This window comes from Micromonospora sp. NPDC000442, assembly GCF_042898635.1.
Taxonomy (GTDB): Bacteria; Actinomycetota; Actinomycetes; order Mycobacteriales; family Micromonosporaceae; genus Micromonospora.
In genome coordinates, this window is record NZ_JBIAYZ010000005.1 from 281,746 (window position 1) to 338,934 (window position 57,189).

Below are 57,189 nucleotides of genomic sequence, written 5' to 3' on the forward strand. Positions count from 1 at the left end.
GAATCGGTGGCCAGCACGATCGCCAGGGTCGGCACGAAGGCGGCGAGCAGCGCCGGACCGTACGCCACCCAGCTGCTCAGGTCGGTGCGTTGGCGTAGCTCCAGCACCCCGACCAGCAGGGCCAGCGCGGCGAACGGCAGCGTGTACGCCTCGGGCAGGGCCACGTCGGCGACCCGCATCAGGATCCACCAGGCGGTGATCTCGCAGAGCACCACCGCCCAGAACAGGACCCTTCGCTCCGTCGGCCGGCGGCCGGGCCGGGTGGCGGCGACGCCGAGGACCGCACCCCAGGCGGCGAGCAGCGCGGCGATGTGCCGAGGTGAGTCGAAGGCCAGCGCCAGCGCGATCAGCGCGGCGGCGTGTCCGCTCCACTCCACCGTCGCCGCCTCGCGACGTGCCTCCGGGCGGCGAAGTCGGGGCAGGGTGGCGGAGAAGACCTGCAACGCCGCGCCGACCGCCAGCACCCCGAACGCCGACCAGACCGGGGCGAGTCCGGCCACGAGCCCGGCGGTGAGCACGAACAGTTGCGCCATCAGCGAGGCGAACAGCCAGCCGAGAAGGCGGGCCCGGGAGGTCAGGCCGTAGAGGGCGGCCACCAACCCGACCCCGACCGCACCGCCGAGGGTGAACAGGGTCAGCTCCCGGGTGGCGAGGCTGCCGGCGAGGCCGGCCCCACCCGCCGCCAGCCCGATCACGAAGACCAGGACCCGGGCCAGCCGCAACGAACGGGCCGGTTCCACCAGGGCCGGCGGTGGCGTCAGCGCCAGCCCCAGCATCGAGATGGTGAACACGGCCAGGGCAGACAGGGTGCTCGCCGGCCAACCACCGCCCAGCGCGATCGGGGCGATGAGCAGGGTGACGGCGGCCCCGGGCAGCACCACCGGCACCGCCCGGGACCGGCGACCGCCACTGAACCCGGTGGCGGCCAGGGCCGCCGTCACGGTGAGCAGCAACGCGGTGAGCACATGGGTCGGGTTGACCGCTGCCGGCGGCGGGTCGAGTAGGGCCGCCGGTGGCCCCTGCCAGATCCGGCCGACGGTGCGATGCGGGTCGACGAGGGCAGCGATCAGCGCCGGGGCGATGGAGACCAGGGCCAGGACGGTCGGCAGGGTGGCGGCGGCCAGCGCACCGGCGGCCGGGCTCACCCGCCACCGGCGCCGGTTGTCATCGGGCAGCCGGCGCAGCGCCCCGTCGAGCAGCACGGTCCAGCGCCGCACCGGTTGGGCCGCGCCAACCGGTGGCTCGGTCGCCCCTCGCACGAGTTCGGCGAGCACACCGAGCAGTGCCGCCGCTGCGGCGTAGACCCCGACGGGCAGGGCGATCGGTACGGCGGCGAGCGCGGTAACGCTCGCTCCGCCGACCACCCCGGCGCTGGCCCAGGGCAGGTACTGGGGAACCTGCCGACGGACCGCGGCCACCGCGGCCAGGCCGAGACTGGATGCGGCCAGGCCGGCGGTGAGCACCACCTGCGGGGTGTGGCCGAACTCGACGGCGAGGGCGGCGGTGGCACCCGGCAGCGCCAACAGTGCCGCGCACAAACCCGCACCACCGATCTGCGCCAGGTGCGGCGGCATGCCCTCCGCCTCGATGTCCTCGACGAGTGGCTCGGCCATGTTGCGGGCCAGCGCGGCCACCACCGCGCCGATCAGCACGATGCTGCCCAGGGCCAGCGCGGTCGTCCACGGCCGCACCAGGCCGGCGCCGGCCGCATGCAGCGCGACCACCCCGGCCACCGTGATCCGGGACAGTGCCGCCCGGGGATCGATAGTGGCGACCGCGGCCATCCCGAAAACGGTGGCGACCATGCCGCCGATCAGGACCGGCGACCACCAGGAGAGCTCGAACGCGGCGGGAGCACCGATGGTGGCGAGCACCACCGCCACGCCGGCCACGTCATAGCGCCAGGGCGGCGGCAGCAGGATGCCTGCCGCGACCGCGAGCAGCACCAGGGCGATCGGGCCCTGCCAGGTCGTACCGCCGGTCGGCGCCGCCGGCCAACCACTCAGGTCACCGTTCCAGATCGGGCCGGGTGTGGCCAGCACGCCGACGCCGCCGCGCAGCGCCATCCAGCCCGCCAACAGCCCGATCAGCACGCCACCGACGGTGAGGCCGAGCACCGGCCCTCGTCGCCACTCCTCGGGCATCGCCCGGGCTGCCACGGCGACCACCAGGACCAGCGCGGCGGCGACGGCGAGTTGCCCGTTCGGCGCGAGCACGGTGCCGATCCGCAGCAGGGTGGCGACCAGCGTGGCGGTCACCGCGGCGGCCGCCAGGTCGGAACCGTCCAGGGTGAGATCGGAGCGGCGGCCGGTGTCGATCGAGGGAGCCAGGAAGAGCAGCACCGCGGAGACCAGCAGCAGCGCGCCGACCCAGGCGTCCGCCACGGTGGCGCCCGGTGAACCGAAACCGGCCGCGGCGACCACCAACGCGCCCAGACCGGTGCCCACCGACAGCGGTACCGGGATCTGGCGTTGCGACACCTGGACGAGGGCCGCGTAGCCGAGCGTCACACAGCAGGCGAGGAAACTGGCCGCGAGCACCGGTACGGTCGCCTCGCGCAGGCTCGCCGGGGTCGGCGTGGTGTCCACCGGCAGGGTGGCGGCCACGAAGGCGGCCACCGCTCCGGGCAGGGCGAAGGCGGCACCTCCGGCGGCCCAGGCGGAGACGGTGTCCGCTGCCGCTGGGGCGAGCCGGATCCGGGGGGCGGCGGCGATCAGCGCACCGGCCACGACGAGGGCGATCAGCACGGCGGCGGTCGACGCCGGCCGGGTGAGGGCCGCGCCCGCGCCGGCCAGCCCGACCACTGCGGCGGCCACCGCGTGCGCCAGGGCGGCGCGGGGCGTACGCGCGGAGAGGCCGGCCGCCCCGATACCGATCGCGGCCAGCACCATCGGCCACGGTGCCAACGTCCAGGCCAGGCCGAAGGAAGCCGGTACGGCCAGTGCGGTGAGCGCCGCACCGGTCACCGCGAACTCGCGGCGGATCTCCGGCGGCAGGGCCAGCACCGCGGCCACGGTCAGCAGGAAGGCGCTGGCGGCGAGTTGCCAGGCGGCCGGTCCCACGGCGGCGGCCAGCTCGGCCGGATAGCGGTCGAGGTCCGCCGCCCAGGCCGGCAGCGCCGCCTGGACCGGCGCGATTCCGGCCCGCAGCGCGCTGCCGGCGACCACCACCCCGCTGACCGTGAGCGCCACCGCGGAGGCCAGTTGCGGGCCACGGCGGGCGGACTCGGGTACCGCCCGCACCGCGAGACCGGTGACCGTGATGACCAAGGCGATCAACAGCAGGGCCCGGCCGGGCAGCGCCACCGAGGCGATCCGCCCCAGGGCGCCGATGACAGCGAGCGTGAACACGCCCGCGCCCAGGTCGGGCAGGGGTGGGCGGCGGAGCACCAGTGTCCCGGCCAGGCAGACGGCGGCGGCGAGGAGGAGTACCAGGCCGGCGCCGGTCGCGCCCGGCACGGTGGTGGTCCGCAGCAGGGCGGTCACCGCGTACGCCAGGGCGAGGGCGACCGCCACCCCGTGCAGCACCCAGGTCAGTTCCCGCAGCCCGGGCACCGGTCGGGTCGGTGCGGTCGCGGTGCCGCCGACGGTGAGGTCCAGCAGTTCGCCGCCCTCCTCGGGCGCCGCCTCCGGCCTCCGGTCGGCCTGACCCTCCTCGGCCGACCGCTGCCGGGGCGCTTTTGACCGGCCGGAATCGGCCGCGGCGTCGGTGAGGGGCTGCTCCACGGTGACCGGGGAACGGGCCAGCCACAGGTCGAGCAGCGCCACCACGGTCAGCACCAGCGCCCAGCCCGCCGGCCCGGTGATCCGGTCGTACGCGAGCAGCGGCACCACCGGCTGGGCGGCCAGCACGGCGGCGAACCGGGGCGCGCGCAGCCTGGTCCACCCGGCGTAGCCGACGGAGACGGCAGCGGTGACCGCGAAGATCACTCCAGCGAAGACGGCGCCGGAGGCGCCGCCGTTGCCGATCCGGTCCACGGCCCACAACGCGTACCCGGCGAGGGGCACCAGGAGCAGACCAACAGCGGCGATGGTCTCGGCCGTGGAGGTCAACCCGCGCCGGATCAGCACCGGCGGGGCGAGCAGCATCAGGACCGTCGCGAGCAGCAGGATGCCGAGGCGGGCCAATGCGTCCATCGAGCTGGTGGCGACCACGGCGAACACCACGGCGGCGACGCCGAGCAGCAGCGCGCCGAGGCCGAGCGGGATGTTCTGGACCTCCCGCGAGGAAGCTTCCGGCGGGTGCTCAGGGTCGTCGGCGTCCAGCCAGACAGCTTCGGTCGGTGGCGGCGGCCCCTGGGTGCCGCCGGCGGCACCCTGCCGGGGCACCCGGGGCGGCGGAGCCGCACCGTCGCGAGGTGGCGAGGCATCCTCGGACGTGGAGCGGCGGGGCGGCCGACGACGTAGCACCCGGCGGGGGCGGGTGGCCTGCCGGAGCCGCTCGTCACCCTGACTGCCGGCGTGCGAGAGGATGTCCCGCTGGAAGAGCGCGGCCTGCATCTTCGCGGCGAGCTGCCGTTGTTCACGGGCGATGGCGGCCTCGCGGGCCTTCAACTCCGCGATTGATCGTTCGATCTCCGCCAGGTGCTCGGCCCACTGTGGCTGGTGCGCGCCGCAGTGCGGGCAGCGCACCGCCGGCTTGATATCCCGGCCGCACGAAGGGCACTGAAAGTTCGCCACGACACCCCTCCAGCCGCACTGTGGATTCCCACTGTCGCAGCATGCCCAAAGCGGGCCGGGAATTCGACAGTTGTCGGCGGGTCAAGCGCCAACATCACCAAACGGCGAGATCAAGGTCGTCCCATGCCCCGGTACTCCCAGCCGGCCTGGGTCCACAGTGCGGGGTCGAGGCAGTTGCGGGCGTCGACGACGCGGCGGCCGGCGACCAGGTCACCGAGGTGGCTGGGGTCGGCGTTGCGGAAGTCGGCCCATTCGGTGAGGACGCAGACCAGGTCGGCGCCGGTGACCGCCTCGGCCATGTCGGGCTCGTAGGTCAGTTCCGGTACGGCCCGGCGGGCGTTCTCCATGCCCTGGGGGTCGTAGACGTGCACGTCGGCGCCGGCCTTGTGGAGCAGGGCGGCGACGGCGAGGGCGGGGGCGTCGCGTACGTCGTCGGTGTTGGGTTTGAAGGTGGCGCCGAGCACGGCGATGCGGGTGCCGGACAGGTCGGGGCCGGCGGGGCCGGAACGGCGGCCGAGCAGGTCGGCGGCGAGTTGCAGGACGCGGGTGCGGCGGCGCAGGTTGATCAGGTCGACCTCGTGCAGGAAGCGCAGTGCTTCGCCGGCGCCGAGTTCCTGGGCGCGGGCCTGGAAGGCGCGGATGTCCTTCGGTAGGCAGGCGCCGCCGAAGCCGAGGCCGGCCTGGAGGAAGCGGTTGCCGATGCGGGGGTCGTAGCCGATGGCCTTGGCGAGCTGGGTGACGTCGCCGCCGGAGGCTTCGCAGACCTCGGCCATCGCGTTGATGAAGGAGATCTTGGTGGCGAGGAAGGCGTTCGCGGCGACCTTGACCAGTTCGGCGGTGGCGAAGTCGGTGACCACCAGGGGTACTTCGCGGTCCTCGGTGGCGGCGAGGTCGAACACGCCCTTGTGGGCGGCGTAGAGCATGCCGTTGGCCCATTCGCTCTTCACGCCGACCACGATGCGGTTGGGGCGCAGCACGTCGTCGACGGCGAAGCCCTCCTGGAGGAACTCGGGGCTCCAGGCGACCTCGACGCCGAGGTCGGTGGGGGTGTGTTTGCCGACGAGTTGTTCCACCCATTCGGCGGTGCCGACCGGGACGGTGGACTTGCCGACGATCAGCGCCTTGCGGGTCAGGTGTTGGGCGAGGCCGGTGACCGACGCTTCGACGTAGGACAGGTCGGCGCCCATGCCGTCGGCCCGCTGCGGGGTGCCGACGCAGATGAAGTGCACGTCACCGAAGTCGGCGGTCTCGGCGATGTCGGTGCTGAATCGCAGCCGCCCGGCGGCCAGGTTACGGCGCAGCAGCTCGTCCAGCCCGGGCTCGTGGATCGGCACCTCGCCCGCGTTCAGTTTGGCGATCTTGTCCGCGTCGACGTCGAAGCCGAGCACCTCGTAGCCGAGTTCGGCGTAACAGATGGCGTAGGTCGCGCCGAGGTAGCCGGTGCCCAGGAAGGTTACCCGAGGCCGGGAGGCGCCCGAGGGGGGCGTGACCGCCGCGATGGCGGGCACCGGCTGGGTGTTCGGGTACGGGATGGTCACGCCTGTCTTCTCCGCTCGCACTGGCGCCGCGTGGCTGCGTCGCGTTCCTTTGCGGCGCCAAGGCGGGGCGCCGGAGAGGTGGTTCGTCTGCTGGGTTCCATCATCGCCGAGCGGTGTCAGGGCTTCGTCGTGACCCAGCCTACGCGCCGGTAACATCACCTGAACTGTGGTCGTTATCCTTCAGTCTGCGCGGTGGGTGTCCAGGTGACGCTACAGACTGCGCATGATAGCGGTGAAGGGGAGGGGCCGACATGGCCGCAGAGCAGTCGTTCGACGCGTACCGCCTGCCGGAGGAGCACGAGGCGATCCGGGAAGCGGTCCGTGAGGTCTGTGCGGCCAAGGTGGCTCCGCACGCCGCCGAGGCCGATGAGACCGGTGAGTTTCCGAAGGCGTCGTACGACGCACTACGCGCCGCCGACTTCCACGCACCGCACATCCCGGTCGAGTACGGCGGGGCCGGTGCGGACGCGCTGGCCACGGCAATCGTGATCGAGGAGGTCGCGCGGGCCTGCGCCTCCTCCTCACTGATCCCGGCGGTGAACAAGCTGGGCACCATGCCGCTGCTGCTGGCGGGCTCCGACGAACTCAAGAGCCGCTACCTGACACCTGTCGCCAGCGGCGAGGCGATGTTCTCGTACTGTCTCTCCGAGCCGGAGGCGGGTAGCGATGCGGCCGCGATGACCACCCGGGCGGTACGTGACGGCGATCACTGGGTGCTCAACGGTGTGAAGCGTTGGATCACCAACGCAGGTGTTTCGGAGTTCTACACCGTCTTCGCGGCGACCGACCCCGCCGCCCGGTCCCGGGGCATCTCCGCCTTCGTGGTCGAGAAGTCCGATCCGGGGGTGAGCTTCGGTGCGCCCGAGAAGAAGCTGGGCATCAAGGGTTCGCCGACCCGCGAGGTCTACCTGGACAACGTGCGGATCCCGGCGGATCGGATGATCGGCGCCGAGGGCACCGGCTTCGCCACCGCGATGAAGACCCTGGACCACACCCGGGTCACCATCGCCGCACAGGCGGTGGGCATCGCGCAGGGTGCGCTTGACTACGCCAAGGGGTACGTCGCCGAGCGCCGGCAGTTCGGCAAGGCGGTCGCCAAGTTCCAGGGCGTGCAGTTCATGCTCGCCGACATGGGCATGAAGCTGGAGGCGGCCCGGCAGTTGACGTACGCGGCGGCCGGCCGGTCCGAGCGGGGCGACGCCGATCTGACCTACTTCGGCGCGGCGGCCAAGTGCTTCGCCTCGGACGCCGCGATGGAGATCACCACCGACGCGGTCCAACTGCTCGGCGGCTACGGCTACACCCGTGACTACCCCGTCGAGCGGATGATGCGGGACGCCAAGATCACCCAGATCTACGAGGGTACGAATCAGGTGCAGCGCATCGTGATGGCCCGCCAGCTGCTCAAGGACTGACGGTCCGAGGGAGACCACCGCCACCTCCGCCCGCGCGGTTGCCGGGCGGAGGTGGCGTTCGGTGATCAGCTGGTGGCGTCGTCGCGTCGGGGCAGGTTGCCCGGCGGTGCCGACCAGGGCGACCCACCTCCGGTACGCCGGGGCAGCGGCTCGGTCGGCTCCGGATCCGGCTCCGGATCCGGATAGCGCAGGCTCAGCGGCACGGTGTCCCGTTCCGCCGACGGGGTCGGCGACCAGTCGGTCGACGTCGGGTCCGGTGCTGGCGCGTCGGGCGTCGTCGACGCTGGCTGCGGCACCGGGGTCGGCCATTGTCGCCACCGCTGCCCGCTGAACGTCGCGATCAGCAGCAGCATGCCGATCAGGAAGAGCGTCCCGTTCTCCACCGGTAGCCCCAATGGCAGCGGGTCGCCGAGAAACTCCCAGTCGGACGGGATGCGCTCGCGTACCCGGAAGGGCGTGATGAACAGTCCGACGTACGGGGTGACCAGCAGCAGCCCGGCCACCAGCGGGCCGAGCGGTGAGATGCGCAGCGTGCCGAGCAGACCCAGCACGATGCCGCCGACAGCGAGGTACACGGCTGGTTCGATGAGGTTGGCCGTGTTGGAGGTGCCGATCTCCACCCACCGGTTGACGGTGTCGGCCGACCCGTCCTGACCGAGGGTGATCAGCACCCAGGTGACCGGCACCACCACCAGCCCTGCGAGGAAGCTCCACAGATGTCGCATCCGCGCACCGTACCGTTTCCGACATGACCGAGCACCCCGCCGCCACCCTGCCGGGCAAGCCGACCTCGTACTCCCGGGTAACCCTCAGTCGGATCATGACCGCGGTGGACGTGAACCTGTACGGAACGGTGCACGGCGGGGTGCTTATGAAGTTCGTCGACGACGTGGCCGGCGCAGCGGCGGCGCGGCACAGCGGCGGTACGGCGGTGACCGCCGCGATCGACGAGATCGTCTTCTCGGAGGCGGTCCGGGTGGGCGACCTGGTGCACGCGTACGCCCAGGTCAACTGGACCGGGCAGACCTCGATGGAGGTCGGCGTACGGGTGATGGCCGAGCGCTGGGACTCGGCCGACGAGTTGCCGGTGCGGGTGGCCACCGCGTACCTCGTCTTCGTCGGGGTCGAGGTGGGCGGCGCGCCCCGGCCGGTGCGTCCGGTGTTGCCGGAGACGCCGGAGGACGAGCGGCGCTGGCGCGAGGCGGAGATCCGCCGCGCCCACCGACTGGCCCGCCGCCAGGCCATTCAGGCGGCCCGCAGCGCACCCTGAAGCCCGGCGAACCCCCCCGCTCCGGTGGCGATCGGTAACCCTCCCCGGTGGCATGGCCACACCGAGCGAACCCGGGGGGTGTGGGGCGGGCACATGCGCCCACGGGGCGCGGGTGCGGAGAATGACGCTTCGAGGTAGGGCAAGATGGCGCCACGGCCCACCGCACAGCGTCGTGCCGGGCCAGGGGAGGAGTGGACCAGTGACGGACGTGCTGTGGACGCCACCGGCGGACGTGCTCCAGCGGTCACGGATCGGGGCTTACCTGCGTTGGCTCGCCGAGCACCGGGGGCTGACGTTCGCCGACTACGACGCCCTGTGGCGGTGGTCGGTCACCGATCTGGATGCCTTCTGGCGGTCGATCTGGGACCACTTCGGCGTCGTCGCGCACACCCCGCCGACCGCCACCCTGGCCGACCGGGACATGCCGGGCACCCGGTGGTTTCCCGGCGCCACCCTCAACTACGCCGAGAACGTGCTGCGGATGCCGGGCCGGGCCGACGACGAGCCGGTCGTCGTGGCACACGGGCAGACCCGGCCGCCGGTCACCCTCACCGCCGGGCAACTGCGCGAGCAGGTCCGCCGGGTCGCCGCCGGACTGCGCCGGCTCGGCGTCACCACCGGCGACCGGGTGGCCGCGTACGCCCCGAACATCCCCGAGACGTACGTGCTGATGCTGGCCACCGCCAGCCTGGGTGCGATCTTCTCGTCGTGCGCCCCGGAGTTCGGCACCCGTAGTGTCACCGATCGGTGGCAGCAGATCGAGCCGAGGATCCTGGTCGCCGTGGACGGCTACCGCTACGGCGACAAGCCGGTGGACCGGCGCGCCGAGGTGGCCGCGATCCGGGCGGCGCTGCCGTCGCTGCGGCACACCGTCTCGATCCCCTACCTCGACCCCGACGGTTCGCCGGCGAACGGGGCACTGGCCTGGGCGGAGCTGGGGGCTGAGACCGACGAACCGCTGGCCTTCACCCCGGTGCCGTTCGACCATCCGCTGTACGTGCTCTACTCCTCCGGCACCACCGGGCTGCCCAAGCCGATCGTGCACGGACACGGCGGCATTCTGCTGGAGCACCTGAAGATGCTCGCCCTGCATCACGACCTCGGTCCGGCGGACCGGTTCTTCTGGTTCACCACCACCGGCTGGATGATGTGGAACTTCCTGGTCTCCGGACCGGCGGTGGGCGCGGCGGTCGTGCTGTTCGACGGCAACCCCGGCCACCCCGACCTGGGCGCGATGTGGCGGCTGGCCGAGCAGACCGGCACCACGTACTTCGGCACCTCCGCGCCCTTCCTGCTGGCCTGCCGCAAGGCCGGGCTGGTCCCGCGCGAGATCGCCGACCTCTCCGCGCTGCGCGGCCTCGGCTCCACCGGCGCGCCACTGCCCGCCGAGGGCTTCACCTGGGTGTACGACACGGTCGGTAGCGACCTTCAGCTCCAGTCCCTCTCCGGCGGCACCGACGTCTGCACCGGTTTCGTCGGCGGTGTGCCGCTGCTGCCGGTACACGCCGGTGAGATCGCCTGCCGGGCCCTGGGCGCCAAGGTGGAGGCCCGCTCGCCGGACGGCACCCCGGTCATCGGGGAACTGGGCGAGCTGGTGATCACCGAGCCGATGCCGAGCATGCCGGTGGGATTCTGGAACGACCCGGACGAGGTCCGCTACCGGGAGGCATACTTCGACGTCTATCCCGGAGTGTGGCGGCACGGGGACTGGGTCACCATCAACTCCCGGGGCGGCTGCGTCATCACCGGTCGCTCCGACGCCACCCTCAACCGGGGCGGCGTACGGCTCGGCACCGCCGAGTTCTACTCCGTCGTGGAAGGGCTGGACGAGGTCGTCGACTCGGTCGTGGTGCACCTGGAGGACGACGAGGGTGGCGCCGGTGAGCTGCTGCTGTTCGTGGTGCTCGCCGAGGGGGTCGCGCTCGACGACGAGTTGCGTCGGACGATCTGCCGCGAGCTGCGTACCGCGTTGTCCCCCCGACACGTACCCGATGAGATCCACCAGGTCCGCGCGGTGCCACGCACCCTGTCGGCGAAGAAGCTCGAGGTGCCGGTCAAGAAGATCCTCACCGGTACCCCGGTCGACCAGGCCGCCGCCAAGGGCGCCCTGGTCAATCCCGAGTCCCTGGCCGCCTTCGCCACCCTGGCCCAACACCGCGCCCCGGATCGCCCCACCACCTGATCCGACCCCCAGCGCCGAGCCCCCGACCCCGCGCACCCAGCACCGCCCACCCGGCCTCGGCCCCCGGCTCGGGCTCGGCTTCGGCCTCGGCTTCCGAAGAAACATGGCTCGGCGCTGGTGGCCATGACCCCGCCTCCGCGGTGGCGGGTTTCATATGAGCTGGGATCAGCCTTCACTCAGCGTGCTGTCGCGGCTCGCCCAACCATCGCCCCTCTCCACCCTTTGCTCTGCTTCAACCCACGCAACAGTCACTCTCCGCAGCGTCTAGCGCGTGAGTGGCCCCGGACCATCAGCGCGTCGTCGCAGTTCAGCCGGTTGTGCGTTGGTTGAAGCAGAGCAAAGGGCGGGAGGGGAACATCTCCCGGCGCTGGCGCAGCAACGGTGGGTGAACCTCACGGAGAGTGAGGCTCGGGTGCCGACTGGTGGATTGGCGGCTGGCCTCGGTGGAGCGTCCTGGTCAGGGTCGGGCGGGCCAGCCGGGTCGGGCGGGCAGTAAGACCGGGCGGGCCGGGGGCAGTCAGATCAGGGTGTGGGTGACCCGTTCCGTCGATTGACGGTCGGCCAGGCGGGCCTGGTCCGGGTGGGCGCAGAGCACCAGGGTGGCGGCCGCGCTGAGCGGAGCCAGCAGCCAGTCGAGCGGGTCCGGGTGCCGGTCGACGTCCACGAGGAGCCGGTCGCCCGGGGAGATGCCGAGTTCGGCGGCGCGGGCGGTGGCCCGGGCGCGCAGCGCGGTGTGGTCCGGCCCGCCCGGCGGGTACGCCGTGAAGTGGTCGCCGTGCGCGCGTACCTCGGTGACGTAGTCGGCGAAGCCCGCCGGCACCTCCCGCAGCGGCAGCGCGAACGGGTGCAGCGCCAGCGCGTACCGGTCGGGTGCCGACCAGGCGTCGGCCTCGGCGATGCGGTCGGTGGCGGCGAAGAGCACGTCCACCTCGCCCGGCGGGTCGGCTTCCGGCGGGCCGGCCGACCGAACCGTCAACCCGGCCGACCAGCAGCCGAGCAGCACGGCGGCACTCTGCCAGTGCGGCGGCAGCAGCACCGCCGCGGTGCCGCCCGGCCCGAGGGCCAGTTCGTCGACGAGCAGGTTGGCCGTCTTGGCCACCCAGTTTGCCAGTGTCGCCCCGGAAAGCTCGGTGCGCTCGCCGGACGTGTCGTCGTACCAGGTCAGCAGCGGGCGGTTCGGGTCGGTCGCGATCGCGTCGGCGAAGACCCGGGCAATGTTGTCGGCCATCGGCGCGAACGATACGCGTCCGGCGGCCGTACTCGATGACAGCGACAAGTCGGCGTACCGTCGGGTCGCAGTCAGCGTCCGTGCCCGGCTCCGGCGTAGGCTTGCCGGAGTGTCGTTCCCCACAGTCCCGCCACCGCAAGGAGTCGCCCCGTGACCGCCGGTCGCCCGCCCCGCGTGCTCATCGACGCCACGAGTGTTCCCGCCGATCGCGGCGGCGTCGGTAGATACGTCGATGGCCTGCTCGGCGCCCTCGGCAAGGTGTGCGGATCGGCGGTGGACCTGGTGGTGGTCAGCCTCCGCACAGATCTGGAGCGTTACCGCCGGAAGCTGCCCGGCGCGGAGATCATCCCGGCGCCGGCCGCGGTCGCGCACCGGCCGGCCCGGCTCGCCTGGGAGCAGACCGGTCTGCCCCTGCTCGCCCAACAGGTCGGCGCGGAGGTGCTGCACTCGCCCTTCTACACCTGCCCGCTGCGGGCTGGCTGTCCGGTCACCGTGACGGTGCACGATGCGACGTTCTTCACCGAGCCCGAGCACTACGACAAGTCCCGCCGGACGTTCTTCCGCAGCGCGATCAAGACCTCACTGCGGCGTGCGGACCGGGTGATCGTGCCCAGCAAGGCCACCCGCGACGAGTTGATCCGGCTGCTGGACGCCGACCCGACCCGGATCGACGTGGCTTACCACGGCGTGGACCAGGACGCCTTTCATGCGCCCGGCGACGAGGAGAAGGCCCGGGTGCGTGCCCGCCTGGGCCTCGGCGGCAGCAGCTATGTCGCCTTCCTCGGCGCCAAGGAGCCGCGCAAGAACGTGCCGAATCTGATCCGTGGCTGGGCCCGGGCGGTCGCCGACCGGCAGGACCCGCCCGCGCTGGTGGTGGCCGGCGGGCAGGGGCATGACGACGACATCGACCGAGCGGTGGCCGAGGTGCCCTCGCATCTGCGGCTGTTGCGTCCCGGGTACCTGCGCTACGGAGACCTGCCCGGCTTCCTCGGCGGGGCCCTGGTGGCCGCGTACCCCTCCTACGGCGAGGGGTTCGGGTTGCCCATCCTGGAGGCGATGGCGTGCGCCGCCCCGGTGCTCACCACCCCCCGGCTGTCGCTGCCAGAGGTCGGCGGCGACGCGGTGGCGTACACCAGCGAGGATCCGGACCAGATCGCCACCGACCTGGCCGCGCTGCTCGACGACGAGCCGCGCCGGTTGTCGCTGGCCAAGGCCGGCTTCGATCGGGCGAAGGAGTTCACCTGGGGATCCAGCGCCGAGGTGCACATCGCGGCGTGGACCAGGGCGCGGGCCTGAGGCCGGCAACCGAGGCGCCCGGTCCGGGCGGTTCGGGCATGATGTCCTGGTGATCTATGTCGTCATTCCGGCCGGTGGCAGCGGCACAAGGTTGTGGCCGCTGTCCCGCGCCGGCCATCCCAAATTCCTCCACCCGTTCACCGGTACGTCCGCGTCGCTGCTCCAGGCGACGGTCGATCGGCTGGGGCCGCTGACCACCCCCGAGCGCACCATGGTGGTCACCGGGGTCGCGCACGCCGCGGCCGTGGCCCGCCAGCTGACCGGTCTGCCGGAGGAAAACATCCTGGTCGAACCGTCGCCACGGGACTCCTGCGCCGCCATCGCGCTGGCCGCGGCGGTGATCGCCGTACGCGATCCGGACGTCGTCATGGGGTCGTTCGCCGCCGACCACCTGATCGGCGACCCACAGCGATGGGTGGACACCGTCCGGGAGGCGGTCCGGGGTGCGGAGCAGGGGCTGCTGATGACGGTCGGGATCACCCCGACCCGGCCGGAGACCGGCTACGGATACCTGCGGACCGGCGAACCCGTCGGTGGCGGCCCGATGCGTCCGGTTGTCGAGTTCAAAGAGAAGCCGAGCGCGGAGGTGGCCGAGACGTACGTGCGGTCGGGCCACTATCTCTGGAACGCCGGCATGTTCGTCTGGCGGGTGTCGGCGTTCCTCGCCGAACTGGCACGGCAGCAGCCCGACCTGCACGCCGGGGTCACCGCGATCGCGGCGGCGTGGGGCACCGACGAACAGGACGACGTGCTCGGAGCGGTCTGGCCCACGCTGACGAAGATCTCCGTGGACTACGCGGTGATGGAGGGTGCGGCCGCGGCTGGCCGGGTGGCGACCGTACCCGGTGACTTCCGGTGGAACGACGTGGGTGACTTCCACACCCTCGGTGAGGTACTGCCGGCGGACACCGACGGCAACGTGGTGCTCACCGGCGACGCCAAGACCGAGGTGCTGCTGCACGACAGCAGCGGCATGGTGGTGGTGCCGCAGGCCGGCCGGCTGGTGGCCGCCGTCGGCGTACGGGACCTGATCGTGGTCGACACCGAGGACGCGTTGCTGGTCTGCCCGCGCGACCGCGCTCAGGACGTGAAGTCGATCGTGGACGAGCTCAAGAGACGGGGTGACGACAAGCTCGTCTGAAGGCTGCCAGGCCCGGTGTGACGAGCCGGGCCGTGCCGCCGGCCAGCGGATGCGGTAGGCGCTCCGGTGGGAACCAGCCGAGCGCCTCGGATTCCGCGCTGACCCGTTCCGTTGCTCCGGCCGGGGCGAACACGGCGAAGCGCACGTCGTGGTGCAGCGACCCGCCCTGGCAGGCCACCGGGTGCACGTCCACGTCGATCGGCATCGGATCGATCCGCAGACCGGTGACGCCCGACTCCTCGGTGGCCTCCCGCAACGCCGCTCCGGCCAGGGTGCGGTCGCCGGGCTCGCAGTGCCCGCCCAACTGCACCCACTTGTGGAACTTTCCGTGCAGGCAGAGCAGCACCTGGGTGCCGGTCGCGTCGAACACCAACGCGCTGGCGGTGACGTGACCGGCCCGGTGTTCGCGGCTCATCGCGATCGGTCCGGCGTCGAGCAGACCGAGGGTGCGGTCCCGGGCCACCGCCGCGTCCGGGCTGGTCGGCGTCCAGCCACTGAGCACCGCTACCGCGTCGGCGTGTAGCGCTGTCCAGCCGTCCGCGTCGCCGCGCGGGGATTCGTCCACCATTCGGGGCGTCGACAACGGCCGCTCCTCTCGTCCGTGCCAGCGTACGGGGTGCTGGTGGACCCGCCGATGCGGTGTGCGGGAGCTGGGCGGATGTGCCTGGGCTGGGCCAGCGAGATCGGGCGGCACCCCCTGCGGAATCTGAGCCGCAGACCCTCGAATGGTGCCGCCCGCTCTCGGGCACCCAGCGGGGCAAACACGTTCGACGTGCGTCGCCCCCTGTGGCACCGGAAGCATGGCGGATTCATATGACGGGCGTCGAGGTCTTTTAGCTGAGGCTTAACTGCCCGAGGCCGACGCGGCCGGGTAGAGTTCGAAGGTCGCCGGGCGCCCCCTTCGCCGGGCGATGGGAGTACCCATGCTGAAGATCCATTTCTCCGGCGAGGACATCCTCCGGACCAGGGTGGCTCCGGCGGCCGATCCGGTCTGGGAAGTGGTGCTGAGCCTGCACCTGCTGCCCGGGCGTAGCCGTGACCCGTTGCTCGCCGGTTGGCGCCGCGAGGTCTCGCGAGGGTTCCGTCGACAGGTGGACTCCGAGGCGCTGCGACTGCTGTCCACGTTGAGCCCGCCACGCGGCTACTTTCCGGACTTCCTCACCCCGTACGAGAGCGTGCGCGGTTTCGAGGCGGGGATGGAGGCGCTGCGGCGTACCCCCGTGGCGTTGCTGCAACGCGACCTGACGCTGCTCGCCAACAGCAACCGGAACCTGCCCGCCGGTGTCGCCGCCATCGCCCGGGGTGAGCCGGAGGCGCTGACCCACCTGACGGAGACGATGGGCCGCTACCGGGAGCTCGCCCTCGGCCCGTACTGGGCGCGGGTCCAGGGGGCGGTGGAGGCCGATCGTGCCCGTCGCGCTCGGGCCATGCTCGACGGCGGTGTCGAAGGGCTGCTGACCACGCTGCGGCCGGGCCTGCGCTGGGAGTCGGGCGTGCTGGAGATCCCCGCCTACCCGAGGAGCCGGGAACTTCACCTGGAGGGCCGAGGGCTGCTGCTGGTGCCGTCGTTCTTCTGTGCGAACACGCCCGTCGCGCTGCTCGACCCGGAACTACCGCCGGTGCTGGTCTACCCGGTGGACAAGCTGGGTGGGTTGACCGCGGACGCAGGCGGGGCGGACGGTACCGGCCGGGAGGCGCTGGCCGCGTTGCTCGGTCGTACCCGCGCGGCGGTGCTAGCCGCAAGCGACGACGGCTGTACCACCGGCGAGTTGGCGCGCCGGCTGCGCATCTCGGCAGCCGCGGCCAGCCAGCACACCACGGTGCTGCGGAACGCCGGCCTGCTGGTCAGCCACCGTGACCGCAACACCGTCCTGCACACCCTCACCCCACTAGGCCGCGCCGTCCTCAACCCCTGACCCCCCAACCCCCACCCCCAACCCCAACCCAACCCCCACCCACCCCCCACCCCACCCACCCCACCGCCGGTCCGTTGATCATGAGGTTATTGCTTGTGAGAGCGCTTTCCGAAGCGAATAACTTCATGATCAACCTGGGCGGGGGCCTGGTATCGCCATTCTGGAGATGCCCGACCGGTCTTGGCGTGGGTACGCGACGGGCCGCCCTCCACCAGGGCAGGGCAGGGCCGGGCCGGGCAGGAGAGGGTGGGGTGGGGTGGGGCGGGGTGGGGTGGGGGTTTAGAGGGCGAGGGTGGCGGCGGCGGTGGTGCCGCTGGGTGGGGGGAGGAGTTGGGTGGGGACGCCGGCTGCCGCGAGGGCGGTGCGCAGGCGTTGCACGTCGGTGCCGAAGCGGACCAGTTGGACCGGGCCCACCGGGGTGGGTGGGGAACAGAGCACCAGGCCGGTCGCCTGGGCCGGCCAACCCGGCACGATGGGGACCAGCGCAGCGCGTACCTCGTCGTCGGTCACCTGGGTGAAGACCGTGCCGGGCGCGATCACACCGGCGACCGCGGTGATCGCCCGGTCGACGGCGGCCGGGTCGGGTGCGGTTTCGCCCGGCTGGTCCGGCAGGGTGGCGGCGGCCGCCAACCCGGCCGCCTTCGCCTCCGCGGTGCCGAGCGAGAACAGGTCCATCGAGGCGTCCCGGACCAGGACCCCGGCGCCCTCGCCGTCAACCGACAGCGGTGGCGTCAGGTAACCGCGGATCACCGCGACCGGCATCTGATCACACTTGCCCTTGATCAGTTCGCCCGCCGCGGCCAGCTCGTCGACCACCGCCATCTGGGTCAGCACCAGTTCGTTGCCGTACGGGTCGACCTCGCCCCGGTGGTCACGGATGGCCTCCATCCCGGCGACGCCGAGGGCCACGTCGGTCAGCCCGTTGCGCCAGGGGCGACCCATGGTGTCGCTGACGACGACCGCGACGTCCACGCCGTACCGGTCGCGCAGGCCGGCGCGGAGTGCGCGGGCCGAGGCGTCCGGGTCTTCCGGCAGCAGCACCAGCCGGGTCTTGTCGACGTTCGACGCGTCGATTCCGGCGGCGGCCATCACGAAGCCGTGGCGGGTCTGCACGATCCGGGTCGGGCCGCGCGACGCCACCACCCGTACCGTCTCCGCCGCCAGCACCTCGTCCCGGACGGCCTGCCGATCCGGACCGTCGGCGGGTACGTCGACCAGCCGTCCCTCGGCCTTGGAGATGATCTTGCTGGTCACCACCAGCACATCGCCGTCGCGCAGCCAGGGCGCCGCGCTTCCGATCAGGACCGCGAGGTCGTCACCCTCGGTCACGTGCCCGATGCCGGGCACCGGCATGATCTCCAGTCTCACGTCAGCTCCACCGCGGCGCGGACCATCGCCGCCGTCGCCGTCTCGTCGGTCATCCGCAGCGGAACCGCGCGGACCGTCACGTCCGGCACCACCGTTTCGGCGTCCTCCTCGGCCACCAACCAACCGTCGAGCAGCCCTCCGGTGGCCCGGCCTCCGTACAGCCCACCGACGCCGCCGGCGGAGCACTCCACGCCGACGACCGCCAGGCAGCGGTCGGCCATGCCGCGTACCGGCGCGCCACCGATGATCGGCGAAACGCCCACCACCGGGGCGGGACCGTCCGTCAGCGCCTCGCGCAGGCCCGGTACGGCCAGGATCGGCGCGATGCTGACCACCGGGTTGCTCGGCGCCACGAGCACCACGTCGGCTCCGGTGATCGCCTCCGTCACGCCGGGTGCCGGCTGCGCCGACTCCGCTCCCACGAAGACGAACCGGTGGGTCGGAATCTGCGCCCGGTACCGCACCCACCATTCCTGGAAGTGGATCGCCCGCTGGCCACCGTCGAGGTCCGCGACCGCGTGCGTCTCCAGGCGGTCGTCGGTCGCCGGCAGCAGGCGTACGCCGGGCTGCCAGCGGGTCGCCAGTGCCTCGGTGACCTGGTGCAGCGGATAGCCGGCGTCGAGCATGGTGGTGCGGACCAGGTGGGTGGCGATGTCCCGGTCACCCAGCCCGAACCAGCTCGGCTCGGCGCCGTACGCCGCCAGCTCGTCCTTGACCGTCCAGCTCTCGTCGACGCGCCCCCAGCCCCGCTGCGGGTCGGCACCGCCGCCGAGGGTGTACAGCACGCTGTCCATGTCCGGGCAGATCCGGAGCCCGTGCAGCCGTAGGTCGTCGCCGACGTTGACCACGGCGGTCACCTCGGCACCCACCTCGCGGGCGTACGCCCGCACCCCCAGCAGGAACCGGGCACCGCCGATTCCGCCGGTCAGAACCACGATGCGCATCCGCCCATCCTCGCCTACGTGACGCCTCCGGCAGCCAGGTGCCCCGGGAGACTAGGCTCACGTCGGCATCTGTCCGCTTTCGCCCCAGGGAGAGTTCGTGACCGGCCCCGCCGAGCCCCCGCCCACCGACCAGACCCCGGCCCGTCAGGTGACCGGGCCGCTGCGTGAACTCGTCGCTCTCGTGCTCCTGGGCGCGAACGCCGTCTTCCTCTTCGTGGGGCTGATCCGGCTGCTGACCCCGCAGGGCGCCTACAGCACGGTGACCGGGCGTGCCGCCAGTTCGTTCTTCGCCTTCATCGGCATCGAGGCGGTCGTCCTGCCGGTGCTGGCGGTACTGCTGGCCACGCATCTCGCCCCGACCGTCGGACGGGCGAAACTGATCACGCAGGTGGCGCTGATCGAGTACGCGGTCAGTGCCGTGCTCGGCGGTCTGACCCTGCTGATCTGGGTGGTCGGCCGGCTGGCCGAGGCGCAGCTCTTCGACGCCATGACCGGCCTGCTCACCCGGGTCGCCTGGGTGGCGCTGTTCGCGGCGGCGGCCTATGTGGTCTGGAGCGTGTGGCAGCGGCTCTACCACGTGCCCCGGCCCAAGCCCGAGCCCGGCCTGTACGGCACGCCGCAGCAGGGCTGGCCGCAGCCGGGAGGCCCGGGTCAGTTCGGTGGCCAGCCCGGTCAGCAGGGCGGCGGTTGGGTGCCGCCCGGCCAGTCGGGCAGTTGGCCGGGTGCCGACCGGCCCGCCGGCTATCCGGCCGGCTACCCCGGCACCGGACACCCCGGGGCGGGGCAGCCGAATCAGTCCGGTCCCGGCCAGTTCGGCGGCTACCCGGCGGGCGGCACGACCCAGGGCCACCCCGGCGGTCAGGGCCACCCCGGCAGCCAGGGCCACGCCGGCGGTCAGCCGGGCTGGCCGGTCGCCGGCCAGGCACCCTCCGCCGGCGGGTCGGCGGAGTCCCCGCACACCTGGCCGCCGCACGGTCAGCCGGCGGTGCCACCGCAGTCGGCGGCACCGTCCTCGCCGGCCGCACCGCCGTTCGGGCAGCCGGCCTCGGCCGACCCGACCCAGAGCATCCCGCGTCAGGGCGACCCGGCCGGGAGCATGCCGCGTCAGGGTGGCGTGGCTGGGAGCGTCGAACGCCAGGGTGCCGAGCCGACCCAGGCGATCCCGCATCAGAGTGCTGAGCCGACCCAGGCGATCCCGCGGCCGGGCGATGGTGAGGCCGGCCCGTCGGTTTCCCGGCCGGGCGACGGAGATGCCGACCGTACCCAGCGGATCGATCCGGGCGACCAGCCCGGCTGAGCGACCGCAGGCATCGGGCCGCGCCAGGTTCGCTGTCCGCGAGGGTACGTGCGGTTGCCCACGGGCGGGGGGCCGGACCGGGCCGCAGCGCATAGGCTGAGCGAATGGTTGATCAGAGCGAGCGCAGGCCGGGTGACGGGGGCGTACGGCGGGCACTGCGCCGCGCCGCCACCGGGCGGGCGCTCGACGTCGACGAGGCGTCGACCCTGCTGACCGCCCGGGGCGCGGCCCTGGAGGAGTTGCTCGGCATCGCCGGTGCGATCCGTGACGCGGGTCTGCGGGACGCCGGCCGGCCCGGCGTGGTGACGTACTCGAAGAAGGTCTTCATTCCGCTGACCCGGCTCTGCCGGGACCGCTGCCACTACTGCACGTTCGCCACGGTGCCGCACCGGCTGCCGGCGGCCTTCCTCGACCGCGACGAGGTGCTGGCCATCGCCCGGGCCGGTGCGGCACAGGGCTGCAAGGAGGCCCTGTTCACCCTCGGTGACCGACCGGAGGAGCGCTGGCCGGCCGCCCGGCAGTGGCTGGAGGAACGCGGCTACGGGTCCACTCTGGATTACGTACGGGCCTGCGCCGTGGCGGTGCTGGAGGAGACCGGCCTGCTGCCGCACCTGAACCCGGGCGTGCTCTCCTGGGCGGAGTTGCAACGGCTCAAGCCGGTGGCGCCGAGCATGGGGATGATGCTGGAGACCACGGCCACCCGGCTGTGGTCCGAGCCCGGCGGCCCGCACTACGGCTCACCGGACAAGGAACCGGCGGTGCGGTTGCGGGTGCTCGACGACGCCGGACGGGTCGGCGTCCCGTTCACCACCGGCATCCTGATCGGCATCGGCGAGACCCTCACCGAGCGGGTCGACGCGATCTTCGCGATGCGGCGCACCCACCGCGAGTACGGCCACCTCCAGGAGGTGATCGTGCAGAATTTCCGGGCGAAGCCGGACACGGCGATGCGTGGGATGCCCGACGCCGAGCTGCACGACCTCGCGGCCACCGTGGCGGTGGCCCGGGTGCTGCTGGGCCCGAAAGCCCGCATCCAGGCGCCACCGAACCTGATCGCCGGCGAGTACGACCTGCTGCTGCGGGCCGGCATCGACGACTGGGGCGGTGTCTCACCGGTGACCCCGGATCACGTCAACCCGGAGCGCCCCTGGCCGCAGCTCGACGAACTGGCTTCCCGTACCGCGGCGGCCGGCTTCACCCTGCGGGAACGGTTGACCGTCTACCCGGAGTACGTCCAGGCCGGCGAGCCGTGGCTGGACGCACGACTGCTGCCGCACGTGACCGCGCTGGCCGATCCGGCGACCGGGCTGGCGGTTGAGACGGCTCGTCCGGTCGGTCGGCCGTGGCAGGAGCCCGACGAGACCTTCGGCGGACGGACCGACCTGCACGCCACCATCGACACCGCGGGGCGTACGGACGACCGTCGGGGCGACTTCGACCACGTCTACGGTGACTGGGCCGAGGTGGCCGCGAAGGCGGCGGTGCCTCCGGCGCGGGCGGGTGTCGAGGATGGTCCGGCACCGGAGGCGGGGTCCGCTGTCCGGGCCGGCCGCCAGGCCGCCGCCGGCTCCGGCGACGCCGACCTGCGGGTCGGGTTGCGGTTGGCCGCCGAGGATCCGGCGGCGCTGCTGGAGCCCCGGCACACCGACGCCGCACTGGCGCTGTTCGGCGCGGACGGACAGGCGCTGGACGAGCTGTGCCGCACCGCCGACGAGCTGCGCCGCTCCGCCGTGGGTGACGACGTGACCTACGTGGTCAACCGCAACATCAACTTCTCCAACGTCTGCTACGTGGGCTGCCGATTCTGCGCCTTCGCCCAGCGGGAACGGGACGCCGACGCGTACCGGCTCTCGGTGGAGCAGGTCGCGGACCGGGCGCAGGAGGCGTGGGAGGCCGGTGCCGGCGAGGTCTGCCTCCAGGGCGGCATCGACCCGAAGCTGCCGGTGACGATCTACGCCGACCTGGTCCGGGCGATCAAGGCCCGGGTACCCGAGATGCATGTGCACGCCTTCTCGCCGATGGAGATCGTCACCGCTGCCGCCAAGGCCGGTGTGTCCGTGCGGGAGTGGCTGGCCGGGCTGCGCGAGGCGGGACTGGACACCATCCCGGGCACCGCGGCGGAGATCCTCGACGACGAGGTGCGTTGGGTGCTCACCAAGGGCAAGCTGCCGACCGCCGCCTGGGTGGAGGTGGTCAGCACGGCCCACGAGCTGGGCATCCGGTCCAGCTCGACGATGATGTACGGCCATGTCGACCATCCCGCACACTGGCTGGCGCACTTCCGGGTGCTGGCCGGGGTGCAGGACCGTACCGGCGGGTTCACCGAGTTCGTGGCGCTGCCGTTCGTGCACACCAACGCCCCGATCTACCTCGCCGGCATCGCCCGGCCCGGCCCGACGTGGCGGGAGAACCGGGTGGTGCACGCGATGGCGCGGGTGCTGTTGCACGGCCGGATCGACAACATCCAGTGCTCCTGGGTGAAGCTGGGCGACGCCGGCACCGCGGAGCTGCTGCGCAGCGGCTGCAACGACCTGGGCGGCACGCTGATGGAGGAGACCATCTCGCGGATGGCCGGCTCCGGCAACGGGTCGGCGCGCACCGAGGAACAGTTGCGGGCCATCGCGGCGGCGGCGGGCCGACCGACGCGTAGGCGTACGACCGCGTACGGTCACATCACGGCCTAGCGTCGAACCTTCGCCCGCCGCCGGACGTACCTGTCGATGCCGGCGGCGGCACGGCGAGGACCGCCGCCGGCACCCCTCTCGGGGGCCCGGCGGTCTGTCGTGACCCCCGTCCGTCATCGCGGGCGCCTGCGCGCCGCCGCCGGAAAGGTTGGTCATGATCACTGAGAAGCGTAAGCGGCGTTGGCCGAAACTGACCCGCCGCCAGACGATCACCGCCGCGGCCAGTGCCACCCTCGGCGCCGCCGCGCTCGCGGTGCCGGGGCTGTCCCTGGCCGGTGACGGCGACGACAAGGCGGCGGCCGGCCCCGACGAGACGATCGTCGTACATCTGCGTGACGCCCGGTCCGGCACCATGGACGTGTTCGTCGGCCAGTCCCGCATCGAGGTGCGTGACCGTGGCCTGGCGGACCGGCTGCGTCGCGCCGCCGCCCGGCGCTGAGCCCGTGCCCGTCCGACCCTGCGTCGCAGCGCTAGCCGACTCGCCCGCCGTCCTGCGTGCCGTCGCCGTGCGTGCCGTCTCGGAAGTCGCGCCCTGCGCGCCGAGGCGGAGCCGGTTGCCGCGTTCCAGCCATCAGCGTTGAGCGCTTCCGCCGCCCCGCCGTAGCGAGCGGTCCGGCGTCCTCGGTGCGGGCCCCGGTGCCCGGCCGACCATCCCGATTGACTCTTTCGCCCAGTGAGGTGGGTCCGTCATGTCTTCACACCGCGAGGCACCGGAGATCGCCAAGGATCCGGTCGCCGATTCATCCGACCTGTACGCCTTCGTCACCCCGGACCGCCCGGAAACGGTGACGCTGATCGCCAACTACGTGCCGTTGCAGCTACCCTCCGGCGGCCCGAACTTCTTCGAGTTCGGCGACGACGTGCGGTACGAGATCCACATCGACAACGACGGTGACGGGCGGCCGGACGTCACCTACCGCTTCGAATTCACCACCGAGATCACCAATCCGAACAGTTTTCTCTACAACACCGGGCCGATCGACGCGCTGGACAGCGAGAACTGGAACCGTCGGCAGTTCTACAGTCTGACCCGGATCGTTGGCGGCCGAGAGCAGCGGCTGGCCCGTAAGCTGCCCTGCCCGCCGTGCAACGTGGGCCCACTGTCCACACCGGACTACGGCGACCTGGTCCGTCAGGCGACCTTCTCGCTCTCCACCGGCGAGAAGGTCTTCGCCGGTCAGCGTGCCGACGGCTTCTTCGTGGACCTGGGTGCGATCTTCGACCTCGGTACGCTGCGGCCGTTCCAGCAGTTGCACGTCGCCGGCAAGAAGATCTTCAAAGAGGCCGGTGAGCCGGTCAACGCGACCGACCGGTTGAACGTGCACAGCCTGGCGTTGCAGGTGCCGGTGGAGCGGCTGCGCCGTCGCGCCGACCGGTACCACTGGCAGGAACCCGCCTCGGTCATCGGGGTGTGGACCTCGGCGTCCCGCCGGCAGGTGCGGGTGCTCGGCGACCGGCTGGCGGCGGACACCAACGCCGGGCCGTTCACGCAGGTGTCCAGGTTGGGCAACCCGTTGTTCAACGAGGTCATCGTGCCGATGGCGCAGAAGGATCTGTGGAACACCCTGCCGCCGTCGGAGGACAAGCGGTTCGCGCAGTTCGTCGAGCGGCCGGAACTTGCCGCCCTGCTGCCGGTGCTCTACCCGGACGTCTTCCCCAACCTGGACAAGCTGAACAGGTCGAAGAAGGCCCGAGCCGACCTGGTCGCCATTCTGCTGACCGGCATCCCGGAGGGGCTGATCGACGGCTTCACCAACAGCACCGGGGACGTGCAGGCCGACATGCTCCGGCTGAACACCGCGATCCCGCCGGCCCGCCGGCCGAACCGGTTCGGTGTGCTCGGCGGCGATCTCGCGGGCTTCCCGAACGGCCGGCGGGTGACCGACGACGTGGTGACCATCGCGCTGCGCGCCATCGCGGGGCTGACCGTGCCGCTGGTGGACCGGAAGTTCCAGCCGGACGAGGCGGCGGGAGCGGTGACGCCGGGACTGAGCGCAGCGGACGTGACCGCGCCGTTCCTGCGCAAGTTCCCGTTCCTCGGTACGCCCTACGACGGGTTCAACAACCCGTCGGCGGAATCCTGAGCCGAAGGTGGTGGAGATGAGCGGACACGAGCATGCACACACGTACGGCCCCTCGGGAACCGGGACGGTCGTCCTCGACCTGGGCGGAGACACCGGTGCCTTGATCATCTACACCGGACGACAATTGCTCGGCCGGGAGATCGAGGTGAGTCGGGCCGACCGGGACGGTGACCCCCGGACGCACTCCGCCGTACGCGAGCATCGGGTCCGGGACGGTACGTTCCACAGTGCTGTCTACCCGGACCTCCCGGCGGGAGTCTATACCGTTTGGTGGGACAGCGACACGCCCGTCGGGTCGGTCACCGTGACCGGTGGCGTGGTCGCTGAATTCGCCTTGCCTACCAGCCTGACCCCGTCAGCCGACTGACCCGCCAGAGCTTCCGTCTACCGCGTTCCGTCCACTATGTGGGCGGGACGCGGTCGTCGTTCACCCGCTCGGCGGGCAGGGTTGGCGAAGTCGGGATAACCTTGCCCATCAAGATCAACGGATCTTGATGGGCGGCTTCCTCGGCGTCGACGCGAGGCCCGATCGCTCCGGCGGCGCTCGGCGCGCCACGGGAGAAAACCCGGGCAACTCGCCGGGGAGGGCGTTACTCGGCCGGGGTCTGAATCGATAGGGCAGGGCGAGACCGGGTGGTACCGACGGCCGTCCGGGACGCGTGTCGGGAGGGCGACTCCATTATCAAGTTTGGCTTGACGGCGCACGCATTACACGCGTGTAATTTGAATGGGGTTGTTCGCACGGAACGCACGATAACGGGACCGGACGGACAAAAGCACGCCTTTCGCGTGGGGGGTTGCAGCGGCGACGACGCCGGTGCGCGACAAGGAGGCAACTGAATGGACGGCCAGCTCGAGGCGGCCGACCTGCTCGGAAACGCGCCGGAGTGGCAGGAGCGGGCCCTGTGCTCGCAGACCGATCCGGAGGCGTTCTTCCCCGAGAAGGGCGGCTCGACCCGCGAGGCGAAGCGCATCTGCTCGCGGTGCGAGGTGAAGACGGAATGCCTCGAATACGCTCTCGGCCACGACGAGCGGTTCGGGATCTGGGGTGGGCTCTCCGAACGGGAGCGGCGCAAGCTCAAGCGCCGGGCGGCCTGATCCGACGTGGGGCGGGGCGGTTGGGGGCCGTCCCACCCGGCGCGGGTCCTGGCCGGGCGTCCGGATTTCAGCGTGGGTCGGGGCGGTTGGGGGGCCACCCCCTCCCGGCGCGGCGGCTTGGCTCGGCGCGCGGACGGCCGGCGGAGATTTCCGGGGGCGGGCCGTGTTGAACGGTCGGCGGTCGCTCCGGCCGCGATCAGGCCAACTCGTCCGGGTCGACGCCGAGCAGGTTCGCCACCTGCTCGATGATGACATCGTGGACCAGATCGGCGAGATCCTCCCGGTCCATCGCCCGAAATTCCAGGGGTCGCCGGTACAACACGATCCGCGGCGGGACCTCCTGGCGGCCGGGTCGCCCGGGCAGCAGCCGGGCCAGCGGCACCTCGCCGTCTTCCAGCACGTCGGAGTCGTAGACGTTCAGATCGGGCGGGACGTCCTCGACGGCGAACTCGACCCCGGCCAGTTCCTTGGCGAACCGGCGCTCCAGCGTCTCGACAGTGTCCAGCACCAGGTCGTCGAAGATCTCCGCCTTGGTCCGCGCCAGCGGCACGGTGGCCGGCACCAGCCGCCCACGCAGACCGCGTCCGTGCCGGTCGCGGTGCGCCCGCCGGCCGGTGCCGGGGCGGCGGTTCTCCGGGCTCGTCATGAGCCAAAGAGTAGCTTCCGGTCAGCTCCTGGCCGCGTCAGCGGCGACCACGTGGCGCGTTGCGGCACCGGACGAGAAATGTGATCACCAAGACGGGCGTGTCGTAACGCGAAGCGGTGCGCCGGAGCCGGTAATGGAGATACCCTGCGCCGGTGAGGTCACCACGGCGCTGCTCCCGCAACGGCTGCCCCCGGCAAGCGGTCGCCACGCTGACCTATGTCTACAACGAGTCGACCGCCGTGGTGGGCCCGCTGGCCGCCTTCGCCGAGCCGCACACGTACGACCTCTGTGAGCCGCACGCCCGCAGTCTGACCGCACCGCGCGGTTGGGAGGTTGTCCGGCACGAGGGCGAGTTCGAGCCGCCGCCGCCCACCACGGACGACCTGGTGGCCCTGGCCGAGGCGGTCCGCGAGGCCGCCCGCCCCGCCCCCCGCCCGCCCCAGGACGACCAGAACCACCCCACCGCACCCCCCGCCGGTTCCCCCACCTCGCGCCGCGGCCACCTCCGCGTAATCCCCCCCACCCACTGACCCCCCACGGCCCCCCGTGCGCCCCCCGCGCCCTCCTGCCGCGCCCCCGCGCCCTCCTGCCGTGAGTTGATCATGAGGTTAGCGGCGTTCTCGATCTCTAGAACTGCCGCTAACCTCATGATCAACGCGGGTGGTTGGGTGTGGGGGTTAGAGGCGGGACCAGGCGTCGGTGAGTACGGTTCGCAGGATCTGTTCGATCTCGTCGAACTGGTGCTGGCCGGCGATCAGCGGCGGGGCGAGCTGCACCACCGGGTCGCCCCGGTCGTCGGCGCGGCAGTAGAGGCCGGCGTCGAACAGGGCGTTGGAGAGGAAGCCGCGCAGCAGCCGCTCCGACTCGACCCCGTCGAACGTCTCCCGGGTCGTCTTGTCCTTGACCAGCTCGATGCCGTAGAAGTAGCCGTCGCCCCGGACATCGCCGACGATCGGCAGGTCGTGCAGCTTCTCCAGGGTGGCGCGGAACGCCGACTCGTTGGCGCGTACGTGCCCGATCAAGTCCTCCCGGTCGAAGACCTCCAGGTTGGCCAGGGCCACCGCGCAGGAGACCGGGTGACCGCCGAAGGTCACGCCGTGGGCGAACATGCCGGTCTCGGTCAGGAACGGCTCCATCAACCGGTCGCTGGCGATCATCGCGCCGAGCGGGGCGTAGCCCGAGGTGATGCCCTTGGCGGTGGTGATGATGTCGGGCTGGTAGCCGTAGCGCCGGGCGCCGAAGTACTCGCCGAGCCGGCCCCACGAGCAGATCACCTCGTCGCTGACCAGCAGCACGTCGTACGCGTCGCAGATCTCCCGTACCCGCTCGAAGTAGCCGGGCGGCGGCGGGAAGCAGCCGCCCGAGTTCTGTACCGGCTCCAGGAAGACCGCCGCCACGGTGTCCGGCCCCTCCCGCTCGATGGCGCGGCCGATCTCCTCGGCGGCCCACCGGCCGAACGCCACCGGATCGTCGCCGTGCTCCGGTGCCCGGTAGAAGTTCGTGTTCGGCACCTTGATGCCACCCGGCACCAGCGGCTCGAAGTCGGTCTTGATGCCGGGCAGGCCGGTGATCGACAGGGCGCCCATCGAGGTCCCGTGGTACGCGATGTACCGACTGACCACCTTGTGCTTGGTCGGCTTGCCGACCCGCTTGAAGTACGCGCGGGCCAGCTTCCAGGCCGCTTCGACCGCCTCGGAACCACCGGTGGTGAAGAAGACCCGGTTCAGGTCGCCGGGGGTGAGTGCGGCGATCTTCTCGGCCAGCTCCACCGCCTTCGGGTGGGCGTACGACCAGAGCGGGAAGTAGGCCAGCTCGCCGGCCTGCTTCGCGGCGGCCTCGGCCAGCTCGGTGCGCCCGTGTCCGGCGTTGACCACGAACAGCCCGGCCAGCCCGTCCAGGTAGCGGCGGCCCTGCGCATCCCAGACGTACGCGCCTTCGCCGCGCACGATCGTCGGCACCTCCGCGGCGGAGTAGCTCGCCATCCGGGTGAAGTGCATCCAGAGGTGGTCGGTGGCGTTGGCCATGTCAGCCCCATCGGGTCTCGGGCCGGTCAGGGGTCACCGGCCGCTCGTGCCACGGTTATCCCACAGTCTCACGCCTCAAAGCAAGTGCTATCGGTTGGGGAACGGCGCTTACGCAACGGATTTGATGTTCCTGGACGGCTTTAGGCAACGGAATTCGCACTACGCCCGGCCGGTCCTCTGCGCCCCGACCGAACCCCGGCGGCCGTCGCTGGCCCAGCCGGGACGTTGCCGGCGTGCTCGGGTGCGGCGCTCGGGTCTGGTAGCTCCTGCGCGCCCTTTGCTCTGCTTCACCGGACGCACAGGATTCCGGCGGGAATCGTTGCGTGGGTTGAAGCAGAGCAAAGGGAGTGAGGTGAAGTGGGGTGGGGCGGGGTGGGGTTTCGGGGGAGAGGCGGACCAGCGCCAGTGGGATGGGCGCGGCGGCCTCGACGAAGGTGTAGGTGGACCGGCGCCGGCTGGATGGGTGCGGCGGCGTCGACGGAGGCTTGGGCTGGTGGTTCGGTCGCCGGGCGCTGCATCCAGGTCGACCGTGATCGGTGCCGTTTCCAGGGCGTCTCGGGGGCATCTAGAGCGCATCTCGGATGCGCGAAACAGTCCTGATCGCAACACGCCGGTAGTGGGCGGACACGGCCACCCATGGTGACTAGCGTGCGCCGGAGTGTGACGCGAGTCGGGAGGGTGCGATGGGCAACGGGACGGCGGGCAACGAGGCGCTGCGGGTGGCGATGGCGGACAAGGGCGAGACGGTCGAATCCCTGGCCGGGAAGGTGGGCGTCGACCCGAAGACGACCGCGCGCTGGCTGGCGGACGGGCGGATTCCGCACCCGAGGACCAGGATCGCGGTGGCCAACCTCCTCGGGCGACCAGCCAAGGAACTCTGGCCGGAGCCGTTCCGCCGCCGGGATCTGCCCTGGTTCCGGGAGTGGACGGAACTGGAGCAGCAGGCCAGCTGCCTCCGGTGGTATGAGCCGCTGCTCGTGCCGGGCCTGCTCCAGACCGAGGCGTACGCCCGGGCGGTGCTGGCCACCGGCGGCCTGCTCTCGCAGTCGGAGGTGGAGGAGAACGTCGCCGCGCGGCTGGATCGGCAGCGGGTGCTGGAGCGTGAGGTCCCGCTCCAACTGGTGACGGTGATCGACGAGGTGGTGCTGCGTCGGCAGGTGGGCGGCGAGCGGACGGTGATGGCCGGGCAACTGAGCCACCTCGCCGACCTGGGCGAGCGGGAGCACGTGCAGGTGCGGGTGATCCCGGCGGAGAGTCCGTGGCACACCGGGCTGGCCGGGCCGTTCGTGCTGGCCCGGATGGCGGACGGCGCCGAAGCGGCCTATCTGGACAATCAGCTTCGCGGTCAGGTGGTGACCGAGAGTGCCGACCTTGCTAGCCTGGGCGGGAGATGGGAGAGCGTCACAGGTGAGGCGCTGCCCCGTCGGCGGTCCATCGAGCTGATCAGGGAAGTGGCGACGACATGGAGATGACCGACGCCCGCTGGCGCACCGCCACTCGCAGCAGCAACAACGGCGGTGCCTGTGTCGAGGTGGCCGACAATCTGCCCGGCCGGGTGCTGGTGCGCGACAGCAAGGATCGAGCCGGCGGCACCCTGGCCTTCACCCCGACCGCTTGGCGTGCCTTCGTCGCCACCACCGCCCGCAGTACGGCCTGAGTCGCCGCTCCGCTCGGCCTACCCGCTCCGGGTCGCCGCATCTGGTGCCTCCGCCCAACCCCGTCGTCCCCAAATGCGGCATGTGGCGGTCTCAGGCGACCCGGATGGCGTGGGATGCGGGATGCGGCATGTGGCGGTCTCGGGCGACCCGGATGGCGCGAGATGCGGCATGTCGAGTGGATCAAGCGGGCGGGTCAGGCGGTGCCCCAGCTGTAGGTCTGCTTGCGTAGTTTGAGGTAGACGAACGCCTCGGTCGACAGCACCCCGTCGACCGCGCGCAGTCGTTGCAGGATCTCCAGCAGATGCTCGTCATTGCGGCACACCACCTCGGCCAGCAGGTCGAACGAGCCGGCGGTGATTACCACGTAGTCGACCTCGTCCAACTCGGCGAGGCGGTCGGCGACGCTCTCCAGGTCGCCGTCGGTGCGCAGCCCGATCATGGCCTGCCGGGGGAAGCCCAGTTGAAGTGGGTCGGTCACCGCGACGATCTGCATCACCCCGGCGTCGAGCAGGCGCTGTACGCGTTGGCGTACCGCTGCTTCGGAGAGCCCCACCGCCTTGCCGATTGTGGCGTACGGGCGGCGACCGTCCTCCTGCAACTGCTCGATGATCTGCTTCGCCACATCGTCGAGCAGGGCGTGGCTGGCGCCCTCGCGCACGCTGACCCGGCGTCCGCCGCTGCCGTTGTCCTGCTGCCGGTTCGTCATCGACCGCTCCCCATGTCCGTCACCGGGGTGAGCCTAGCGTCATCGGCAACTCTGGCGTAATTCGTCGTGAGGAGCTATCCCGGCAACGGAATCCCTTGTGAGTGAGGTTCTCTCATGTCAGGATCAGTCGTCTATCGCCACTGACCCTCCAGCCCCAGCCGGCGCGCCCACCCCCGTCCCGCCGCCGACGATCACCGATAGGAGTCGTCATATGCGTAGTGCCCACCGGCCCCTCACCCGGCGTGGTCTGCTCACCGGCACCCTCGGCTCGGCCGCGTTGCTCGCGGCCGGCGGCACCCTGGTCGGCTGCGGCACCCCCGCCGCGCAGCAGACCGAGGAGGGATGCGTCAGCGAGGATCTGTCCGGCTCGGAAAAGACGCTGGCCTTCTCCAACTGGCCGCAGTACATGGACGTCGACGAGGACGACGAGTCGAAGCGTCCCAGCCTGGACGGGTTCGTCAGCAGGACCGGCATCCAGGTGACCTACACCGAGGACGTCAACGACAACAACGAGTTCTTCGGCAAGGTGCAGAACCATCTCGCCGCCTGCCAGGGCACCGGGCGGGACATCATGGTGCTCACCGACTGGATGGCCGCCCGGATGATCCGGCTCGGCTGGATCCAGAAGCTCGACACGGCGAAGCTGCCTAACGTCGAGGCCAACCTCCTGCCGTCGCTGCGGAACCGCCCCTTCGACGTCGAGAACCAGTTTGCCGTCCCGTGGCAGTCCGGCCTCGCCGGACTGGCCTACAACGGCCGGGTCACCGGCGAGATCCGTACCGTCGACGAACTGCTCACCCGCCCCGACCTCAAGGGCAAGGTGACCGCGCTCAGCGAGATGCGCGACACCATGGGTCTGCTGTTGATGTCCAACGGCCACGACCCGGCAGACTTCACCGCCAGCCAGTTCGACGACGCGCTCAACAAGCTCAAGCGGGCCGTGGACTCCGGGCAGATCCGCCGGTTCACCGGCAACGACTACGCCCCCGACCTGGCCAAGGGCGACATCGCCGCGTGCGTCGGCTGGTCCGGGGACATCATCCAGCTCGGCTTCGAAGACGAGCGGATCAGGTTCGTGGTGCCCGACTCCGGCGTGATGCTCTGGTCGGACAACATGCTGGTGCCGAACCGGGCCAGCCACAAGGCCAACGCCGAAGAGCTGATCAACCACTACTACGATCCGGCGGTCGCCGCCCAGCTCGCCGCGTACGTCAACTACATCTGCCCGGTGCAGGGGGCGCAGACGGAGATGGAAAAGATCGACCCGGAGCTGGCCGCGAACCCACTGATCTTCCCGGACGAGGCCATGCTCGCCAAGTCCCGGGTCTTCATGGCGCTGGACGAGCAGCAGGAGCGCGAGTACGAGACCAAGTTCCAGCAGGTTATCGGGGCGTGAGATGGCGCGGGAGACTCCGGCCGGCGACCTGAGCCTGGCCAACCTCACCAAGACCTTCGGCACCTTCACCGCGGTCGACGACTTGAGCCTGACCGTTCCGCAGGGTTCGTTCTTCGGCCTGCTCGGCGCCTCGGGCTGCGGCAAGACCACCACCCTGCGGATGATCGCCGGCCTGGAGGAGCCGACAAGCGGGCAGGTACTGCTCGGTGACCGGGACATCTCCCGGCTGCGGCCGTACAAGCGACCGGTCAACACGGTGTTCCAGAGCTACGCGCTCTTCCCGCACCTGGACATCTTCGAGAACGTCGCCTTCGGGCTGCGGCGGCGCGGCATCCGCTCGGTCGACGGCCAGGTGCGGCAGATGCTGTCCCTGGTGCAGCTCGACGGGTACGAGCGGCGCCGCCCCGCCCAGCTCTCCGGCGGCCAGCAGCAGCGCGTCGCGTTGGCCCGGGCCTTGATCAACCACCCGCAGGTGCTGCTGCTCGACGAGCCGCTCGGTGCGCTCGACCTGAAGCTGCGCCGCCAGATGCAGATCGAACTCAAACGGATCCAGACCGAGGTCGGCATCACCTTCGTGCACGTCACCCACGACCAGGAGGAAGCCATGACCATGGCGGACACGGTCGCGGTGATGAACGCCGGCCGGATCGAGCAACTCGGCGCACCGGCCGAGATCTATGAGTTCCCGGCGACCGCCTTCGTGGCCAACTTCCTCGGCCAGTCGAACCTGATCGCCGGTGACGTCTCCGGCGGCAGCGGGGACGACCTGCTGGTCACCGCACACGGCGCGCGGTTCTCCGTGCCGTCGGCGCGGTCCCGCACCGACCGGGGTCCGGTCTTTCTGGGCGTACGTCCCGAGAAGCTGCACCTGGCCACGGCGGCCGTGCAGGTGCCCGCCGGCAACCAGCACCTCGAAGGCACCATCACCGATGCCTCCTACGTCGGGGTGAGCACGCAGTACCTGCTGCGTACCGGCTGGGGCACCGAGCTGAGCGTCTTCGTCGCCAACAGCGGGGCCCAGCAGCGCTTCGCCGTCGGCGAGCGGGCCGTGGCGTACTGGGATCCGCAGCACGCCTTCCTGCTCGGCCGGGGTGCCGACGAGCCGGACCGGACCACCCCGGTCCTGGAGGAGCCGGTCGGTGCGTCCTCATGAGCCGGCGAAGCGAGGCCACGGCGTGAGCGCGCGGAGTGAGCCGGTTTTGCGAGCCCCGCAGTCGCGAACAAGGGCGGTGATCCGGTGAGCGCGCTGGCCCACGTGCCCACCGGCTCCGGGCAGCCGACGTCGCCGGCTGCCCGATCGGGCCGTCACCGGTTCCTGCCGTACCTGCTGTTGCTGCCGGGCGCGGCCTGGCTGGTCCTGTTCTTCGCCGTGCCGTTGGTGCAGCTCGCCGCGGCCAGCCTCTACGACCCCACCGGCTCGCTCTCCACCGGGTACGCGCTGACCTGGGCCTTCGGGAACTATCCGGCGGCGTTGCAGACGTACTGGCCGCAGTTCGGGCGGTCCTTCCTGTACGCCGGCATCGCGCTGGTGCTGGCGCTGCTGATGGGCTACCCGTTGGCGTACGCGATCGCGCAGAAGGCCGGCCGGTGGAAGAACCTGCTGCTGGTCTGCGTGATCGCGCCGATGTTCACCAGCTTCCTGGTGCGTACGTTGGCCTGGAAGACGATCCTGTCGGACAACGGCTGGCTGGTCGGTCTGCTGCGCGACGTGCACCTGCTCGGCCCGGACGGTCGACTGCTGGCCACCCCGGTCGCGGTGGTGCTCGGCCTGACGTACAACTTCCTGCCGTTCCTGGTGCTGCCGCTGTACGCGAGCCTGGAGCGGCTGGACCACCGGCTGCTGGAAGCGTCGAGCGACCTGTACGCGAGCCCGCTGAAGACGTTCCGCCGGGTCACGTTGCCGCTGTCGATGCCGGGGCTGATCGCCGGCACCCTGCTCTTCTTCATTCCGGCGACCGGCGACTACATAAACGCGGAACTGCTCGGCACCCCGAACGAGTACATGATCGGCAACGTCATCGACTCGGCGTTCCTGGTCCGCCTCGACTACCCGCAGGGTGCGGCGCTGTCCTTCCTGCTGATGTCGGCGATCCTCGCGGTGGTCTTCGGCTACCTGCGCCGCGCCGGCACCGAGGAGGTCCTGTGAGCGCGAGGAGTGCAGCGCAGCGGAGCCCCGCAGTCGCGAACGAAAGGCGGGCACTATGAGCCGCGTTTCCCGTTGGTTCGCCGAACACTGGGTGACGGGCGTGGCGCTGCTGGTGCTCGGTTACCTGTTCCTGCCGATCGCCGTGGTCGCCGCGTTGTCGTTCAACCGCCCCTCCAGCCGGCTGTCGTACGACTTCAACGAGTTCACCCTCGACAACTGGCGCAACCCGTGTGCCACCTCCGACATGTGCGACGCGGTGCTGCGCAGCGTGCAGATCGGGTTCCTGGCCACCGTGGCGGCCACCGCGCTCGGCACGCTGATGGCGTTCGCCCTGGCCCGGCACCGGTTCCGGGGCCGGTCCGGGCTCAACGTGCTGATCTTCCTGCCGATGGCGACACCGGAACTGGTGATGGGCACCTCGCTGCTCGCCCTCTTCGTCTCCGGCGGCGTGCCGCTCGGCTTCTGGACGATCGTCATCGCCCACGTCATGTTCTGCGTGTCGTTCGTGGTGGTGACCGTCAAGGCGCGGCTGACCGGGATGGACGGGCGGCTGGAGGAGGCCGCGATGGACCTGTACGCCAGTGAGTGGCAGACGTTCCGGCGGATCACCCTGCCGCTGGTGCTGCCCGGCATCGTGGCCGCCGCCCTGCTGGCGTTTTCGCTCAGCTTCGACGACTTCATCGTCACGAACTTCAACTCGGGCACCACCGTCACGTTCCCGATGTACGTCTGGGGTGCCGCCCAGCGGGGCATTCCACCGCAGGTAAACGTCATCGGCACGGCCATGTTCGGAATCGCGCTGCTGCTGGTGCTGGCCACCTCGCTGCGCGGCCGGCGAGCCCGCCGGGCGGCGATCGTTCCCGTGCCCGTGAAGGGAAACGGCCGGCCATGACCCGGGCACCTGCCGGCCGGGCGGCGCGACACGGGCCAGTGTCCCCGGTCGGCCTGGCCGACGTGCCCGGACGGTCCGCGCCGGGACCGTCGGGTCCGCTCAGGGCGACGCCATGAACCGCGCCGGGGATCCGACCCGGGCCCTGGCCGAGGCGGCGCGGGTGCCGTACTGGTTGGACCGCCCGGTTCGGCCCGCCCCGCTGCCGCCGCTGACCGGCGCGACAAGCGCCGACCTGTTGGTGATCGGTGGCGGCTACAGCGGACTGTGGACGGCGCTGCTGGCCCGGCGGGCCGACCCCGGACGGGACGTGCTGCTGGTCGAGGCGGGCACCTGCGGCTGGGCCGCCTCCGGCCGCAACGGCGGATTCTGTGCCGCCTCGCTGACCCACGGGCTGGCCAACGGGGCACGACGGTTCCCCGACGAGATTGGTGAGCTGGAACGACTCGGTCGGGAGAACCTCGACGCGATCGAGGCGACCGTGGCCGAGTACGGCATCGACTGCGACTTCGAGCGCACCGGCGAGCTGGCCGTCGCCGTCGAGCCGTACCAGCTCGCCGGGCTGGCCGAGGAGGCCGAACTGGCCCGTCGGTACGGCCACCGGGTGACCCTGCTCGACGCCGACGAGGTACGCGCCGAAGTGGACTCGCCGACGTACCTCGGTGGTCTGTGGGACCGGGACCGGGTGGCGATGCTCGACCCCGCCCGGCTGGCCTGGGGGCTGCGCCGGGCCTGCCTGGCGGCGGGCGTCCGGATTCACGAGCACACCCGGGTCGCCGGGCTGCGCCGCGACGGCGGGGCGCTGTTGGCGCGTACCGTCGGGGCCGACGGCGTGCCCGGGGCGGTGCGTGCCGGGCGGGTGGTGCTGGCCACCAACGCCTTTCCGCCGCTGCTGCGCCGGCTGCGGGCCTGGGTCGTGCCGGTGTACGACTACGCGCTGATGACCGAGCCGTTGAGCGCCGAGCAGCGCAACGCCGTCGGCTGGCGCAACCGGCAGGGGCTGGCGGACGGCGGCAACCAGTTCCACTACTACCGGATCACCGGCGAGGGGCGGATCCTGTTCGGCGGCTACGACGCCGTCTACCACTACGGCAATCGGGTGGCACCGGCGTTGGACCAGCGGGACGCCACCTTCACCGCCCTGGCCGATCATTTCTTCACCACCTTTCCGCAGCTCGACGGCGTGCGGTTCAGTCACCGCTGGGGCGGAGTGATCGACACCTGCACCCGGTTCTGCGCGTTCTTCGGCACCGCGTACGACGGTCGGCTCGCCTACGCGGCCGGCTACACCGGGCTCGGTGTCGGCGCGACCCGGTTCGGTGCCCGGGTGCTGCTCGACCTGCTCGACGGCGCGGACACCCCGCTGACCCGGCTCAACCTGGTCCGCGACCGGCCGTTGCCGTTCCCGCCCGAACCGGCCCGCGCGGTCGGTATCGGGCTCACCCGTTGGTCCCTGGCCCGTGCCGACGCGCGGCAGGGGCGGCGCAACCTGTGGCTCCGTACGCTCGATCGGTTTGGTCTGGGGTTCGACTCGTGATGCGCATCCTGCTCGTCGGTGCTGGTGGCGTCGGCTCCGCGGTGGTCGCCATCGCGGCCCGGCGCGCGTTCTTCGAGACCATGGTGGTCGCCGACCACGATCCGGGCCGCGCCGCGCGGGCCGTCGCCGGCCACGACTCCCGCTTCGTCGCGGCGTCCGTCGACGCGGCCGCCGCGGACGCGGTTGCCGCGCTGTGCCGGGAACACCGGATCACCCACGTGCTCAACGCGGTCGACCCACGCTTCGTCATGCCGATCTTCGACGGGGCGTACGCGGCCGGTGCCGACTATCTCGACCTGGCGATGTCGCTGTCGAGGCCACACCCGGCCCGGCCCTATCAGGAAACCGGCGTCAAGCTCGGCGACGAGCAGTTCGCGGTGGCCGACAGGTGGGCGGCGGCCGGTCGGCTGGCGCTGTGCGGCATCGGCGTCGAACCGGGCCTGTCCGACGTCTTCGCCCGCTACGCGGCCGACGAGCTGTTCGCCGAGATCGACGAGATCGGCGTACGCGACGGGGCCAATCTGACCGTGGACGGGTACGACTTCGCACCGTCGTTCTCCATCTGGACCACAATCGAGGAGTGCCTCAACCCGCCGGTGATCTGGGAGGCCGGGCGCGGCTGGTTCACCACCGAGCCGTTCAGCGAGCCGGAGGTGTTCCACTTCCCGGCCGGCATCGGGCCGGTGGAGTGCGTCAACGTCGAGCACGAGGAGGTGCTGCTGATCCCGCGCTGGGTGCCGGCTCGACGGGTCACCTTCAAGTACGGGCTCGGCGACGAGTTCATCGAGGTGCTGAAGACGCTGCACAAGCTCGGCCTGTCCGCGACGTCGCCGGTGCGGGTGGGCGGCGTGTCGGTCTCACCCCGGGACGTGGTGGCCGCCTGCCTGCCCGACCCGGCCACCCTCGGCGAGCGGATGCGCGGCAGCACCTGCGCCGGCACCTGGGTACGGGGTACCGGGCTCGACGGCCGGCCGCGCGAGGTCTACCTCTACCACGTGGTCGACAACGAATGGTCGATGCAGGAGTACGGCCACCAGGCGGTGGTCTGGCAGACCGCCGTCAACCCGGTCGTCGCGCTGGAACTACTGGCCGGCGGCACGTGGTCGGGCACCGGAGTCCTCGGCCCGGAGGCGCTACCCCCGAAACCCTTCCTCGACCTGCTCACCGCCTACGGCTCCCCCTGGGCCCTGGAAGAACGCTGACCCACCCCACCCTTCTCCGCGATCTTGCAGTTCTGGTCGTCGATACGGGGGTTTTGTTGCTGAATGTGGCGACGGAAAGTGCAAGATCGCGGAGAGGGTGGGGTGGGTGGTGGGGTGCCTAGCACGGGATTGGGGGTGGGGGGAGGTTTTCCACAGGAGGGAGGGCTGTCCACAGGGGAGTGCGCGGGGGTGGAACGTCTGGTGTTGGGCGGGGGAGGGTGCCCGCATGGCTGCTCAACTGTGGCGGGTGGAAACTCTGCTGCGGACGCTCACCGCCCGACGGCTGCGTACCCGTCTGGGCCGGGACGAGCTGCTCCGCGTGCGGAGGGGCGTCTACGCCGATCAACTCCTCGACGACGAGGACGAGCTACGAGCACTACTGCTGTGTCTGCCGGAGGGTGCCATGTTCACCCGACAGACGGCGGCCCGACGCTATGGCTTCGGCGTGCTGCGCGACGACCTCGTGCACGTTCACCTGCCGGCCACCGTGCCGAAACCCCGGCTACCCGGGCTGGTCGTGCATCGGTCTGTGCTTCCGGTGCAGCCGGTCCTCGTTAATGGGCTGCCCTGTGTGCCGGCGGCGCGCTGCGCGGTCGACCTGGCGCGTACGGTTCGGCGGCTCGACGCGCTTCCCGTGCTGGACTGCGCACTCAGGTCCGGTCTCGTCACTCCCGATGATCTGATGGCTGAGGTGTGCAAGCATCGGGCGCTACGCGGGGTGCGGCAGGCGCGCGAGTTGGTGCCGCTTGCCGACGGCCGGTCGGAATGTCGCCAGGAGAGTCAGTTGCGGTTGGTGCTGCTCGACGGGCGGCTACCTCCTCCTGAGCCGCAACTCTGGGTCCACGACGCTGAGGGCTTCCAGCGCTATCGCCTCGACCTCGGCTACCGCGAGCGCAGGGTCGGCATCGAGTACGACGGTGTCTCCCACCTCGATCGCGAGAGCCTCAGGTACGACCGGGAACGGGTCAACTGGCTCGACGCGCAGGGTTGGCGGATGAGGTACTTCACCGACCGCGACCTCTACCGCCGCCCCAACTACATCGTCGCCACCATCCGAACCGCCCTCTCCTGACCCCGACGCTGCCTCGCCCGCCGCCGCCCACCCCACCCCCGCCACCCCACCCCACCCCACCCCGCCACCCCACCCCGCCGCCCCACCCCGCCGCCCCACCCCTCCCCGCCGCCCCGCGATCTTGCGCTTCCTGTCGGTGCGAATGACCTGTAAAGGGCAATTCGGCGACCGAAAGTGCAAGATCGACGCGGGTGGGGTCTGCGCCAGGGTGATGCAGGTCACCGTCGGGTGTCGAGGGGGTGGGGCGGTTACGTGGAGTATTGCTTCGGCGGGCACTTACGGAACCCTTAACTCCTGCCTGAGAACGTATGCGCGACAGCGAGGACCACGGGGAGCGGAAGCGTGCGGGTGCTGGTGGCAGACGACGAGCGGTTGTTGGCGGACACCGTCGCGGAGGGGCTGCGTCGCCTCTCCATGGCGGTGGACGTCTGCTACGACGGTGACGGAGCGTTGGAGCGGGTCGGGGTGAACCGGTACGACGTCGCGGTGCTGGACCGGGACATGCCGGGACATACCGGCGACGAGGTGTGTCGCAGCCTGGCGGCGTCCGGTTCCGGTACGCGGGTGCTGCTGCTCACCGCGGCCGCCGGCATCCGGGACCGGGTGGAGGGCCTGGGGCTGGGCGCCGACGACTACCTGACCAAACCGTTCGCCTTCGCCGAACTGGTTGCCCGGGTGCAGGCGTTGGGTCGGCGCTCCGCCCCGGCCGTCCCGCCGGTGCTGGAGGCCCATGGCGTCGTCCTGGACGTGGCCCGGCACACGGTCACTCGGGAGGGTCGGCCGGTCAGCCTGAGCCCGAAGGAGTTCGCGGTGCTGCACGTGCTGCTCCGCGCCGAAGGCCGGGTGGTGAGTGCTGAGGAACTGCTGGAACAGGCATGGGACGAGTTTGCCGACCCGTTCACCAACGTCGTCCGGGTCACCGTGATGACGCTGCGGAAGAAGCTCGGTGAGCCCCAGGTCATCCACACCGTGCCCCGGGCTGGGTACCGCATCGGTGGTGCCGAGTGACCCCGCGCTGGCGCGTCGTGCTGGTCGGCGTGCTCGCCCTGCTCGTCGGGTACGTGCTGCCCGGCCTGACGAAGTCGGTGCTCGGCGAGTTGTGGGTGAGCGCCAGCAGGCTCTGTCACACCGGGCTGCCCGGCCTGGGTCTCGTGTGCCAGCCGGCGCGGGACCTCGCCGGTCTGGCCGTCCCGCTCACCGGGCTGGGGCTCCTCGTGCTCTCGGTGGCCGGAATCTGGGCCGCCGCGCTGTGGTGCCTGCGTCCGGTGCGGGATCTCGCCGGGCCGATCGCGCAGGTCGGGCCGCAGAATCTCGGTCATCGGCTCCGGCCGCGCGGCAACGACGAACTGGCCCGGTTGGCCCGGTCCATCGACGAGATGATGGAGCGCATCGCCGCCGGCTACGAGGGACAGCGACGGTTCGCCGCGAACGCCTCCCACGAACTGCGTACGCCGTTGGCGGTGCAGCGGACGCTTATCGAGGTCGGCATGGCCCGGTCGCTCACCGGTGAACAACTCGAACTGCTGACCGGGCAGCTGCTAGAGACCAACGAACGCAACGAGCGGCTCATCGAGGGGTTGCTCGCGCTCAGTGAGAGCGACCAGGGGCTGCGTTCCCGTACGCCGCAGCGCCTCGACGAGATCGTCACCGGGGTGCTGGCCGCGTACCAGGACCGGCTCACCGAGACCGGGTTGACGGTGCACAGCCATCTGGAACCCCGGTTGGTGATGGGCGAGCGGGTACTGCTGGAACGCCTGGTGACGAACCTCGTGGAGAACGCGATCAAGTACAACCGGCCGGGCGGCACCCTCACCGTCGCGGTCGGTCGCAGCCCGGCCCTGACCGTGGTCAACACGGGCCAGGTGGTGCCGGCCGAGGCGGTGGCCGGGCTCTTCGAACCGTTCCGTCGGCTGGCCCGGGACCGGACGAACCACAGCGGTGGTGCCGGCCTCGGCCTGGCCATCGCCCGCTCGATCACCCAGGCCCACGACGGCCTGATCGCCGCCCGCCCGGCCGAGTACGGCGGGTTGCGGGTGGACGTCCAACTACCCACCGCACCCTGACCCGGCCGCCCAGCCGGCGGCCGAACCACCACCCACGAACGGGGCCGAACAGCTCGGCAGCCCGACCTTCGGCGTGCCCGTGAAACGGCACCGGCGGGCCCGGGAACGAGCGTCCGCCATGCCTGGGAAGCGCCTGGCCGGCGGGCCAGTGACCTGCCCGGCGTGCGACCTGTGCGGGCGGACGCGCGACCTGCCCGACGCGCCAACGATCTGCCCGGCGCGCCAGCCATCTGGCTGGTGTGCCGGCGACGGAAAGGAGAGACCATGACCACCCGTGAAGCCGTCGCGGTAGAAGCGGCCGCCGGGCTGCCCGTCCCCGGAGACGCCGGTGCCGGGCCGGCGTCGGACGGTATCGGGCCGGCGTCGGACGGTATCGGGCCGGCGTCGGATGGTGCCGGGCCGGCTTCGGGTGGGACCAGGTTGGCCTGGGCGGATGTCGCCAAGGGCGGCTGCATCCTGCTGGTCCTGCTCTGGCACGTGATCGTCAAGGACTACCTCCAGATCGACTGGCGGCTCGACGTACCGGTGCCGGGTGCCTGGGGGACTCTCGGCGAACTGCTGCTCCCGATGCGGATGCCGCTGTTCTTCACCATCTCCGGCATGTTCGCGGCGACCGCCGTGCAGCGGCCGTGGCGGTCGGTCGCCCGGCCCCGGGCCGCCCGCTTCCTCTACCTGTACGGCGTCTGGCTGATGATCCACACTGCCGTACTGGCCCTCGCCCCGGACTTCCCGACCGACCGGGCGAGCGACCTCGGCGGCCTGTTGGCACAGTTGACGGTCACCCCGTCCAACCTCTGGTACTTGTACGCGCTGGCGTTGTACTTCGTACTGGCGAAGGCGCTGCGACGGGTCCATCCGGCGGTGCTGCTGGTCGCCGCCGGCACGCTGAGCGCCGTCGCCGCCGCGGGACTGGTCGACACGCCCGGTAACCGGGGCGGTCTCTACCAGAACCTGGTGTTCTTCCTGGCCGGCCTGTACCTGCGCGGGTACGTCCTTCGGTGGGCCGACGCCGTCACCGGCCGACGGTTGCTGCTGGCCGCAGCGGCGTACGCCGTCGCGCTGGCTGCCGTGGCGGCGACCGGCACTGCCCGGTTGCCCGGGGTGGCGCCACTGGTCTCCGTCCTCGCGGTGCTGTTCGGCATCGCCGTGGCGGTCCGGCTGGCCCGGTGGTCGACGGTGGGCCAACCACTCGCTGCCCTCGGTCGCCAGACGCTGCCGATCTATGTGATCCACATGCCGGTGCTGGCGCTGCTGCATCGACTGATCGCCGAGCCGATCGCTGGTCTGGACGAACCGGCCCGGTTCGCGTTGGCCCTCGGCTTCCCGTTCTCGCTCACCGTCGCCGTGCTGGCGATCAGCCTCGGCCTGCACCGACTGCTGCTGGCGACCCGGGCGACGTGGCTGTTCGACCTGCCCGGCCGAGCCGACATCGCCCAGCGGCCGACCCTCGGACCGTCCACACCGACGGCGGCGGAACCGCCCGCGCCGGCGGCCGTCATGAGCCCGGCAGAGCCGTCCGCGCCGGAGCCGTCCGCGCCGGAGCCGTCCGCGCCGGAGCCGTCCGCGCCGGCGGCGGCCGAGCCGCTCAGGCCGACGGCGTCTCACTGATCGACCTCGAAGGAGAAGACATGTCCCACACCGATCCGTCCGGAGCCGGCCCGGCTCCGATCGACGTGCCGGAGGCAGCCAGGTGGCTGGCCGGCCGGGTGTTGCGTACCCCGGTGCTGCGCGCACCGACCATCGACCGGCTGGCCGGTGCCCGGGTGCTGTTGAAGGCGGAGAACCTTCAGGCCGGGGGCTCGTACAAGATGCGCGGCGGGCTTTACGCGGTGGGCCGGCTGGCAGCGGCCGGCCACGGCGGGGTGGTCGCCCAGAGCACCGGTAACCACGCGGTGGCGGTGGCGCTGGCGGCTCGGCGGTTCGAACTGGCCGCCACGGTGGTCCTTCCGGTCGACGCGGCAGCGACGAAGGTGGCTCGGGCCCGCGCGGCAGGTGCGCGGGTGGTGCTCGCCGGTACGACCGTCGAGGAGCGGCTGGCCGTGGCCCGCCGGGTGAGCGACGAGACCGGCCACCCGATCGTCGACGCGTACGACCATCCGGACGTCATTGCCGGGCAGGGCAGCGCCAGCCTCGAACTGATCGAGGAGGCCGAACGGGCCGGCACTCCGCTGGACGCCCTCGTGGTGCCGGTCGGTGGCGGTGGCGGTGCTGCCGGTGCCTGCCTGGCCGCGACCGGTCGGCCGATCGAGGTGTACGGGGTGGAGCCGCATGGCTGCGACTCGCTGGCCCGCAGCCTGGTGGCCGGTCGACCCGTTCCGGTGACGCCGGCACCGACGATCGCCGACGGCCTGCGCCCGTCGTGCGTGGGTGAGCTGCCCTTCGCCATCCTGCGCACCCGTCTGTGCGGTGTGGTGCGGGTGGACGACGACGAGATCGCCGAGGCGTTCCGGCTGCTCCTGCTGGACCTGAAGGTGTTGGCCGAACCGTCGGGGGCAGCCGGCCTGGCCGGCGCGCTACGACTCGCCGCCGACGGAACGCTGCGGTCGCTCGGCACTGACGGAACGCTGCGGTCGCTCGGCTCCGACGGGAGCCTGCGGTCGCTCGCCGCCGGCGGAACGCTGCGGTCGCTCGCCGCCGACGGGGGGCGGCGGTCGCCTGCCGCCGAGCGGTTGCCGGCGGCGGCTGCCGGTGGGCGGCGGCGCACGGTCGGCGTGGTGCTGACCGGCGGAAACGTGGAGGCGGAACTGGTCGCCCGACTGGCGGCAACCGCCCGACTTGAGGAAGAGGTGGCAGTGGCGTGAGCGAGCTGATCATCGGAGGGGTGTGCCTGGGCCCGAGGCCCGGCGACGAGCGAAGCGAGGTACCGGCATGAGCGCGCCCGTACGCATTGGAATTCTGTTCGGCGGCCCGTCGGCGGAGCACGACGTTTCCTGCGCCTCCGCGCTCGGCGTGGCCCGGGCGCTGGCCGGTGGCGGCTACCGCATCGTCGCCATCGGGGTCACCCGCGCTGGTGGGCTGCGGCTCGTCCCGGACGCGGCGCTGTCCGGGTTCCTCGCCGGCACGGCATCCGAGCGGGCCATCGACGACCGGCTGACGGTGATCGGGCCGGCGGTGGAACTGCGGGCCGGGCCCCGTTCCGGTACGGCGGTGGTGACCGGGATGGACGCGCCCGGCGCGGTGCACGCCGAGTTGGACGTGGTCTTCCCGGTGCTGCACGGCCCGTTCGGTGAGGACGGGGTGGTGCAGGGGGTGCTCGAATCCCTGGGCGTGCCGTACGTCGGGTGCGGCATCCTCGCCTCCGCCGTCGGGATGGACAAGGTGGCGATGAAGCGGGCGCTGCGGGCCGAGGGGGTGCCGATCACCCCGCACGTCTCCTTCGACGCGACCACGTACCGGACGACGGAGGATCCGGAGAAGCTGGTGCTCGGGCTGCGCCGCCCGCTGTTCGTCAAGCCGGCCCGGATGGGTTCCTCGATCGGCATCTCCCGGGTGGCCGAGGGTGATGATCTGGGAGCGGCGATCGAGGAGGCGCTGCGACACGACACGGTGGTCGTGGTGGAGCAGGGGGTCAGTGGCCGGGAACTGGAGTGTGGGGTGCTCGGCGGGACCCGTCCGGACGCGTCCGCGGTCGGCGAGGTACGGGTCAGCGGTGGCTGGTTCGACTACCGCCAGAAGTACTTCGGCGACACCGATCCGATGGTCGTCCCGGCTCCGCTGCCGCGGGAGGTGACCGAGCGGATCAGGGAGCTGTCGGTGCGGGCGTTCGCCGCGATCGGTGGCTGGGGCCTGGCCCGGGTCGACTTCCTCTACGACGAGGTCGCCGGCGAGTTGTACGTCAACGAGTTGAACACGATGCCCGGCTTCACCGCCCACTCGATGTACCCGAAGGTGTGGGCGGCGGCCGGCGTCGACTACCGGGAGATCCTTGACCGCCTCGTCGCGCTGGCCTTCGCCCGGCACGCGGAGCGGCCCGGCGGGAGAGGCGAGCGATGATCCTCCTCTGCGATCCGCGGGTCGCGGCGGTACGCGGCGTCGACGACGGTGAGCCGCTGGTCGACCTGCGCGAGGTCCCCGAGTTGCGGTTGGACGCGCGGGCGGCCGATCCGGCCGGCACGTACGCCCGAGTGCGCCGCCCGGTGGTGGACCGGTTGCTGGCGGCGCAGCGCGCGCTGCCCGACGGGTTGCGCCTGCTGCTCGTCGAGGGGTACCGGCCCTACCAGGCGCAGCTGGACATCTTCACCGGCTACCAGGAGGAGTTGCGGCGGGCCCACCCGGACTGGTCGCCGGAGCGGTTGTACCGGGAGACCACCAAGTTCGTCTCGCCGGTGGAGGTGGCGCCGCACAGCACCGGTGGTGCGGTGGACCTGACGTTGTGCACAGTGGACGGCGTCGAACTGGACATGGGCACGGCGGTGGACGCCACCCCGGAGGCCAGTGACAACGCCTGCTTCACCGCCGCGTCGTCGATCTGCGCCGACGCCCGCCGGCACCGGCAGATCATGGCTGCCGCCCTGCGCGGGGCCGGCCTGGTGAACTACCCCACCGAGTGGTGGCACTGGTCGTACGGGGATCGCTACTGGGCGTTGCTGACCGGTGCGCCGCACACCCGTTACGGACCGGTATGACCGGCGTTGCCGTTGATCAACTCGAAGTTTTGTTTTCGATAAGCGTCACCACGATGAACTGGAAAGCGCTCCCAGGCCGTACCAGCCCCCGAACACAAGGGTGTGAGGACGGGAGGAACAGGTGAAGCTGCAGCGGAAGCACATGCTGGCGGCGGGGGTGGCGGTGGTCGCCGCGGCGACGGTGGCGGTGGGCACCGGACTCGGATTCGCTGACAGCGCACCGACCCGGCAGAGCGTCTGCGCGGGATCGATCACGTTCTCGGCCGAGGCGGGCGCACCGGCCGCCACCAGCAACCAGTTCCCGGTCGGTACCCGGCTGCGGGTGACGAACCTCGACAACGACAAATCGGCCGAGGTGACCGTGGTCGGCCCGTCGGGCAGTTGCCTGCTGCTCAACGCCGCCGCGATGGAACTCGTCCGCGAACCCGGCAAGAACGTGATCCGACGCAACGTGGTCGAGCGGATCGGCGACGCCGCCACGCAGCCGGGCGCGGGACAGCCGGGCGTGATCGGCGACCGGCCGGGCTCGGCCTCACCGCCGGCGGCCCGTCCGGTCGCCGGATCGGCCTGCCAGGGCGCGATCACCTTCTTCGAGGAGGCCGCCGGACCGGCCGCGACGAGCGACCGCTTCCCGGTCGGTACCCGGTTGCGGGTGACCAACCTGGACAACAACAAGGCGACCACGGTCACCATCACCGGTCCCTCCGGCAGTTGTGTGCTGCTGAACTCCGCCGCGATGGAGCAGATCCGGGAGCCGGGCAAGAACCTGGTGCGCAACAACAACGTCGAGGTGCTGCGCTGAGCCTGCCGCCTCAGGGGAGGGCGCCCGGTCGGCGGGGCCCCTGCTGTCGGGTCAGCCGAAGGCGGTGTCGAGGATGTCCAGGCCGCGGGCCAGTTCGTCGTCGGAGATGACAAGCGGCGGCAGGAAGCGCAGCACATTGCCGTACGTGCCGCAGGTGAGGGTGAGCAGACCACCGGCGTGGCAGGCCGCCGAGACCGCCGCGGTGGCGGTCGGGTCGGGAGTCAGGGTGCCCGGCGTGCCGATCTCCACGGCGAGCATCGCGCCGCGCCCGCGTACCTCGGCGATCCGCGGGTCGCGGGCGGCGACGGCCCGTAGCCGGTCGCCCAGCACCGCCCCGATCCGCCGGGCCGCCCCGGCCAGGTCCAGTTCCCGCATGGTCTCGATGGCGGCCAGCGCGGCGGCGCAGGCGATCGGATTGCCTCCGTAGGTGCCGCCGAGCCCGCCGACGTGCACCGCGTCCATCAGTTCCGCCCGGCCGGTGACCGCGGCCAGGGGCAGCCCACCGGCGATGCCCTTGGCCAGGGTCACCAGGTCCGGCTCGACGTCCTCGTGCTGGCAGGCGAACCAGTCGCCGGTGCGGCAGAACCCGGTCTGGATCTCGTCGGCGACGAAGACCGCCCCGGCCGCCGTCGCCCACGTGCGCAGCGCCGGCAGGAAACCCGCCGCCGGTACGACGAAACCGCCCTCGCCCTGGATCGGCTCGATCAGCAACGCGGCGACGTTCTCCGCACCGACCTGCTTCTCGACGGTGTCGATGGCGCGGGCTGCCGCCGTGGCGCCGTCGAGACCACCGTCGCGCAACGGGTACGACATCGGCACCCGGTAGATCTCCCCGGCGAACGGCCCGAACCGGTGCTTGTACGGCATGTTCTTCGCGGTCAACGCCATCGTCAGGTTGGTCCGCCCGTGGTACGCGTGGTCGAAGACCACCACCGCCGGTCGTCCGGTGGCGTGCCGGGCGATCTTCACCGCGTTCTCCACCGCCTCGGCACCCGAGTTGAACAGCGCCGAACGCTTCTCGAACCCGCCCGGGGTCAGCGTGTTGAGCTGCTCGCAGACCGCCACGTACGACTCGTACGGTGCGACCATGAAGCAGGTGTGGGTGAACCGTTCGACCTGTGCCCGGACGGCCTCGACCACCCTCGGCGCGGAGTTGCCCACGTTGGTGACCGCGATGCCGGCGGCGAAGTCGATCCACTGGCGGCCGTCGACGTCGGTGAGGGTACCGCCGGCGGCGGAGTCCACGTAGGACGTGATGACGCTGCCGACACCCCGGGCCACGGCGGAACCGCGCCGCTTGTGCAGCTCCGCTGAAGAGGTCATAGGGCTGTGCCTTCTTTCGTTCGCGACTGCGGGGCTCGCAACCCCGGCTCACTCCTCGCGCTCACTAGCCCTCGATGTTGTGCATGACGTGCTTGATCCGGGTGTAGTCCTCCAGGCTGTAGACGGAGAGGTCCTTGCCGTGCCCGGAGTGCTTGAAGCCGCCGTGCGGCATCTCGGAGATGAACGGGATGTGGGTGTTCACCCAGACGCAGCCGAAGTCGAGCCGCCGGGTCATCCGCATCGCCCGCCCGTGGTCCCGGGTCCAGACCGAGGCGGACAGGCCGTAGTCGACGCCGTTGGCCCAGCGGACGGCCTCGTCCTCGTCGGAGAAGCGCTGCACGGTGATGACCGGCCCGAAAACCTCGTCCTGGACGATCTCGTCGTCCTGCCGTACGCCGGAGACGACGGTCGGGGCGTGGAAGTAGCCGCGCTCGCCGACCTGGGTCCCCCCGGTCTGCACCGTGGCGTGGTCGGGCAGCCGGTCCAGGAAGCCGCGTACCCGGGCCAACTGGTTGGCGTTGTTGAGCGGCCCGTAGAGGATGTCGATGTCGTCCGGTGCGCCGGTCCTGGTGTTGCGGGCCTGCTCGGTGAGGGCGGCCACGAAGTCGTCGTGGACGCCGGGTCCGGTGAGCACCCGGGTGGCCGCGGTGCAGTCCTGGCCGGCGTTGAAGTAGCCGCCGACGGCGATCGCCTCGGCCGCCGCGACGATGTCCGCATCGTCGAAGATCACCACTGGGGCCTTGCCGCCCAGTTCCAGGTGGGTCCGCTTGAGGTCGGGCGCGGCGGCTGCGGCGACCTCCATGCCGGCCCGGGTCGAACCGGTGATGGAGACCAGTTGCGGGGTGGGGTGCGCGACCAGGGCGCGGCCGGTGTCCCGGTCGCCGCAGACCACGTTGAACACGCCGGGTGGGAGGTACTCGGCGGCGATCTCGGCGAGCAGCAGCGTCGACACCGGGGTGGTGTCCGAGGGCTTGAGGACCACGGTGTTGCCGGCCGCCAGCGCGGGAGCGATCTTCCAGACCGCCATCATCAGCGGGTAGTTCCAGGGAGTGACCTGCGCGCACACCCCGATCGGCTCGCGCCGGACGTACGAGGTGTGCCCGGCCAGGTACTCGCCGGCCGAACGACCTTCCAGCAGGCGGGCGGCGCCCGCGAAGAAGCGAAACTCGTCCACGGCCGGTGGCAGTTCCTCGTCGGCGGTGAGCTGCCGGGGCTTGCCGGTGTTGCGTACCTCCGCGTCGACCAGGTCGGCGGCCCGGGCCTCGACCGCGTCGGCGAGCTTGAGCAGCGCCTTCTGCCGCTCGGCCGGGGTGCTGTCCCGCCAGCCGTCGAAGGCGGTGGCGGCGGCCCGCATCGCCGCGTCCACGTCGGCGGTGCCGGAGACCGGTGTCTGGGCGAAGACCTCACCGGTGCACGGGTCGATCAGGTCGGCGTAGCCGCCGTCGACCGACTCGACGTACTCGCCGTTGACGAAGTTGCGCAGCCTCTGCTTGTCACTCATGACTGGATCACTCCGAGGGGTCCGGGGTCTCGCTGCGGCGGTTATCGCAACCTTGCTGCCATCTTCGCTACTGAATTCGCGGCAGACAAGGTTTGAGGCGACTGTTTTCGTCGGCGAGGCTGGTCGTCTAGGCTGCGCACGTGGAGCCCACAGCGTTCTTCGTCGCCGGCCGGCCCGCACACGGTGTCGACGAGGTGACCGTCCACCATCCCTACGACGGTCGCCAGGTCGGGCGTACCACAGTCGCCACCGCCGACCAGGTCGAGGCGGCCGTGGCGGCGGCGGCCGAGGTGGCCGCGACCGCCGCCGCGCTGCCCGCGTACGCCCGCGCGGCGGCCCTGGACCACGTCTCACGCCGCCTCGCCGAGCGGGCCGAGGAGGTGGCTCGGCTGATCACCGCCGAGAACGGCAAGCCGGTCAAGTGGTCGCGGGCCGAGGTGAGCCGGGCCAGCTCGACCTTTCGGTGGGCGGCCGAGGAGGCGCGTCGGTTCTCCGGTGAGCTGCAACGCCTCGACACCGACCCGGCCGCCACCGGGCGCATCGCCCTGGTCCGACGGGTGCCGAAGGGGCCGGTGCTGGGCATCACGCCGTTCAACTTCCCGCTGAACCTGGTGGCGCACAAGGTCGCCCCGGCCATCGCGGTCGGTGCGCCCATCGTCGTCAAACCGGCGCCGGCCACCCCGCTGTCCCCGCTGCTGCTGGGTGAGATCCTGGCCGAGACCGAGCTGCCGGAGGGCATGTTCTCGGTACTGCCGCTGCCCAACGAACGCGCCGCCGAGCTGGTCACCGATCCCCGGCTGCCCGTCGTCTCGTTCACCGGCTCCGGACCGGTCGGCACCGCGATCCGTCGCTCCGTACCCGACAAACACGTGACCCTTGAGCTGGGTGGGAACGCGGCGGTGCTGATCTGTCAGGACTGGGCCGGTGACGAGGAGCTGACCTTCGCGGCGCACCGGGTCGCCACCTTCTCCAACTACCAGGCCGGCCAGTCGTGCATCGCCGTGCAGCGGGTCTACGTGCACGAGTGGCTCTACGACGGCTTTCTGCCCCGGCTGGTCGCGGCGGTCCGGGAGCTGCGTACCGGCGATCCGGCCGACCCGCTGACCGACGTCGGCCCGCTGGTCTCCGAGGCCGCCGCCCGCCGGGTGGAGGCGTGGGTGGACGAGGCGGTGACGGCCGGGGCCACCATCGAGACCGGTGGCCGGCGTGACGGCGCGACCTACCCGCCCACCATCCTCAGTGGAGTTCCCCGGGACGCGAAGGTCCACGCCGAGGAGGTCTTCGGTCCGGTGCTCGTCGTGGACCGGGTGGTCGACGACGTCGCCGGCTTCGCGGCGGTCAACGACTCGGCGTACGGGTTGCAGGCCGGTGTTTTCACCCACCGCCTCGACGTCGCCTTCGCCGCGGCGCGGACCCTCGAAGTGGGCGGAGTGATCGTGGGCGACGTGCCGTCCTACCGCGCCGACCAGATGCCGTACGGCGGCATCAAGGGCAGCGGCGTGGGTCGGGAGGGCCTACGCAGCGCCATGGACGACTACACCGAGCCGCGCGTCGCCGTCCTGACCGGCCTGCGGCTCTGAGTGACCGGAGGGACCTCGCGGCGGTCGCGGGGCTCCGACGACCGGCGGCCTCACCAACCACCGTCGTCGCGTACCCGGGCCGGGGCGCGGCCGAGCAGCAGGGTGGTGAGCGCGGCGTCGAAGTCGACCCCGAGGAACCATTCACCGGCCTGGTCCAGCGCGAAGACCCGGCCCAGTTCGTCGGCGGCGATGATGCTGTGTCGGCTCTCGGTGCCGATCGGGAACAGCCGGGTGCCGAGCACCGCCGCGAAGTCGTGCAGCGACGCTGCGGTCGGGGCGAGCTGACGGGGGTGAATGCTGAAGCGTGAGATCCACACCTGCTCACCGGGGCCGCGCCGCCGGCTGAGCAGTCGCGGAAGGGCGTTGCGGGCGGCGGGCCCGTGCGTGCCGCCGCCGACCGCTCCGATCAGGTGGTCGGCTGACCTCGCCTCGGCTGGGTCGGCGAAGTGGGGCGGCCAACCGGCGGCGACCAGCGCCCGCGCCACCTCCGGAGGAAACCGGCCGGGCGCTGGGTCGGGAGCCGGTTCCGGAAACCAGGGCTCGGTGTGGGCCCGTTCGAAGTGGGCCAGGACGTTGAACTCCACAAGCATGTTCAGGCAGGAGTCGCAGGGCCACTCGGCCGGCCCACCCTGCGGATCGCCCGGCTCCCGGACCTGGAACACCTCGACGCGGGCGGTCGTCAGCAATTCCCTCGCGTCGCCCATGCTCATGGCGGTGATGCCTTCGGCGGTGCGGCGATGGTCGTACTCGTGCAGGACGTCGGAGACCACGACGAACTCCGCGTGCCGGGCTCCGCCACGCACCAGGTGGCCGGCGGGCCGCTGGTCGAGGTACGCACGGACCAGCGGGTGGTGGTTGAGTTCCACGTCCCCCTTGACACCCTGAGCACCGAAGATCCGCCCTTCGACGGTGAGACGCGCGGTCGTGGTCGGCGCGGGCAACCGACGGATCTCGCGTAGCAACTGCCCGGCCGGGTCCACGGTGCGCGGGGCCGGTGGGCCGGAGGCCCGACTGCGGCGGTAGAGCCGCGCCACCACGTCGGGCGAGACCTGCGGCCAGGTGCTCACCTCGCCGGTCCGCTTGTCGACCACGGTCGTGGGCAGATCCCCGGGGTGCGACCTGACCTGCGTGGACACGGTGGAGGCGATGACGTAGCCGAGGTCGAATTCGGTGACCGTGGGTCGGCACTCGTGCCCCAGGCGCAGCGAGTCGCGGCGGGCCCATACCGCGGCGAGTTGCTCGGCCTGTTCGCGGTCGATCACACCCGAAACCTATCGGACTCCGTCGTTGCGTGGCGCTGTGTGCGGTGGAGCCTACCGAGCGTGAGGCGAGCGGTCGTTCTGCCGCGCCGAACGGCGCGAGCGGTGCCGCCTGCAGGACTCGACAGGGGGCAATACGCTCGCGGAATGGCAGCTCCGGAAGAGAAGGACGGTGACCGACGGCTCTGGGCCTGGCCGGTGGGGATGCTACTGGGCGTGGTGATCGGTGTGGCGGCGCTGGACGGTGCCGCCGGCATCGGCGTCGGGGTGGCCCTCGGCGTGGCTCTCGCCGTGGCTCTTGGCGCGATGGGTGGCGAGGACGACGCGGACGGCGCCGACGAGCCCGACCCCGGGAAGAGGCCGGACCGTTCGGCATGACCGCCGAGCGGGGCGCCCGACGTGGTGCGGCGCACATGCGGGGTGCTCGATGGCCAGCCGAGGACAGGCCCCGGTAGTAGCCTGACCGGCGTTCCCCCGTCGGGGGAGGAACGGTGGTTGATCATGTCGGTACGTCGGCACACGGCGCGGTTCGCGACGGTCTGCGTGTTCCTGGGCGCCCTGGTGGCGCTCGGAGGCGCACCCGCGCACGCCGACGAGGACCGGGTGCGGGTGCGTTCGGCGAGCAGCTTCACCGCGGGCCGTTCCGCCGCAGGCGTGACCGTCGAGGTGCGCAAGCGCACCGACGGGTGCGTGCGGGTGCGCATCGCGCTGGGTCTCAGCCTGCCCGACGTACGGGCCGACCAGGTGGCGGTGCAGGCCAACGTGGGGGGTCGCTGGGTGCCGGTGGGGATCTCCGGGGCGGCGGGGCTGGTCACCACCGCACCGGTCGCCCCGGCCCGGGACGAGATCTGCAAGGGCAAGGGCGTGGCGATGCGGTACCGCGTCGCCTTCGCCGCGGATGCCCCCGGTGGTCGACTGGTGGTGACCGGTGAGGCGACCACGGCGCGGGGTGCCGTGCTGGGCCGGGCCGCCGCGTCGTCGCGGGTGGTCGGCGGGCGGGTTTCGGCGTCGCCCTCCCCGTCGCCCACGCCGTCGCCGTCGCCCAGCGAGAAGGTGGCCGAGGAACCGGCCGTCGAGGCCACGCCCACCGTGGCGCTGGCCGCCGAGACGACGGACGATCTCGCCCAGACGGCCGATGAATCCTCCGGCGGGTCGCCGGTGATGTACTTCGGCATCGCCATGGTCGCCGCTGGCGCACTGCTCATCGGGCTGTTGATCCACCGCTCCCGCAAGGACCGCAAAGACCGTGGACGACCGGCCGACGGGTTCGAGATCCCGCCGTCGCGCAACCCGAGTGGCACCACCTACCGGTCCGGCGGCGGTCAAGGTGCCGCGCCGGTCGCACCCGTCCCGGGTGGCGTTCCGGTCCAACCGGGCCCGGGTGCCGTGCCGGCACCGCCGCCCGGCCTGGGGAGCGTGCCACCGGCAACCCCCGGTCAGCCGTACGGGACGGGTCGGCCCGGCACGCCACGGGTCTACGGCGGCACCGCGGCACCCCGCGCGACCGGCGGTGTGTACGGTGCCCGGCCGGCCGACCCGATCGAGGCGACCGGGCCGGGTGAACCGGTTGGGCCGACCCGCGCGGTCCCACCCGGCACGTCCGCCCGTGCGGCAGTGCCACCGGCGCGGATCGTCCCGCCCACCTCCGCCCCGCCGGCACCGTCGACGCCCGGCCTGGCCGTACCGCCCCCGGGCCTGTCGTCCGCGCCGCACCCGGGTCCGGCCGGGCCGACCTCGGGCCCACCGGCCGCGTCGCCCTCCGTGCCGCCGGCGGAGCCAGGTCAGGGCGGGGTGCCGGGGCACCCGGACCGGTCATCGGGCGCCGGGAAGGGTGACGAGCCGGAGTACGGGCGCGGGCTCGGCGGCTGAGCCGGGGCGGGTGCCGCCGCTCCGATACGCTCAGGTTCGTTGACGACCCGCAGGCGAGGAGTGGAACCGGTGTCTGATCTGTCCCGGATCGTGAAGGCGTACGACGTCCGTGGAACGGTGCCGGACCAGTGGGACGAGCGTGTCGCCGGTGCCCTCGGAGTCGCCTTCGCCCAGATGCTCGACGCCGCCGGTGAGCCGGGGCAGGCGGTGCTGATCGGGCACGACATGCGGGCCTCCGGGCCCGGGCTGGCCGCCGCCTTCGCCACCGGGGTACGCGCCGAGGGCCGCCCGGTCATCGAGATCGGGCTCGCCTCGACCGACATGGTCTACTACGCCTCCGGTGCGCTCGGGCTGCCCGGCGCGATGTTCACCGCCAGCCACAACCCGGCCCAGTACAACGGCATCAAGCTCTGTCACGCCGGTGCGCGCCCGGTCGGGCAGGACAGCGGGCTGGCCGAGGTCCGCGACCGGGCTCAGGCACTGCTCGACAAGGACGAGCCGATCGGCGAGCCGACCGCACCGACGCAGCGGCGCGACCTGCTGCCCGACTACGCGGCACACCTGCGCACGCTGGTGGACCTCGCCGGCATCCGGCCGCTGACCGTGGTGGTCGACGCCGGCAACGGGATGGGCGGGCACACCGTGCCGAGTGTGCTCGGCGACGCCGCCCTGGCGGCCCTGCCGCTGCGGATCGTGCCGCTGTACTTCGAACTCGACGGGACGTTCCCCAACCATGAGGCCAACCCGCTGGATCCGGCCAACCTGGTCGACCTGCAACGCGCGGTGGTGGCGCACGGCGCGGACATCGGCCTGGCGTTCGACGGAGACGCCGACCGCTGCTTCGTGGTGGACGAGCGCGGCGAGCCGGTCTCCCCGTCGGCGATCACCGCGTTGGTGGCGGCGCGGGAGTTGGCCAAACACCCCGGCTCCACGGTGATCCACAACCTGATCACCTCCAGCGCGGTGCCCGAGATCATTCGGGAGCACGGTGGTGAGCCGGTGGTGGCCCGGGTGGGTCACTCCTTCATCAAGGCCGAGATGGCGCGCACCAACGCGGTCTTCGGCGGAGAACACTCGGCGCACTACTACTTCCGGGACTTTTGGTTCGCCGACACCGGGATGCTGGCGGCGATGCACACCTTGGCGGCGCTCGGCGAGCAGCCGTTGCCGCTGTCCACGCTGGCCGCCGAGTACGAGCGGTACGTCGCCTCGGGCGAAATCAACTCGACGGTGGCCGACCAGACGGCCAAGGTGGCCGAGGTGCGTGCCGCGTACCCGGACGCCGAGGCGGACGAGATGGACGGTCTCACCCTGCGCTTCTCCGACGGGGCGTGGTTCAACCTGCGCGCCTCGAACACCGAGCCGTTGCTGCGGCTCAACGTCGAGGCACCGACCGCCGAGCGGATGACCGCGCTGCGCGACGAGGTGCTCGACCTGGTTCGCCGATAAGATCGCTCGCGCCGGTCGGCACCCCCGATCGGTGAAGCCGCACACGTGGAAGGAGCCGCGCAGTGGCCCTCGACCCGCAGTTGCTGGAAATCCTCGCCTGCCCGGACACACACCATGCCCCGCTGACCTACGACGCGCAGGCCCAGACGCTGACGTGCACCGAGTGCGGCCGGATCTTCGAGGTCCGCGATGACGTGCCGGTGCTGCTGCTGGACGAGGCGCGCGGCCCCGCGGAGGGATCGTGATCGACGGAACGGCCGGCGTCAGCGGCCACCGCAACGCCGACGAACGACTGCTCGACGACCCGCAGGCGCTCGCCGAGCGCGACCCGGGGGGCATGCTGCGGCACACCGCCTCGGCGGGTGCCCAGGTACGCGAGTCGGCCGCCCTGGCCGCCGAGGCGAACCTCTCCGTACTCGCCGACGACGGCCGGCCCCGGGCGGTCGTGATCGCCGGCATCGGCACCGCCGGACGGACCGGTGACGTGCTGGCCACGGTCGCCGGGCCGCGCTGCCCGGTGCCGGTCATCGCGCACCGCCTTGCCGGAGTGCCGGGCTGGGTCGGCGCGGCGGACGTGGTGATCGCGGTCAGCGCCTCCGGCCGCAGCCCGGAGGCGTTGGGTGCCGCCGAGGCGGCCCACCGCCGGGGCGCCCGGCTGGTCGCGGTGGGTCCGGCGGATTCGCAACTGCACTCGGTCGCCGAGCGGGCCCGCGCCCCCTTCATCCCGGTGCCCCGGCGGGCACCCGCCCGGGCCAGCCTCTGGGGGCTGACCGTGCCGGTCCTGCTCGCCGCCCGGGCGCTCGGCCTGGTCAAGGTCAACGAGGCGGATCTGGCGGAGACGGCGGCCCGGCTGGACGCCGACGCGGATCGCAGCCGCCCGACCGCGGAGTCCTTCGTCAATCCGGCGAAGTCCCTGGCCCTCGGGCTGGCCGGGTCGATCCCGATCGTGTGGGGCTCGTCGCCGCTGGCGGCGGTCGCCGCGCGTCGCTTCGGCGACACCCTGTCGGCCAACGCCCGGTACCCGGTGGTCACCGGTGCGCTGGGCGAGGCGGGTCGGGGCCGGGTCGGGCTGCTCGACGGCGTTTTCGGTGGCCTGGCCGAGGGGGAGCGGGACATCTTCGCCGATCCCGACGAGTCGGACGGTGAGGGCACCCGACTGCGGTTGGTGCTGCTGCGCGACGGTGGCCTGAACGCCGAGGACGACGCCGACGAGCCACTGGCCGTGGAGGAGCGGCGCGCGGACGCCGTGCAGACCCTCGCCGAGCGGCGGGGCGTACGGTGCGACGTGGTCACCGCCGAGGG

48 protein-coding genes (2 of these 48 cut by a window edge) are annotated in these 57,189 nt (G+C 71.8%); 35 read left to right on the forward strand and 13 right to left on the reverse strand.

All coding sequences use genetic code 11. The features are described 5' to 3' along the window. Positions 1-4,679, reverse strand: partial view of an SCO7613 C-terminal domain-containing membrane protein gene (locus ACFY2A_RS10460; RefSeq protein ID WP_387170494.1) — the 5' portion only. The gene continues 256 nt to the left of window position 1, outside the view; 4,679 of the gene's 4,935 nt are visible here — the first part of the coding sequence; its start codon is at positions 4,677-4,679; the stop codon falls past the left edge of the window. 110 nt (positions 4,680-4,789) lie between these two features. Continuing rightward, the gene (locus tag ACFY2A_RS10465) at positions 4,790-6,217 is read right to left on the reverse strand and encodes a UDP-glucose/GDP-mannose dehydrogenase family protein (RefSeq protein WP_363921709.1); all 1,428 of its coding nucleotides are present in this window, start codon (positions 6,215-6,217) and stop codon (positions 4,790-4,792) included. Positions 6,218-6,468: 251 nt separating this feature from the next. On the opposite strand from ACFY2A_RS10465, the gene ACFY2A_RS10470 reads away from it, so the two are divergent. Next, the gene (locus ACFY2A_RS10470) at positions 6,469-7,632 is read left to right on the forward strand and encodes an acyl-CoA dehydrogenase family protein (protein WP_387170496.1); all 1,164 of its coding nucleotides are present in this window, start codon (positions 6,469-6,471) and stop codon (positions 7,630-7,632) included. Positions 7,633-7,697: 65 nt separating this feature from the next. Here ACFY2A_RS10470 and ACFY2A_RS10475 read toward each other — a convergent pair whose 3' ends face one another. After that, entirely contained in the window at positions 7,698-8,357 is a 660-nt protein-coding gene (locus ACFY2A_RS10475) for a hypothetical protein (protein ID WP_387170498.1), read from the reverse strand. Positions 8,358-8,380: 23 nt separating this feature from the next. Here ACFY2A_RS10475 and ACFY2A_RS10480 point away from each other — a divergent pair, with 23 nt between their 5' ends. Continuing rightward, entirely contained in the window at positions 8,381-8,902 is a 522-nt protein-coding gene (locus tag ACFY2A_RS10480) for a hotdog domain-containing protein (protein ID WP_363921715.1), read from the forward strand. Positions 8,903-9,101: 199 nt separating this feature from the next. After that, positions 9,102-11,084: an acetoacetate--CoA ligase gene (locus ACFY2A_RS10485; protein ID WP_387170500.1), complete on the forward strand. Its 1,983-nt coding sequence runs from the start codon at positions 9,102-9,104 to the stop codon at positions 11,082-11,084. Positions 11,085-11,601: 517 nt separating this feature from the next. On the opposite strand, the gene ACFY2A_RS10490 is transcribed toward ACFY2A_RS10485, so the two are convergent. Continuing rightward, complete coding sequence (locus tag ACFY2A_RS10490; RefSeq protein WP_363921719.1) at positions 11,602-12,312, reverse strand: TIGR03089 family protein; 711 nt, start codon at positions 12,310-12,312, stop codon at positions 11,602-11,604. 150 nt (positions 12,313-12,462) lie between these two features. On the opposite strand from ACFY2A_RS10490, the gene ACFY2A_RS10495 reads away from it, so the two are divergent. Beyond that, a complete protein-coding gene (locus ACFY2A_RS10495; protein ID WP_363921721.1) occupies positions 12,463-13,608 on the forward strand; it encodes a glycosyltransferase family 1 protein in 1,146 nt (381 codons plus the stop codon). A gap of 49 nt (positions 13,609-13,657) precedes the next feature. After that, entirely contained in the window at positions 13,658-14,749 is a 1,092-nt protein-coding gene (locus tag ACFY2A_RS10500; RefSeq protein ID WP_387170503.1) for a mannose-1-phosphate guanylyltransferase, read from the forward strand. On the opposite strand, the gene ACFY2A_RS10505 is transcribed toward ACFY2A_RS10500, so the two are convergent. Next, positions 14,718-15,317 (reverse strand): NUDIX hydrolase, encoded by a 600-nt coding sequence (locus tag ACFY2A_RS10505; protein WP_387170730.1) that lies wholly within the window; start codon positions 15,315-15,317, stop codon positions 14,718-14,720. The genes ACFY2A_RS10500 and ACFY2A_RS10505 overlap by 32 nt on opposite strands. A gap of 355 nt (positions 15,318-15,672) precedes the next feature. Between ACFY2A_RS10505 and ACFY2A_RS10510 the strand changes: the two genes are divergently transcribed. Next, complete coding sequence (locus ACFY2A_RS10510; RefSeq protein WP_363921725.1) at positions 15,673-16,665, forward strand: winged helix-turn-helix domain-containing protein; 993 nt, start codon at positions 15,673-15,675, stop codon at positions 16,663-16,665. Positions 16,666-16,944: 279 nt separating this feature from the next. On the opposite strand, the gene ACFY2A_RS10515 is transcribed toward ACFY2A_RS10510, so the two are convergent. After that, complete coding sequence (locus ACFY2A_RS10515) at positions 16,945-18,033, reverse strand: coenzyme F420-0:L-glutamate ligase (protein WP_387170505.1); 1,089 nt, start codon at positions 18,031-18,033, stop codon at positions 16,945-16,947. Beyond that, a complete protein-coding gene (cofD, locus tag ACFY2A_RS10520) occupies positions 18,030-18,977 on the reverse strand; it encodes a 2-phospho-L-lactate transferase (protein ID WP_387170507.1) in 948 nt (315 codons plus the stop codon). Before cofD ends, ACFY2A_RS10515 begins: the two co-directional genes overlap by 4 nt. Positions 18,978-19,074: 97 nt before the next feature. Between cofD and ACFY2A_RS10525 the strand changes: the two genes are divergently transcribed. The 6 genes from ACFY2A_RS10525 (at position 19,075) to ACFY2A_RS10550 (ending at position 26,140) form a co-directional block, all read left to right on the forward strand. Then, a complete protein-coding gene (locus tag ACFY2A_RS10525) occupies positions 19,075-20,274 on the forward strand; it encodes a hypothetical protein (RefSeq protein ID WP_387170509.1) in 1,200 nt (399 codons plus the stop codon). 104 nt (positions 20,275-20,378) lie between these two features. Next, the gene (locus ACFY2A_RS10530; RefSeq protein ID WP_387170511.1) at positions 20,379-22,958 is read left to right on the forward strand and encodes a bifunctional FO biosynthesis protein CofGH; all 2,580 of its coding nucleotides are present in this window, start codon (positions 20,379-20,381) and stop codon (positions 22,956-22,958) included. Positions 22,959-23,112: 154 nt separating this feature from the next. Then, positions 23,113-23,397: a hypothetical protein gene (locus ACFY2A_RS10535; RefSeq protein WP_363921735.1), complete on the forward strand. Its 285-nt coding sequence runs from the start codon at positions 23,113-23,115 to the stop codon at positions 23,395-23,397. A gap of 250 nt (positions 23,398-23,647) precedes the next feature. Next, positions 23,648-25,042, forward strand: coding sequence for a DUF4331 domain-containing protein (locus ACFY2A_RS10540; RefSeq protein ID WP_387170513.1), 1,395 nt, complete (start codon positions 23,648-23,650; stop codon positions 25,040-25,042). Positions 25,043-25,058: 16 nt separating this feature from the next. Continuing rightward, positions 25,059-25,409 (forward strand): phospholipase, encoded by a 351-nt coding sequence (locus ACFY2A_RS10545; RefSeq protein ID WP_387170515.1) that lies wholly within the window; start codon positions 25,059-25,061, stop codon positions 25,407-25,409. Positions 25,410-25,882: 473 nt separating this feature from the next. Beyond that, positions 25,883-26,140: a WhiB family transcriptional regulator gene (locus ACFY2A_RS10550; protein ID WP_013731688.1), complete on the forward strand. Its 258-nt coding sequence runs from the start codon at positions 25,883-25,885 to the stop codon at positions 26,138-26,140. Positions 26,141-26,336: 196 nt separating this feature from the next. Here ACFY2A_RS10550 and ACFY2A_RS10555 read toward each other — a convergent pair whose 3' ends face one another. Continuing rightward, positions 26,337-26,786, reverse strand: a complete 450-nt coding sequence (locus tag ACFY2A_RS10555) for a metallopeptidase family protein (RefSeq protein WP_093406503.1) — start codon at positions 26,784-26,786, stop codon at positions 26,337-26,339. Positions 26,787-26,938: 152 nt separating this feature from the next. Here ACFY2A_RS10555 and ACFY2A_RS10560 point away from each other — a divergent pair, with 152 nt between their 5' ends. Further along, positions 26,939-27,316, forward strand: a complete 378-nt coding sequence (locus tag ACFY2A_RS10560) for a DUF3499 domain-containing protein (protein WP_204011217.1) — start codon at positions 26,939-26,941, stop codon at positions 27,314-27,316. Between the two features lie 147 nt (positions 27,317-27,463). Here ACFY2A_RS10560 and ACFY2A_RS10565 read toward each other — a convergent pair whose 3' ends face one another. After that, positions 27,464-28,810 (reverse strand): aspartate aminotransferase family protein, encoded by a 1,347-nt coding sequence (locus ACFY2A_RS10565; protein ID WP_387170518.1) that lies wholly within the window; start codon positions 28,808-28,810, stop codon positions 27,464-27,466. A gap of 683 nt (positions 28,811-29,493) precedes the next feature. Here ACFY2A_RS10565 and ACFY2A_RS10570 point away from each other — a divergent pair. Next, a complete protein-coding gene (locus ACFY2A_RS10570; RefSeq protein WP_387170520.1) occupies positions 29,494-30,282 on the forward strand; it encodes a helix-turn-helix domain-containing protein in 789 nt (262 codons plus the stop codon). Further along, positions 30,273-30,467 (forward strand): DUF397 domain-containing protein, encoded by a 195-nt coding sequence (locus tag ACFY2A_RS10575; RefSeq protein WP_387170522.1) that lies wholly within the window; start codon positions 30,273-30,275, stop codon positions 30,465-30,467. Before ACFY2A_RS10570 ends, ACFY2A_RS10575 begins: the two co-directional genes overlap by 10 nt. 194 nt (positions 30,468-30,661) lie before the next feature. Here ACFY2A_RS10575 and ACFY2A_RS10580 read toward each other — a convergent pair whose 3' ends face one another. Then, positions 30,662-31,174 carry an Lrp/AsnC family transcriptional regulator gene (locus tag ACFY2A_RS10580; RefSeq protein WP_363921746.1) on the reverse strand — a complete coding sequence of 171 codons (513 nt, stop codon included), beginning with the start codon at positions 31,172-31,174 and terminating at the stop codon, positions 30,662-30,664. Between the two features lie 211 nt (positions 31,175-31,385). Here ACFY2A_RS10580 and ACFY2A_RS10585 point away from each other — a divergent pair, with 211 nt between their 5' ends. From ACFY2A_RS10585 to ACFY2A_RS10650, 14 genes are all read left to right on the forward strand, one after another. Continuing rightward, positions 31,386-32,570, forward strand: a complete 1,185-nt coding sequence (locus tag ACFY2A_RS10585; protein WP_387170524.1) for a spermidine/putrescine ABC transporter substrate-binding protein — start codon at positions 31,386-31,388, stop codon at positions 32,568-32,570. A 1-nt stretch (position 32,571) separates the two neighbouring features. Further along, complete coding sequence (locus tag ACFY2A_RS10590) at positions 32,572-33,723, forward strand: ABC transporter ATP-binding protein (protein WP_387170526.1); 1,152 nt, start codon at positions 32,572-32,574, stop codon at positions 33,721-33,723. Positions 33,724-33,807: 84 nt separating this feature from the next. After that, a complete protein-coding gene (locus ACFY2A_RS10595) occupies positions 33,808-34,716 on the forward strand; it encodes an ABC transporter permease (protein ID WP_387170528.1) in 909 nt (302 codons plus the stop codon). Between the two features lie 55 nt (positions 34,717-34,771). After that, positions 34,772-35,608, forward strand: a complete 837-nt coding sequence (locus ACFY2A_RS10600; protein ID WP_387170530.1) for an ABC transporter permease — start codon at positions 34,772-34,774, stop codon at positions 35,606-35,608. 112 nt (positions 35,609-35,720) lie between these two features. Continuing rightward, positions 35,721-37,142 carry an NAD(P)/FAD-dependent oxidoreductase gene (locus ACFY2A_RS10605; protein ID WP_387170532.1) on the forward strand — a complete coding sequence of 474 codons (1,422 nt, stop codon included), beginning with the start codon at positions 35,721-35,723 and terminating at the stop codon, positions 37,140-37,142. Next, positions 37,142-38,344: a saccharopine dehydrogenase family protein gene (locus tag ACFY2A_RS10610; RefSeq protein ID WP_387170732.1), complete on the forward strand. Its 1,203-nt coding sequence runs from the start codon at positions 37,142-37,144 to the stop codon at positions 38,342-38,344. The genes ACFY2A_RS10605 and ACFY2A_RS10610 overlap by 1 nt, the downstream gene beginning before the upstream one ends. A 226-nt stretch (positions 38,345-38,570) precedes the next feature. Then, complete coding sequence (locus ACFY2A_RS10615; RefSeq protein ID WP_387170534.1) at positions 38,571-39,416, forward strand: endonuclease domain-containing protein; 846 nt, start codon at positions 38,571-38,573, stop codon at positions 39,414-39,416. Positions 39,417-39,758: 342 nt separating this feature from the next. Continuing rightward, positions 39,759-40,424 carry a response regulator transcription factor gene (locus ACFY2A_RS10620; protein WP_387170536.1) on the forward strand — a complete coding sequence of 222 codons (666 nt, stop codon included), beginning with the start codon at positions 39,759-39,761 and terminating at the stop codon, positions 40,422-40,424. Further along, positions 40,421-41,479 (forward strand): sensor histidine kinase, encoded by a 1,059-nt coding sequence (locus ACFY2A_RS10625; protein WP_387170538.1) that lies wholly within the window; start codon positions 40,421-40,423, stop codon positions 41,477-41,479. Before ACFY2A_RS10620 ends, ACFY2A_RS10625 begins: the two co-directional genes overlap by 4 nt. 264 nt (positions 41,480-41,743) lie before the next feature. Continuing rightward, entirely contained in the window at positions 41,744-43,087 is a 1,344-nt protein-coding gene (locus ACFY2A_RS10630; protein WP_387170540.1) for an acyltransferase family protein, read from the forward strand. 20 nt (positions 43,088-43,107) lie between these two features. Continuing rightward, on the forward strand, positions 43,108-44,280 hold the full coding sequence (locus tag ACFY2A_RS10635) for a threonine/serine dehydratase (protein WP_387170542.1): 1,173 nt from the start codon (positions 43,108-43,110) through the stop codon (positions 44,278-44,280). Positions 44,281-44,347: 67 nt separating this feature from the next. Then, entirely contained in the window at positions 44,348-45,472 is a 1,125-nt protein-coding gene (locus ACFY2A_RS10640) for a D-alanine--D-alanine ligase family protein (protein ID WP_387170544.1), read from the forward strand. Further along, on the forward strand, positions 45,469-46,104 hold the full coding sequence (locus ACFY2A_RS10645; RefSeq protein ID WP_387170546.1) for a M15 family metallopeptidase: 636 nt from the start codon (positions 45,469-45,471) through the stop codon (positions 46,102-46,104). The genes ACFY2A_RS10640 and ACFY2A_RS10645 overlap by 4 nt, the downstream gene beginning before the upstream one ends. Positions 46,105-46,225: 121 nt before the next feature. Further along, positions 46,226-46,906 (forward strand): hypothetical protein, encoded by a 681-nt coding sequence (locus ACFY2A_RS10650; protein ID WP_387170548.1) that lies wholly within the window; start codon positions 46,226-46,228, stop codon positions 46,904-46,906. Between the two features lie 51 nt (positions 46,907-46,957). On the opposite strand, the gene gabT is transcribed toward ACFY2A_RS10650, so the two are convergent. Next, the gene (gabT, locus tag ACFY2A_RS10655) at positions 46,958-48,229 is read right to left on the reverse strand and encodes a 4-aminobutyrate--2-oxoglutarate transaminase (RefSeq protein ID WP_387170550.1); all 1,272 of its coding nucleotides are present in this window, start codon (positions 48,227-48,229) and stop codon (positions 46,958-46,960) included. 64 nt (positions 48,230-48,293) lie between these two features. Beyond that, a complete protein-coding gene (locus ACFY2A_RS10660; protein ID WP_387170552.1) occupies positions 48,294-49,730 on the reverse strand; it encodes a gamma-aminobutyraldehyde dehydrogenase in 1,437 nt (478 codons plus the stop codon). A 140-nt stretch (positions 49,731-49,870) separates the two neighbouring features. Here ACFY2A_RS10660 and ACFY2A_RS10665 point away from each other — a divergent pair, with 140 nt between their 5' ends. Beyond that, complete coding sequence (locus ACFY2A_RS10665; RefSeq protein ID WP_387170554.1) at positions 49,871-51,310, forward strand: aldehyde dehydrogenase family protein; 1,440 nt, start codon at positions 49,871-49,873, stop codon at positions 51,308-51,310. Between the two features lie 50 nt (positions 51,311-51,360). Here the strand turns inward: ACFY2A_RS10665 and ACFY2A_RS10670 are convergent, their stop codons facing one another. Further along, on the reverse strand, positions 51,361-52,572 hold the full coding sequence (locus ACFY2A_RS10670; protein WP_387170556.1) for an SUKH-3 domain-containing protein: 1,212 nt from the start codon (positions 52,570-52,572) through the stop codon (positions 51,361-51,363). 144 nt (positions 52,573-52,716) lie between these two features. On the opposite strand from ACFY2A_RS10670, the gene ACFY2A_RS10675 reads away from it, so the two are divergent. The 5 genes from ACFY2A_RS10675 to ACFY2A_RS10695 form a co-directional block, all read left to right on the forward strand. Beyond that, the gene (locus ACFY2A_RS10675) at positions 52,717-52,947 is read left to right on the forward strand and encodes a hypothetical protein (RefSeq protein ID WP_387170558.1); all 231 of its coding nucleotides are present in this window, start codon (positions 52,717-52,719) and stop codon (positions 52,945-52,947) included. A 123-nt stretch (positions 52,948-53,070) separates the two neighbouring features. After that, on the forward strand, positions 53,071-54,438 hold the full coding sequence (locus ACFY2A_RS10680; protein ID WP_387170560.1) for a hypothetical protein: 1,368 nt from the start codon (positions 53,071-53,073) through the stop codon (positions 54,436-54,438). A 69-nt stretch (positions 54,439-54,507) separates the two neighbouring features. Continuing rightward, a complete protein-coding gene (locus ACFY2A_RS10685) occupies positions 54,508-55,887 on the forward strand; it encodes a phosphomannomutase/phosphoglucomutase (protein WP_363921787.1) in 1,380 nt (459 codons plus the stop codon). Positions 55,888-55,949: 62 nt separating this feature from the next. Next, positions 55,950-56,132: a Trm112 family protein gene (locus ACFY2A_RS10690; protein ID WP_203991675.1), complete on the forward strand. Its 183-nt coding sequence runs from the start codon at positions 55,950-55,952 to the stop codon at positions 56,130-56,132. Next, positions 56,129-57,189 carry the 5' portion of an SIS domain-containing protein gene (locus tag ACFY2A_RS10695; RefSeq protein ID WP_099847458.1) on the forward strand. The gene runs 136 nt beyond the window's last position, so 1,061 of the gene's 1,197 nt are visible here — the first part of the coding sequence; the start codon lies at positions 56,129-56,131; its stop codon lies beyond the right edge, outside the window. Before ACFY2A_RS10690 ends, ACFY2A_RS10695 begins: the two co-directional genes overlap by 4 nt.

Bases quoted from the DNA above. Each gene is read 5' to 3' on its own strand.
- ACFY2A_RS10480 (WP_363921715.1), top strand. From the start codon at position 8,381: ATGACCGAGCACCCCGCCGCCACCCTGCCGGGCAAGCCGACCTCGTAC.
- ACFY2A_RS10540 (WP_387170513.1), top strand. From the start codon at position 23,648: ATGTCTTCACACCGCGAGGCACCGGAGATCGCCAAGGATCCGGTCGCC.
- ACFY2A_RS10615 (WP_387170534.1), top strand. From the start codon at position 38,571: ATGGCTGCTCAACTGTGGCGGGTGGAAACTCTGCTGCGGACGCTCACC.
- ACFY2A_RS10580 (WP_363921746.1), bottom strand. From the start codon at position 31,174: ATGACGAACCGGCAGCAGGACAACGGCAGCGGCGGACGCCGGGTCAGC.
- ACFY2A_RS10555 (WP_093406503.1), bottom strand. From the start codon at position 26,786: ATGACGAGCCCGGAGAACCGCCGCCCCGGCACCGGCCGGCGGGCGCAC.
- ACFY2A_RS10645 (WP_387170546.1), top strand. From the start codon at position 45,469: ATGATCCTCCTCTGCGATCCGCGGGTCGCGGCGGTACGCGGCGTCGAC.
- ACFY2A_RS10490 (WP_363921719.1), bottom strand. From the start codon at position 12,312: ATGGCCGACAACATTGCCCGGGTCTTCGCCGACGCGATCGCGACCGAC.
- ACFY2A_RS10600 (WP_387170530.1), top strand. From the start codon at position 34,772: ATGAGCCGCGTTTCCCGTTGGTTCGCCGAACACTGGGTGACGGGCGTG.
- ACFY2A_RS10545 (WP_387170515.1), top strand. From the start codon at position 25,059: ATGAGCGGACACGAGCATGCACACACGTACGGCCCCTCGGGAACCGGG.
- ACFY2A_RS10680 (WP_387170560.1), top strand. From the start codon at position 53,071: ATGTCGGTACGTCGGCACACGGCGCGGTTCGCGACGGTCTGCGTGTTC.
- ACFY2A_RS10530 (WP_387170511.1), top strand. From the start codon at position 20,379: ATGGTTGATCAGAGCGAGCGCAGGCCGGGTGACGGGGGCGTACGGCGG.
- ACFY2A_RS10570 (WP_387170520.1), top strand. From the start codon at position 29,494: ATGGGCAACGGGACGGCGGGCAACGAGGCGCTGCGGGTGGCGATGGCG.
- ACFY2A_RS10585 (WP_387170524.1), top strand. From the start codon at position 31,386: ATGCGTAGTGCCCACCGGCCCCTCACCCGGCGTGGTCTGCTCACCGGC.
- ACFY2A_RS10505 (WP_387170730.1), bottom strand. From the start codon at position 15,317: ATGGTGGACGAATCCCCGCGCGGCGACGCGGACGGCTGGACAGCGCTA.
- ACFY2A_RS10630 (WP_387170540.1), top strand. From the start codon at position 41,744: ATGACCACCCGTGAAGCCGTCGCGGTAGAAGCGGCCGCCGGGCTGCCC.
- cofD (WP_387170507.1), bottom strand. From the start codon at position 18,977: ATGCGCATCGTGGTTCTGACCGGCGGAATCGGCGGTGCCCGGTTCCTG.
- ACFY2A_RS10610 (WP_387170732.1), top strand. From the start codon at position 37,142: ATGCGCATCCTGCTCGTCGGTGCTGGTGGCGTCGGCTCCGCGGTGGTC.
- ACFY2A_RS10470 (WP_387170496.1), top strand. From the start codon at position 6,469: ATGGCCGCAGAGCAGTCGTTCGACGCGTACCGCCTGCCGGAGGAGCAC.
- ACFY2A_RS10675 (WP_387170558.1), top strand. From the start codon at position 52,717: ATGGCAGCTCCGGAAGAGAAGGACGGTGACCGACGGCTCTGGGCCTGG.
- ACFY2A_RS10605 (WP_387170532.1), top strand. From the start codon at position 35,721: ATGAACCGCGCCGGGGATCCGACCCGGGCCCTGGCCGAGGCGGCGCGG.
- ACFY2A_RS10660 (WP_387170552.1), bottom strand. From the start codon at position 49,730: ATGAGTGACAAGCAGAGGCTGCGCAACTTCGTCAACGGCGAGTACGTC.
- ACFY2A_RS10535 (WP_363921735.1), top strand. From the start codon at position 23,113: ATGATCACTGAGAAGCGTAAGCGGCGTTGGCCGAAACTGACCCGCCGC.
- ACFY2A_RS10565 (WP_387170518.1), bottom strand. From the start codon at position 28,810: ATGGCCAACGCCACCGACCACCTCTGGATGCACTTCACCCGGATGGCG.
- ACFY2A_RS10550 (WP_013731688.1), top strand. From the start codon at position 25,883: ATGGACGGCCAGCTCGAGGCGGCCGACCTGCTCGGAAACGCGCCGGAG.
- ACFY2A_RS10475 (WP_387170498.1), bottom strand. From the start codon at position 8,357: ATGCGACATCTGTGGAGCTTCCTCGCAGGGCTGGTGGTGGTGCCGGTC.
- ACFY2A_RS10575 (WP_387170522.1), top strand. From the start codon at position 30,273: ATGGAGATGACCGACGCCCGCTGGCGCACCGCCACTCGCAGCAGCAAC.
- ACFY2A_RS10640 (WP_387170544.1), top strand. From the start codon at position 44,348: ATGAGCGCGCCCGTACGCATTGGAATTCTGTTCGGCGGCCCGTCGGCG.
- ACFY2A_RS10590 (WP_387170526.1), top strand. From the start codon at position 32,572: ATGGCGCGGGAGACTCCGGCCGGCGACCTGAGCCTGGCCAACCTCACC.
- ACFY2A_RS10635 (WP_387170542.1), top strand. From the start codon at position 43,108: ATGTCCCACACCGATCCGTCCGGAGCCGGCCCGGCTCCGATCGACGTG.
- ACFY2A_RS10510 (WP_363921725.1), top strand. From the start codon at position 15,673: ATGCTGAAGATCCATTTCTCCGGCGAGGACATCCTCCGGACCAGGGTG.
- gabT (WP_387170550.1), bottom strand. From the start codon at position 48,229: ATGACCTCTTCAGCGGAGCTGCACAAGCGGCGCGGTTCCGCCGTGGCC.